At 40.7% G+C, this 48,356-nt stretch carries 44 protein-coding genes, 1 other RNA gene and 1 pseudogene; 9 read left to right on the top strand and 37 right to left on the bottom strand.

The window, feature by feature from the left end; all coding sequences use genetic code 11:
* Window positions 1-202 precede the first annotated feature (202 nt).
* The 3 genes from hpf to ODU37_RS07505 all read right to left on the bottom strand — a co-directional run bounded on the left by hpf (window position 203) and on the right by ODU37_RS07505 (window position 2,772).
* Complete coding sequence (gene hpf, locus ODU37_RS07515) at window positions 203-745, bottom strand: ribosome hibernation-promoting factor, HPF/YfiA family (protein ID WP_004194117.1); 543 nt, start codon at window positions 743-745, stop codon at window positions 203-205.
* A gap of 76 nt (window positions 746-821) precedes the next feature.
* Window positions 822-1,487, bottom strand: coding sequence for a ComF family protein (locus ODU37_RS07510; RefSeq protein ID WP_024382697.1), 666 nt, complete (start codon window positions 1,485-1,487; stop codon window positions 822-824).
* Window positions 1,480-2,772: a DEAD/DEAH box helicase gene (locus tag ODU37_RS07505; protein ID WP_044759384.1), complete on the bottom strand. Its 1,293-nt coding sequence runs from the start codon at window positions 2,770-2,772 to the stop codon at window positions 1,480-1,482. Before ODU37_RS07505 ends, ODU37_RS07510 begins: the two co-directional genes overlap by 8 nt.
* Window positions 2,773-2,828: 56 nt before the next feature.
* On the opposite strand from ODU37_RS07505, the gene ODU37_RS07500 reads away from it, so the two are divergent.
* Entirely contained in the window at window positions 2,829-3,461 is a 633-nt protein-coding gene (locus ODU37_RS07500) for a YigZ family protein (protein ID WP_024417021.1), read from the top strand.
* A gap of 89 nt (window positions 3,462-3,550) precedes the next feature.
* Complete coding sequence (cysK, locus tag ODU37_RS07495) at window positions 3,551-4,477, top strand: cysteine synthase A (RefSeq protein ID WP_002937015.1); 927 nt, start codon at window positions 3,551-3,553, stop codon at window positions 4,475-4,477.
* 25 nt (window positions 4,478-4,502) lie between these two features.
* On the opposite strand, the gene ODU37_RS07490 is transcribed toward cysK, so the two are convergent.
* The 14 genes and pseudogenes from ODU37_RS07490 to ODU37_RS07425 all read right to left on the bottom strand — a co-directional run bounded on the left by ODU37_RS07490 (window position 4,503) and on the right by ODU37_RS07425 (window position 19,378).
* Window positions 4,503-4,874, bottom strand: coding sequence for a S1 RNA-binding domain-containing protein (locus ODU37_RS07490; protein ID WP_002937017.1), 372 nt, complete (start codon window positions 4,872-4,874; stop codon window positions 4,503-4,505).
* A 1-nt stretch (window position 4,875) separates the two neighbouring features.
* On the bottom strand, window positions 4,876-6,276 hold the full coding sequence (locus ODU37_RS07485; RefSeq protein WP_044759386.1) for a bifunctional Cof-type HAD-IIB family hydrolase/peptidylprolyl isomerase: 1,401 nt from the start codon (window positions 6,274-6,276) through the stop codon (window positions 4,876-4,878).
* Window positions 6,277-6,325: 49 nt separating this feature from the next.
* Window positions 6,326-6,967, bottom strand: coding sequence for a response regulator transcription factor (locus tag ODU37_RS07480; protein WP_079394183.1), 642 nt, complete (start codon window positions 6,965-6,967; stop codon window positions 6,326-6,328).
* A complete protein-coding gene (locus ODU37_RS07475; RefSeq protein WP_002937028.1) occupies window positions 6,939-7,955 on the bottom strand; it encodes a sensor histidine kinase in 1,017 nt (338 codons plus the stop codon). The genes ODU37_RS07480 and ODU37_RS07475 overlap by 29 nt, the downstream gene beginning before the upstream one ends.
* Window positions 7,952-8,647, bottom strand: coding sequence for a cell wall-active antibiotics response protein LiaF (gene liaF / locus ODU37_RS07470; protein ID WP_024384079.1), 696 nt, complete (start codon window positions 8,645-8,647; stop codon window positions 7,952-7,954). The genes ODU37_RS07475 and liaF overlap by 4 nt, the downstream gene beginning before the upstream one ends.
* 284 nt (window positions 8,648-8,931) lie before the next feature.
* The gene (locus ODU37_RS07465; RefSeq protein ID WP_371128166.1) at window positions 8,932-9,420 is read right to left on the bottom strand and encodes a PASTA domain-containing protein; all 489 of its coding nucleotides are present in this window, start codon (window positions 9,418-9,420) and stop codon (window positions 8,932-8,934) included.
* 3 nt (window positions 9,421-9,423) lie between these two features.
* A pseudogene (gene pknB / locus ODU37_RS07460) lies at window positions 9,424-10,926 on the bottom strand (Stk1 family PASTA domain-containing Ser/Thr kinase); the annotation flags it as partial.
* A complete protein-coding gene (locus tag ODU37_RS07455; RefSeq protein WP_004194145.1) occupies window positions 10,926-11,663 on the bottom strand; it encodes a Stp1/IreP family PP2C-type Ser/Thr phosphatase in 738 nt (245 codons plus the stop codon). The gene ODU37_RS07455 and the pseudogene pknB, both read right to left, overlap by 1 nt.
* 37 nt (window positions 11,664-11,700) lie before the next feature.
* A complete protein-coding gene (gene rsmB / locus ODU37_RS07450) occupies window positions 11,701-13,014 on the bottom strand; it encodes a 16S rRNA (cytosine(967)-C(5))-methyltransferase RsmB (RefSeq protein ID WP_249562470.1) in 1,314 nt (437 codons plus the stop codon).
* Entirely contained in the window at window positions 13,001-13,939 is a 939-nt protein-coding gene (gene fmt, locus ODU37_RS07445; protein WP_105158941.1) for a methionyl-tRNA formyltransferase, read from the bottom strand. The genes rsmB and fmt overlap by 14 nt, the downstream gene beginning before the upstream one ends.
* A 130-nt stretch (window positions 13,940-14,069) precedes the next feature.
* The gene (locus ODU37_RS07440; RefSeq protein WP_249562471.1) at window positions 14,070-16,460 is read right to left on the bottom strand and encodes a primosomal protein N'; all 2,391 of its coding nucleotides are present in this window, start codon (window positions 16,458-16,460) and stop codon (window positions 14,070-14,072) included.
* Window positions 16,461-16,652: 192 nt separating this feature from the next.
* The gene (gene rpoZ, locus ODU37_RS07435) at window positions 16,653-16,967 is read right to left on the bottom strand and encodes a DNA-directed RNA polymerase subunit omega (protein ID WP_004194153.1); all 315 of its coding nucleotides are present in this window, start codon (window positions 16,965-16,967) and stop codon (window positions 16,653-16,655) included.
* Window positions 16,968-16,990: 23 nt separating this feature from the next.
* Entirely contained in the window at window positions 16,991-17,617 is a 627-nt protein-coding gene (gene gmk, locus ODU37_RS07430) for a guanylate kinase (protein ID WP_004194155.1), read from the bottom strand.
* Between the two features lie 147 nt (window positions 17,618-17,764).
* Window positions 17,765-19,378 (bottom strand): ribonuclease Y, encoded by a 1,614-nt coding sequence (locus ODU37_RS07425; RefSeq protein ID WP_024384085.1) that lies wholly within the window; start codon window positions 19,376-19,378, stop codon window positions 17,765-17,767.
* 128 nt (window positions 19,379-19,506) lie between these two features.
* Between ODU37_RS07425 and ODU37_RS07420 the strand changes: the two genes are divergently transcribed.
* Window positions 19,507-19,989 (top strand): S-ribosylhomocysteine lyase, encoded by a 483-nt coding sequence (locus tag ODU37_RS07420; protein WP_053866780.1) that lies wholly within the window; start codon window positions 19,507-19,509, stop codon window positions 19,987-19,989.
* A 222-nt stretch (window positions 19,990-20,211) separates the two neighbouring features.
* Here the strand turns inward: ODU37_RS07420 and ODU37_RS07415 are convergent, their stop codons facing one another.
* From ODU37_RS07415 to ODU37_RS07395, 5 genes are all read right to left on the bottom strand, one after another.
* Window positions 20,212-21,666 (bottom strand): cell division site-positioning protein MapZ family protein, encoded by a 1,455-nt coding sequence (locus tag ODU37_RS07415; protein ID WP_249562472.1) that lies wholly within the window; start codon window positions 21,664-21,666, stop codon window positions 20,212-20,214.
* A gap of 9 nt (window positions 21,667-21,675) precedes the next feature.
* Window positions 21,676-22,842 (bottom strand): class I SAM-dependent RNA methyltransferase, encoded by a 1,167-nt coding sequence (locus tag ODU37_RS07410; RefSeq protein WP_004194163.1) that lies wholly within the window; start codon window positions 22,840-22,842, stop codon window positions 21,676-21,678.
* Between the two features lie 53 nt (window positions 22,843-22,895).
* An RNA gene (gene rnpB, locus ODU37_RS07405) (RNase P RNA component class B) lies at window positions 22,896-23,260 on the bottom strand.
* 138 nt (window positions 23,261-23,398) lie between these two features.
* The gene (gene gpsB / locus ODU37_RS07400) at window positions 23,399-23,734 is read right to left on the bottom strand and encodes a cell division regulator GpsB (RefSeq protein WP_004194167.1); all 336 of its coding nucleotides are present in this window, start codon (window positions 23,732-23,734) and stop codon (window positions 23,399-23,401) included.
* Window positions 23,735-23,804: 70 nt separating this feature from the next.
* Entirely contained in the window at window positions 23,805-24,344 is a 540-nt protein-coding gene (locus tag ODU37_RS07395; RefSeq protein WP_004194171.1) for a DUF1273 domain-containing protein, read from the bottom strand.
* A gap of 65 nt (window positions 24,345-24,409) precedes the next feature.
* Here ODU37_RS07395 and recU point away from each other — a divergent pair, with 65 nt between their 5' ends.
* From recU to rsmG, 3 genes are read left to right on the top strand one after another with little or no spacing between them, the layout of a single operon-like run.
* The gene (gene recU / locus ODU37_RS07390; protein ID WP_004194173.1) at window positions 24,410-25,027 is read left to right on the top strand and encodes a Holliday junction resolvase RecU; all 618 of its coding nucleotides are present in this window, start codon (window positions 24,410-24,412) and stop codon (window positions 25,025-25,027) included.
* Window positions 25,008-27,182, top strand: a complete 2,175-nt coding sequence (gene pbp1a / locus ODU37_RS07385) for a penicillin-binding protein PBP1A (protein ID WP_249562473.1) — start codon at window positions 25,008-25,010, stop codon at window positions 27,180-27,182. The genes recU and pbp1a overlap by 20 nt, the downstream gene beginning before the upstream one ends.
* Window positions 27,183-27,240: 58 nt before the next feature.
* The gene (gene rsmG / locus ODU37_RS07380; protein ID WP_249562474.1) at window positions 27,241-27,954 is read left to right on the top strand and encodes a 16S rRNA (guanine(527)-N(7))-methyltransferase RsmG; all 714 of its coding nucleotides are present in this window, start codon (window positions 27,241-27,243) and stop codon (window positions 27,952-27,954) included.
* Between the two features lie 189 nt (window positions 27,955-28,143).
* On the opposite strand, the gene ODU37_RS07375 is transcribed toward rsmG, so the two are convergent.
* The 9 genes from ODU37_RS07375 to ODU37_RS07335 all read right to left on the bottom strand — a co-directional run bounded on the left by ODU37_RS07375 (window position 28,144) and on the right by ODU37_RS07335 (window position 36,361).
* Complete coding sequence (locus ODU37_RS07375) at window positions 28,144-28,347, bottom strand: cold-shock protein (RefSeq protein ID WP_004195223.1); 204 nt, start codon at window positions 28,345-28,347, stop codon at window positions 28,144-28,146.
* A gap of 159 nt (window positions 28,348-28,506) precedes the next feature.
* Window positions 28,507-29,340, bottom strand: coding sequence for an energy-coupling factor transporter transmembrane protein EcfT (locus tag ODU37_RS07370; RefSeq protein WP_024386587.1), 834 nt, complete (start codon window positions 29,338-29,340; stop codon window positions 28,507-28,509).
* The gene (locus ODU37_RS07365; protein WP_024400114.1) at window positions 29,337-31,010 is read right to left on the bottom strand and encodes an ABC transporter ATP-binding protein; all 1,674 of its coding nucleotides are present in this window, start codon (window positions 31,008-31,010) and stop codon (window positions 29,337-29,339) included. Before ODU37_RS07365 ends, ODU37_RS07370 begins: the two co-directional genes overlap by 4 nt.
* A gap of 106 nt (window positions 31,011-31,116) precedes the next feature.
* A complete protein-coding gene (locus ODU37_RS07360; RefSeq protein ID WP_235480695.1) occupies window positions 31,117-31,353 on the bottom strand; it encodes a VOC family protein in 237 nt (78 codons plus the stop codon).
* A gap of 292 nt (window positions 31,354-31,645) precedes the next feature.
* A complete protein-coding gene (locus ODU37_RS07355; protein WP_024400116.1) occupies window positions 31,646-32,629 on the bottom strand; it encodes a rhodanese-related sulfurtransferase in 984 nt (327 codons plus the stop codon).
* A gap of 210 nt (window positions 32,630-32,839) precedes the next feature.
* On the bottom strand, window positions 32,840-33,760 hold the full coding sequence (locus tag ODU37_RS07350) for a hypothetical protein (protein WP_024415005.1): 921 nt from the start codon (window positions 33,758-33,760) through the stop codon (window positions 32,840-32,842).
* A 107-nt stretch (window positions 33,761-33,867) separates the two neighbouring features.
* Window positions 33,868-34,413, bottom strand: a complete 546-nt coding sequence (locus ODU37_RS07345) for an ECF-type riboflavin transporter substrate-binding protein (protein ID WP_024400119.1) — start codon at window positions 34,411-34,413, stop codon at window positions 33,868-33,870.
* 20 nt (window positions 34,414-34,433) lie between these two features.
* Window positions 34,434-35,282: an S-adenosyl-l-methionine hydroxide adenosyltransferase family protein gene (locus tag ODU37_RS07340; protein WP_004194192.1), complete on the bottom strand. Its 849-nt coding sequence runs from the start codon at window positions 35,280-35,282 to the stop codon at window positions 34,434-34,436.
* A gap of 362 nt (window positions 35,283-35,644) precedes the next feature.
* A complete protein-coding gene (locus ODU37_RS07335; protein ID WP_004194195.1) occupies window positions 35,645-36,361 on the bottom strand; it encodes a YebC/PmpR family DNA-binding transcriptional regulator in 717 nt (238 codons plus the stop codon).
* 160 nt (window positions 36,362-36,521) lie between these two features.
* Here ODU37_RS07335 and ODU37_RS07330 point away from each other — a divergent pair, with 160 nt between their 5' ends.
* Complete coding sequence (locus tag ODU37_RS07330) at window positions 36,522-36,833, top strand: PadR family transcriptional regulator (protein ID WP_004194196.1); 312 nt, start codon at window positions 36,522-36,524, stop codon at window positions 36,831-36,833.
* Window positions 36,834-36,843: 10 nt separating this feature from the next.
* Window positions 36,844-37,470, top strand: coding sequence for a DUF2812 domain-containing protein (locus ODU37_RS07325; RefSeq protein WP_024379995.1), 627 nt, complete (start codon window positions 36,844-36,846; stop codon window positions 37,468-37,470).
* A gap of 71 nt (window positions 37,471-37,541) precedes the next feature.
* Here the strand turns inward: ODU37_RS07325 and ODU37_RS07320 are convergent, their stop codons facing one another.
* Together ODU37_RS07320 and ODU37_RS07315 are read right to left on the bottom strand one after the other, a co-directional pair.
* Window positions 37,542-39,710 (bottom strand): PTS transporter subunit IIBC, encoded by a 2,169-nt coding sequence (locus tag ODU37_RS07320; protein ID WP_105159156.1) that lies wholly within the window; start codon window positions 39,708-39,710, stop codon window positions 37,542-37,544.
* A 33-nt stretch (window positions 39,711-39,743) separates the two neighbouring features.
* Complete coding sequence (locus tag ODU37_RS07315) at window positions 39,744-40,535, bottom strand: endonuclease/exonuclease/phosphatase family protein (protein ID WP_014637507.1); 792 nt, start codon at window positions 40,533-40,535, stop codon at window positions 39,744-39,746.
* A gap of 198 nt (window positions 40,536-40,733) precedes the next feature.
* On the opposite strand from ODU37_RS07315, the gene ODU37_RS07310 reads away from it, so the two are divergent.
* Window positions 40,734-41,441 carry a UTRA domain-containing protein gene (locus ODU37_RS07310; protein WP_105243440.1) on the top strand — a complete coding sequence of 236 codons (708 nt, stop codon included), beginning with the start codon at window positions 40,734-40,736 and terminating at the stop codon, window positions 41,439-41,441.
* Window positions 41,442-41,668: 227 nt separating this feature from the next.
* Here the strand turns inward: ODU37_RS07310 and glgP are convergent, their stop codons facing one another.
* The 4 genes from glgP to ODU37_RS07290 all read right to left on the bottom strand — a co-directional run.
* Window positions 41,669-43,933, bottom strand: a complete 2,265-nt coding sequence (gene glgP, locus ODU37_RS07305; protein WP_105121089.1) for a glycogen/starch/alpha-glucan family phosphorylase — start codon at window positions 43,931-43,933, stop codon at window positions 41,669-41,671.
* Window positions 43,926-45,434 carry a 4-alpha-glucanotransferase gene (gene malQ / locus ODU37_RS07300; protein ID WP_011922661.1) on the bottom strand — a complete coding sequence of 503 codons (1,509 nt, stop codon included), beginning with the start codon at window positions 45,432-45,434 and terminating at the stop codon, window positions 43,926-43,928. The genes glgP and malQ overlap by 8 nt, the downstream gene beginning before the upstream one ends.
* A gap of 181 nt (window positions 45,435-45,615) precedes the next feature.
* A complete protein-coding gene (locus ODU37_RS07295) occupies window positions 45,616-47,715 on the bottom strand; it encodes an AAA family ATPase (RefSeq protein WP_249562476.1) in 2,100 nt (699 codons plus the stop codon).
* A 453-nt stretch (window positions 47,716-48,168) separates the two neighbouring features.
* Window positions 48,169-48,356 (bottom strand): hypothetical protein (locus ODU37_RS07290; RefSeq protein ID WP_398580448.1); only part of this gene is annotated, 188 nt, incomplete at its 5' end.

The following is a 48,356-nucleotide window of genomic DNA, read 5'->3' as shown; positions in this document are numbered from 1 at the left end:
GACTAGTCCCTCAAGAGACAACTCAATCATTCTATCATCTTCTACTGAACTTGTCAACACTTTTTCGAAACTTTTTTTCATTCCGCTACTGACTAGCCCCTCAAGAGACAACTCATTTATTCTATCATCTAGTTTGGTAATTGTCAACCGGTTTTTTGAAAATAATAAAACAGCTGCAAAAACTGCAACTGTTTTATTATCTTTATTGACGTACCTCTAGAAGACCCAAATCTCCATCTTCGCGTCTATACAATACATTTGTTGTACCGTCATTAGCATCTGTATAGATAAAGAAATCATGTCCGAGCAACTCCAATTGGAGGACTGCTTCTTCCATATCCATTGGTTTCAAGTCTACTTGCTTAGTACGAACCACTTTTACTTCCTCGCCTGTTTGCTCAACAAGTTCATCTGTAAAGACTTGACCAGTTGCCACTTTTTGACGATGTTTTCGTTCAATTTTGGTTTTGTTACGACGAATTTGGCGTTCAATCTTATCTACTACAAGATCGATAGAGCCATACATTTCTTGTGAAATATCTTCTGCGCGAAGTGTAACTGCTCCAACCGGAATTGTCACTTCTACTTTTGCGCGCTTGTCACGGTAAACTTTTAGATTTACTTTAGCATTCAACTCTTGTTCTTCATTGAAATATTTCTCAATCTTAGCCACTTTCTCTTCTACATAGGTGCGAAGTGCTTCTGTAACTTCAAGGTTTTCTCCACGAATACTGAATTTAATCATATTAGTACCTCTTTCTTGGCTTTCGCCTTTCTTCACTATTATTATACCACATTATAGGGATATTGCAACCGTTTTCTTATCGTGTTAGTGAAAATGTTTTGATTTCTTTCCTACCAATTTTCATGAAAAGTTCTACAGCAAGTTGGATTGTGGCTCCTGTTGTATATATATCGTCGAATAATAATATTTTTTCTGGCACTTCTTTTTCATCTAATAGATAGAACATCTGTTTTGCTTCTAGTCTCTCTGCACGATTTTTAGATGATTGTTTTTGGCTTTCATACTTTCCAAGAAGGGACTGATAGGGAATATTTGTAGCACTCAAAAGTCCTTCCACTTGATTAAAACCGCGTTCTGATAGTCGTTTTTGACTAATTGGTATGGGAACAATTGTGTAGTCAGGAAATTGGCTTAACGCTATTCTAAGCTTTTTAGCAAAAATATTTCTTAAAACATAGTCTCCTTGAAATTTGTAGCGACTAAAATAATGTGCCATTGCTTGATTATATTGGTACAAAGCTGTGTGGACAACTGGTTTCCCTTGATTCTGCCAGTACTGACAATCCTTGCAACTTTCCGATTCTCCATTTTTATAACAATGTGGACAGTGTTGCTCTGCTATTTCCTCAAAAGTTGAAAAACATTCTTCACAGATGCCTGATTTTTCTTTACTAAAGAAGATGAGATCTGAAAATCTTGTTTTATTTTTCATAGCTTGACCGCACAATAGACAATTAGACATAACCAGCCTCCTTGTTCATCTGTTTAATTTCAGCGATTGCCTTTTCAATGGCTCCTGTACTTCCCTCATGATAAAACTGGAGTAAACCAGTCGGACGTTCTATACTCCTGCCGACCCGGCCTGCAATCTGAACGAGACTTGACGCTGTGTAGAGGTAATGATTGGCTTGAACAACAAAGACGTCTACACATGGGAAGGTCACCCCACGTTCAAGAATAGTCGTCGAGATTAAGACTGTGATTTCTCTCTTGCGAAACCCTTCAACTATTTCAAGGCGATTTTCTGTTTGACTGGATACAAAGCCAATTGTTTCTTCTGGGAATGTTTTTTTCATTATCTTGGTAAATTCTTGACCTTTGGAGATTTCTGGGACAAAAATGAGTAAGGGAAAGCACGACTTTCTCTGTTCTTCAATCGCTTTTTTCAACTTTGGAACTAGTCTATTTTTCTTTAGGGTATCATCGAATTTACTAAACCAGACTTTTTGCGGGACAACAAGTGGGTTGCCATGAAAGCGCCTTGGCAAACTAAGACGACTTAATTTGCCTGTTCTGACTTTTTTATCCAATTCATCTGTTGAAGTTGCCGTCAGAAAAACTTGAACACCGGCTTCCTTGACCGCATTGTCTGCTGCTCGATAGAGCATGGGATTATCTGCATAGGGAAAGGCGTCTACTTCATCAATCAAAACCAAATCAAAGGCCTGATAAAATTTTAATAACTGATGTGTGGTTGCTACAACTAATGGGGTTCGGAAATAGGGTTCAGACTCTCCATGTAGTAAACTAATTGGAACTGAAAAGTCATTTTGCAGACGTTTATAGAGTTCGATACAAACATCAATTCGAGGACTGGCTAGGCAAACCGCTCCGCCTTTATCAATCACTGAGGCAACGGTGTGGTAGATCATTTCTGTCTTACCTGCTCCTGTTACTGCATGAACCAATGTCGCACGATTGTTTTCCACGTTTGCAACTAGTCCATCTGAAATTCTTTGTTGCCAATCAGTTAGTTGACCTTTCCACTTTAAACACTTAGTGATTGGAAAATCTTTCTGAGGAAAATGATAGAGTTTTTCGTCTGACCGCACTCTGCCTAGAAGCAAGCAGGCTCGACAGTAATAAGCATCGTTTGGCAATTTGTTTTCTTCTTCAAAAGTTGTTCCACAGCGAAAGCAGTTATTCTTTTTTGTAATACTTGGCACTTTTTCTGCTATTTCTCTTTCTTTTGCTGTCAATTGGTATTTGGTAAATAATCTACCGTAATAATTTTCTAATTCTTTCATCACTTATTTATTCGGAATTTCTTGTCAGTTTTTAAAAAAATTAGTACAATTTGGTTATGAAAGAATTTAAAACAATTAGAGAAGATGGTATTGTTGAAGAAGAAATTAAAAAGTCACGATTTATCTGCTTTATGAAACGAGTGACCTGCGAGGAGGAAGCTCGCGACTTTATCAACAAAATCAAGAAAGAACATTACAAGGCTACTCATAACTGCTCTGCTTTTGTCCTTGGAGAAAATATGGAAATCAAGCGTTCCTCAGATGATGGGGAGCCGTCTGGTACTGCTGGTGTGCCAATGCTGACAGTTTTAGAAAATCACGAACTGACCAATGTCGCAACGGTGGTTACCCGCTATTTTGGAGGTATCAAACTAGGGGCAGGCGGACTTATTCGTGCTTACGCTGGAGCCGTGGCTAATGCAGTCAAGGAAATCGGGGTTGTGGAAGTCAAGGAGCAGGAAGGGATTTCCATTAGCATGTCCTATGCCCAATACCAAGAGTTTGCCAATTGGCGAGCTGAGCAAGGTCTGGAAGAATTTGATACCCAGTTTACTACTGAAGTTTCAACCATGATTTTTGTAGATAAAGAATTCCTTGAACAAACCTTAGCAAGTCTCACTGACTTTTACCACGGAAAAGTATCCGCGGAAAAAGCTAACTCTCGAATCGTTGAGGTACCTGTCTATTAAAAAAAGCTATCGGCGAGATAGTTTTTTTATATTATCCTTTTTTGACTTTCTACTATATAATGTATAATAACATTATTTGGAGGTGCCATATGGCTATTTATCAAAACATTACTCAATTAGTTGGAAAAACACCTGTTATTAAACTCAATAATATCGTTCCAGAGGGGGCAGCGGAGGTCTATGTGAAATTAGAGGCCTTTAACCCAGGATCTTCTGTAAAAGACCGGATCGCCTTGGCTATGATTGAAGATGCTGAGAAGGCTGGTACAATCAAACCTGGAGATACTATTGTTGAGCCAACAAGTGGTAACACTGGTATCGGTCTTGCTTGGGTTGGAGCAGCAAAAGGTTATAAGGTGATTATCGTCATGCCTGAAACCATGAGTGTTGAGCGTCGTAAGATTATCCAAGCTTATGGAGCTGAACTTGTCTTGACTCCTGGTAGCGAAGGGATGAAGGGGGCTATCGCCAAAGCAAAAGAGATTGCTGAAGAAAAAAATGGCTGGGTTCCTTTCCAGTTTGCTAATCCATCCAATCCAAAAGTTCACGAAGATACAACAGGACAGGAAATTTTGGAAGACTTTGGCACAACTGGTTTAGATGCCTTTGTATCTGGCGTTGGTACTGGTGGTACCGTTTCAGGTGTTTCGCATGTTTTAAAGACAGCAAATCCAGATATTGCTATCTATGCTGTTGAAGCTGATGAATCAGCTGTCTTATCTGGTGAAGCACCTGGTCCGCACAAGATCCAAGGTATTTCGGCAGGTTTTATTCCAGATACTTTGGACACTAGCGCCTATGATGGCATTATTCGTGTCAAATCTGATGATGCCTTAGCTACAGGTCGTGCTATCGGTGGAAAAGAAGGATTCTTAGTTGGTATTTCTTCAGGTGCAGCAATTCACGCTGCTATCGAAGTCGCTAAGGAGTTGGGAACTGGAAAAAAAGTGTTGGCAATCTTGCCTGATAACGGAGAACGTTACTTGTCAACAGCTCTTTACGAGTTCAATGATTAAAAAGAAAGAAGGTTAGGAATGCATCCTATACCTTCTTTTCTTTGTGTTCTTTGAGATAGCCTTTAGCTTCCTCAATCCATTTCGGAAGTTGTTTTGCTAAAGGGGAAAAACCTATTTTATTCCGTTCATTTGTAAAACGATGATGACGCGGAATTTTTTGTTGTTCTTCTTCTAAGGTCCGGATTGATAAACTAGCCTTTTCAGTATATTCATCAAAGTCAACTACCTGTACCAAAACCTCTTGCCCCAATTTTAAATGATCATAAATATTATCAACAAAACCTGTTTTGATTTCCGAGATATGGATTAGGCCCGTCGTCCCATTCTCTAATTGTACAAAGGCTCCATACGGCTGAATGCCCGTTACCGTCCCCTTGAGTTTATCTCCGATTTTCATCTTAATCCTCTATTTCGATGGTCTCAATTACAACATCTTCATGTGGACGATCTGCTGAATCTGTTGCAACCGCTGCGATAGCATCCAAGACGACGAAGGATTCTTCATCAACTAGATGACCAAACACTGTGTGGCGTTGGTCTAGATGTGGTGTCCCGCCATTTTTGACATAGGCTTCTGCAACTTCTTTAGGCCAACCGCCTCGTTCTAATTCTTTCGCATTGTATGGGAAGTTTTGGTTTTGAACGATAAAGAATTGGCTTCCATTTGTATTTGGTCCTGCATTGGCCATTGACAAGGCTCCTCTGAAATTAAAAGCTTCCATTGAAAATTCATCTTCAAACGCAGTACCATAAATAGATTCACCACCCATGCCTGTTCCGGTTGGATCGCCACCTTGAATCATAAAGTCTTTGATAATACGATGGAAGATAATCCCGTCATAATAGCCATCTTTAGAAAGAGCTACGAAATTTGCTACAGTTTTGGGTGCAATTTCAGGGAAGAGTTTTACTGTTAACTTACCGTGGTTAGTCTTGATATGCGCAACTGGCCCTGTAACATTTTCCAAATCTAATTGCGGGAAATATTTTTCTTTTTCTACCATACCTAATTTCTCCAAGGCATCAAAAATGCCATCTTCTTCTACTTTTTTTGTGATATAATCTGCATGCTTTTGCAGTTCTGGATGCGAATGCCCCATAGCGATACTAATTCCTGCATAATCGAATAACTCAATATCGTTGAGTCCATCTCCGAATACTAGGACATTTTCAGGTTTCAGGCCTAGTTTTTCAACAACCTTAGCAACACCGGTTGCTTTGGAAGAGCCTTTTAGCACAATGTCCGATGAAATAGCATCCCAACGAACACTACGCAATTCCGCTTGCAACTCTTCTGGAAGTTCTACTTCGTGACCATCTTTCTCGAAAGTTAACAATTGATAGATGTCATTTTCTTTATAAAAAGTTGGGTTTGTTTCCAAACCTTCATAAATCAAGTCAATTACTTGACTAATGCGGTCAGTTCGTGCAGAAAGTGTCCCTTTTTGACTACCAAGCATACCATATTCGATTCCAATTTCTTTAGCCCAATTTAATACAGATTCTACTAAATTTTGGGGCATTGGCTGATGGTACACTACCTGACCTTTGGCATCTTCTACGTAGGAGCCGTTAATCATAGCGAAAAAGTCTGGCTTTAAGGCCTTGATTTCTGGCACTAAACCATAAGGCGTTCGTCCTGACGCAATTCCTGTCAAAATTCCCTTTTCTTTCAGTGATTTGAAAACCTGCTGAATTGATTCAGGAATGTAGCCTGTATTCTTCACACGTAGCGTGTCGTCAATGTCAAAAAAGACTATTTTTATTTTTTTTGCCTTATATCTGAGTTTTGCATCCATATAATTCCACTATCCTTTGGTTGAAAATTAACTAATTTTCATTATACCACTATTGGTCCTCTTGCGCCACCAAACCATGCTGGAAAGCATAAACAACTGCTTGAGTACGGTCGCTCACAGCTAGTTTGGATAAGATATTGGAAACATGGGTCTTAACAGTTTTTAAGGATATGAAGGACTCATCTGCAATTCGTTGATTATCATATCCCTTGGCTAACAGCGTCAAGATTTCGCGTTCACGAGCTGTCAAGTCATCATGTAAATCTGGGTGGCGTTTATGGTGCTCTACTTTTTTCTCTACTTCTGTCTCAATAGCATATTCTCCAAGAGCTACCTTGCGGATGGCTGCTAAGATTTCGTCAGCACTTGACGTTTTCAACATATAGCCACGAGCTCCTGCTTCCAGCACAGGATAGATTTTCTCATTATCTAGGTAGGAGGTCAGGATGACAATCTGCGCTTGCGGCCATTCCTTCAGCAAGCCCAGGGTTGCTTCTACGCCAGTCATCTTAGGCATAACCAAGTCCATCACTACAACATCGGGTTTAACCTCTAATGCTTTAGCTAAACCTTCCTCGCCATCACTAGCTTCTGCAACTACTTCAACATCTGGCTGTAAATTTAAGTAACTTTTCAATCCTAGACGAACCATCTCATGGTCGTCAACCAGCATCACTCGAATCGTATTCATCTTCTTTTCCTTTCAATAGTGGGATACGAATATCAATCGCCACTCCCTTATTTGGAGCAGTGCGAATTTTTATCGTTCCAGCCATGTCTTCAACCCGCTCACGTATGTTTTGAAGACCGTAACTTAATTCATCATCTGCCCCTTGTTGGAAGCCGATACCATCGTCTGTCATTTTCAACTGCAGTTCTGTTTCTTTCTGCAAGAGGTAAACATCCAAATGCTTGGCTTTGGCATGTCGCAAGGTATTACTGATAATTTCTTGCGCAATGCGGAAGAGATGTTCTTCAATTAGTTTCGGTAACTCCTCTACTTCATGTTGGAAATGAACGATAATATTACTTTTGTCGCTAACTTCACGCAAAATCAGCTCAAATCCTTCAACCAAGGTTTTACTTTCAAGTTCACTTGGGCGTAAATGTAATAATAGGATGCGTAGGTCTCTTTGGGCAGACTCAATCATGTCTTTCACGAGCATCAGCTGTTCCTGCAAAGTTTCCTGCGGAAGAGTGGATAGATTGGACGATAATCCTGACAAAATCATGCTCGTTGCAAATAACTCTTGACTGACCGTATCATGCAAATCCCTGGCAATCCGTTTCCGTTCTCCCTCAACAATCTCTTCTTTCTTGACTAAATCTTGATTGTCAACCAGTTGCACCTGACGCGTGAGGTTTCTGACCTTATCAGACAACTGGAGCAAGAGCTGATCACTTTCGGTATCTGTTCGAATACTTTTATTCTTCAAGATAGCTTGTAACTTCGTCCGCATAACCTGAGTGGAGGCTAGGCTGACAGTTTGTACCATTACAGCTAGAAAAAGGGTTAAAACGATAACTAGTAGAATGAGAGTAAACACGAGCTGCTCCGTTGAAATCCAGAGCGTAACATCTAACAATGAATAATTTAAAAGTGGGAGGGTGGAAGCAATCACCACAAAAACAATGAGACAGGCAAACCAGGCGAGGAGTAGGTAGGTACGTTTTCTCATACGCGAACCACCTCCACATCTCCTAGTATATTATTGGTAACGACTTTTACACGTTTGTGTGATTCTTGATAATCGGGACTATTGACCGCTATACTTTCATTCCGCAAATCCCAGTATGATTCACCCAGGAAACTTACTCGTCCATAGATACTAGTTGCTGAAAGTGCAACCTCAACGTCAATTGGAACAATAATTTTTGTCCGTCCAAACGTTTTACGAATTACAACAATATTATCTCTGCCAACTAATACAGTCTTATCCAAATCAACTACATCATTGCCAAACAAGCGTACAATGTTAATATCTTCAAAACCAAACCTATCTTGAGAGTGGTCGTGGTTGCCAAACCATCTATTTTTCTCTTTTTGAACCTGTAGAGAATAGTCACTAAAAACAATGTGGGTATATTGGTTTCTCTTTTCATAACGTGAAAAGAAATTAATCAGCATGTACACGACTAGTAGCATAATCCCAATAATGAAGAAGGGATTTAAAACAAAGACCAAAAATAATAGAGATAAGGAGCTGACCAGTAAAACGCTATTAACTTTTCTTCCTAGGAAGTACCAAATGATGAGTAATAAGGCAGAGAAAAGTAGCAGGGTCCGACTGGCCTCATTGGCTACCACGTCAAAGGCTGCCATCGTAAAAATCATACTTTCTATTAGTAGAAAAAATTGAACTTTCCGCATCTTCTCCATCCTTTCTATACTATTGTAACAAAAAATAAGTAAAAGAACTCCATCCAAAGTAGGAAATATAGGACTGACTGATATATAGTTTTAGTTTACTTTTAGTTCAAGGCAAGTTGACAACGGATAATTTTGATTTTCGAAGAGTATAAATGAGCTTTAATCTGATCTAGCATGACTTTTCCCCTTTTATTTTTAGTGTAACATAAAAAACTAACCTACCACAAAATATGATAGGTTAGTTAACTTAATGACATTGGGCATCTACCCAACCTTATTCATCTTTATTGTCCGCTATCTGTTGAAGTACTTGTGCTTGTGGAACTTCCTGTTGAAGAATCGCTACTGGTTCTGGTTGATGCAACGGAGACATACAAGGTAACTGTTCCATCAATTGTTGCTCCAGCAGCAGGATATTGTCCAATGACAATATCACTTGTCGTTGAATAATAACTTCTATCTTCTTGTTTTTCAATATTTTCCGCATTGACACCCAAGGCTTGTAATTGACTACGCGCCTGTGAATAGGTGTAATTGCGAGATGTTAAATCAGGCATAATCAACTCTTTTCCTTTTGAAATAACTAGATTGATGATAGAACCTTTTGCCAATTCTGTATTGGCAACGGGATCTGTACTGATAACCTGACCCGCAGTAACAGATGAGCTATATTCCTGAGTAATAGTTCCAACACTGAATCCTGCTGTCTGAAGAACTTGAGTAGCATTCTCCTGACTTTTTCCAACAACGTTTGGAACAACTTGTGGCGCCACTCCTTTGGAAACGTAAAGGGTAATTTTTGCCCCCTTCTCAGCAGAACTATTTGCTTCTGGATCTGTTTTGATGACGAGTCCTTGGGCAACTTTTTCGCTATATTCTTCTTTTATTGTCACTTGGAAACCAAGAGCCTCCAATTCCTGCCGTGCAGTATCAGACTCCTTATCCACCACATCTGGAATAGATGACAGCGCAGCCGTTGCTACTACAATATCAATCTTACTCCCTTGACGTCTGGTCGTCTTTGCAGCCGGAGAGGTTCGTATTACCAAGCCTTCATCTACAGTTGCGGTCGCTTCTTCTGTGATATTTCCGACTTCCAATCCTGCTACTTCAATCATTTCTGTAGCTTTTTCAACGGTTTGACCAGACACATCAGGGACGGTAACTGTCCGTGGAGTGTTGAAAAACATGAGTCCAGCCGCTATGACTGTTAACAAAATAGCCCCTATCAAGACTTTGTAGCGTGTACGCATACCTGGTCTTGGTTTTGAAACAGGCTTATTTCCCGACTTCGCCACTTCTTTCTTACCAGACCCCTTATCCGTCGCAAAAACTTGGGCAGAACTGTTTGTATGCGGTACTTTCGTTTCAACATTGGCCTGGGAGAGTTTTGGCAAGGTTTTTGTATCAACCTTGTTCCCTTCTAGTTCAACCCTGGGTTCATTCCGACGATCCATGGATAGAGCCGAAGCTAAATCTGCGTACATTTCTGCAACCGACTTATAGCGCTCGTTTAATTTTTTAGCCGTTGCTTTTAGTACAACATTTTCTAAGGCCTGAGGTACGTTGGCATTCTCTTCTCTAACAGATGGGAGAGGTTTTTGAAAATGCTGAAGAGCGATCGTCACAGCACTGTCTCCATCATAGGGAATGCGACCCGTCAACATTTCAAAAAGGATGATTCCCATCGCATAAATGTCACTTTGAATGGTCGCTTTCGAACCACGCGCCTGCTCAGGTGAAAGATAGTGAACAGAACCCAACATGGAGTTGGTTTGTGTCAAACTCGTTTCAGCAAAGGCAACTGCAATACCAAAGTCTGTTACTTTAGCGACTCCATTGGAAGTCAAAAGGACGTTCTGAGGTTTCAAATCTCGATGGACAATTCCTCTCGTGTGCGCCATTCGCATAGCAAGGAGAATCTGTCCCATAATTCGCACCGCAACATCGTTGGAGAGTGGTGCATTTTCTTTTATATAACGTTTTAAATCGAGGCCATTGACATATTCCATAGCCAGATACTGTTGACCATCTTCTTCGCCGATGTCCGAAATACGAACGATATTGGGATGGTCAAGTTCTGCCATGGCACGCGCTTCACGTTGAAAACGCTGGATAGCAATTTGATCTGTCTGATAGTTGGTCCGAAGAACTTTAACGGCAACCTCTTCTCCATCTAAAATCAAATCTCTTGCTAGGTAAACATCTGCCATACCGCCTCGACCAATTTGCCGAACGATTCGATACCGACCGGCAAAGATCTTACCGATTTGAATCATTACCTAGCCTCCTCCGTAATGTGAAGCAAACCTACTGTAATATTATCTAGACCGCCTGCATTATTGGCAAAACGTACAAGTGTTTCTACCTTGCTTTCAATTGAAACATCACTCAATACAATATCACGAATATCCTCGGTTGGTACCATATTGGTTAAGCCATCGCTGTTAATAAGGACGTAATCTCCAACCTCAAGAGTTTTCAAAGCAATGTCTGGTTCAATTGGTTCGGCTTGTCCGATGGACTGCGTTACAATATTTTTTTGAGGATGACGCTGTGCTTCTTCTTCTGTGAGCTGACCAGCTCGAACAAGGGCACCTACCAGCGAATGGTCGTTGGTTAGACGTGTATATTCGCCATCTCTAATCAATCCAACTCGTGAATCTCCGACATGGGCATAAATCATTTGATTATCGATGACAACAACTGCTTCAAGAGTTGTTCCCATCCCCTTGTATTCTTCTGTCTGTCCAAGTTCATGAATCTTTTGGTTTTCAGCATCAATGATTGCAACCATCCATTCACGGACATCATTTAAGGTCACTAATTGAGTATCAACCCAAGCAGCTCCCAAATCTGTTGCTGCCATTTCACTAGCAATATGGCCGGCACGGTGACCACCCATTCCATCAGCTAATACGACCAAATCAATCCCTGCACGGTTTTTGTAGCGATTGATATAGTCTTGGTTGTTCGAACGTTTCTGTCCTACATCAGTAAGTAATGCAATTTCCATAATTTTTATCGTTGCTAAGCAACTTCCTCCTCTTATTCTAGGATTTTCGTCTAAGTTGACCGATGAAAAATCCATCTGTCTTATACTGTTCAGGGGTTATCAACAAGCAGCCATCCACCATAATATCTGTTTGAGGGTGTTCTAGTGTCACCTGCTCAAAATTGGGATGGTTTTGCAGAAATTCTTGAATAACCTCTTGGTTTTCCTTAGCAATAATCGTACATGTGCTATAGGTTATTATACCACCAATTTTCAAGCTTTGGCAAACACTGTCCAGTATCTGTAACTGGATAGTCTTTAAAGAATCAAAGTCCATCGATGCCTTGTTATAACGAATATCTGGCTTACGGCGGATGAGTCCAATACCTGAACAAGGGGCGTCTACCAATATCTTATCAAAGGTATCAGGGCCAAATGTTTCATGAACACGACTGGCGTCCAGACGTTTGGTCTCAATCTTATCTTCTAGACCTAAACGAAGTGCGTTTTCTTCAATCAGGTTTAGTTTATGATCATATAAATCCAACGCATAAACTTTTCCATCCGTAAGATAGCTTGCCATATGACAGGTCTTTCCACCCGGAGCTGCACAGGCATCCAAGATGATTTCATCTCCTTGAATATCCAAAGTCGGAGCTACCAATTGACTGGTTTCGTCTTGAATAGTGATAAGCCCTTCCTTGAAATAATCTGTCCCCGCAAAGTGTCCATGAGATTTAACCAATCCAACTGGTGATAACTGCGAGTGTTGGGCGCCTAGCTCCTCTGCCAATCGCTCCACTTGTTGACTATCCGTCACGCGTACGCTGGCCTTATTCCGATCATGTAAGCTTTGGAAAATCTTCTCTGCACGTTCATCGCCATATTCTGCAATCAGGGTTTGGACCAACCAAACTGGCACAGAATACTGAACAGATAGACGTTTGTTCTTTCTTTTAATATCTGCTGGTTTCGGCAACGAATCCTGACTAAGCTTACGCAAAATAGCATTGACAAATTTGTCAGTTCCAGGCTTTCGCTTGGCAATATTAACTGCCTCATTGACAACTGCGTGGGGGGGCAATTTGTCCAAATATACCAACTGGTAGAGGCTCAACATGAGGAGATAGTAGACCCAAGTGTCCAACTTTTCTCTATCTTCGATAAAATGTGCCAAATACCACTCTAGGGTAATTTTACGAGAAACCGTCCCATAAACCAACTCGGTCGCCAAGCCCTTGTCCTGTGCTGATAAACGAGAAGATTCTAGGGCCTTATTGAGAGCAATGTTCGAGTAAGCTCCTTGATCAAAGACTTGTTCCAATACAGATAAGGCTAGACTTCTTGCTGTTTCATGTTTATTGATCACCAAATTGATCTCCTACTGCAATATCTCGACCTGCACCATTTAAAAAGTCTGCAATGGTCATTTTTGGCTTACCAGCTGGCTGGACAGTTTTCAGAGAAAGGGCTCCCTGACCTGTCGCAATGATCAATTCTTTCTTGCTTCGAGCAATAACCCGACCAACTGGTCCTTCACCTTCTGCTTCTACAGCTTCTTGAATTTTAAAACGTTCCCCTTGCCAATAGGTGTGGGCAACGGGCCACGGGTACATACCGCGAATGTGATTAAATAGTTGACGAGCTGTCTTATTCCAATCCAGTACCTCTTCTTCTGGCTGGATATTTGGTGAGAAGGTTACCTGTTCTGGATTTTGAGCGACTGGTTTCAAGTCACCAGCAATATAGGCTGGTAAGGTTTGTAATAATAAATCCCGACCAACAACAGCCAACTTTTCAAACAAGGTGCCGACATTGTCGCTTTCTTCAATAGCAATGCTATCGCTGGAAATCATGTCACCGGCATCCATTTCCTTGACCATTTCCATGATGGTTACGCCGGCACGTTCATCACCGTTAATCAAGGCGTAATGGATGGGGGCACCACCACGGTATTTAGGAAGAAGAGAAGCGTGAACGTTGACTGCAAAGCTAACAGAATTCAACAATTTGGTCGGTAGGAATTGCCCAAAAGCTGCCGTCACAATCCCATCTGCTCCTAAATTCATCAGCTCGTCCATTTCTTGGCTTCCAGATAGCTTCTCTGGTTGATAGACTGGTAAATTGTATTCCAAGGCTACTTCTTTCACAGGTGTCATTTGGATGACTTTTTTTCGTCCAACAGCTCGGTCTGGCTGGGTTACAACTGCCAGTATGTTATAATTTCCATCAGCTAAGAGCCCTCTTAAGACCGTCGCTGAAAACGCTGGCGTTCCCATAAAAATTAACTTTGTCATATTCGTGTTCTCATCTCCTTTTCATTTTCTGATTCATATCAATTATACTATCCCCTAATTATATCATTTTTGCTTATTTTTTCCTTAATTAAAGGTTTTTAAAACAAAAAATGCAAGGTCAATAGTGACCTCACATCATATTCTGCGGTTCATTGTCAATAATCAGCCGCAAATCTTGGTTTTCTCTCTCTTGTGTCCAATCTAAAATCTGATTGAGCACCTCTTCCAAACGGTCTTCATGCCGGTATTTCAATATGATCTGGTAGTGGTAGAGATTATGAGTTCTGGCAATAGGCTTGGGCGTCGGTCCCAAGATTTGAATTGCATCTGTTAAGTGTTGACGGAGAAAGGCTACCGTTTCATAGGCTTTTTTCACAACAAATTCTTCCGACTTGTGCGAAAAGGTTAAGCCAACTGTAAAATAGTAAGGTGGATAACCAAGATTTTTCCGAATGCCCATCTCATAACGATAGAAACCTTCATAATCCTGCTCTTTGGCAAAAGCAATGGCATAATGATTGGGGTTATAGGTCTGAATCAGGACCTCCCCTTCCTTATCAGCTCGACCAGCCCGACCAGCTACCTGAGTTAGCAACTGGAAGGTCCGCTCAGAAGACCGAAAATCAGGCAAATTCAGAGCCGTATCCGCATTAAGCACCCCAACTAGGGTCACATTTGGAAAATCCAAGCCCTTGGCAATCATCTGAGTTCCCAGAAGAATATCCGCTTCGCCTCGACCAAACCGTTCGAGCAAGTCCTCATGAGCACCTTTTTTCTTGGTAGTATCCACATCCATACGCAAAATTCTAGCTTCTGGCAAGAGCTCCTGCAATTCATCGTAGGCCTTTTGCGTACCCGTCCCATAATAACGAATAGAACGACTTTGGCAGTTTGGACAGGTCTGAGGAATCCCCTTTTGAAAACCACAATAATGGCAATTCATCGTTTTTGTGTCCATGTGAAGTGTAAGGGAAATATCACAATTGGGACACTGGTCAACGCTACCACAATCACGACACATGACAAAAGAAGAATAACCACGCCTATTCAACATAAGAACGACCTGTTCCTTACGAGCCAATTTTTCTCTTATCTTTTCAATCAGAACAGGGGTAAAATTACTAGCCTCCTGCTGACCGATATAATCACGGAAATCCACAACTTCCACTTCTGGAATACGAGCCAAGGGATTCGCCCTCTGGTTAAGAGTCAGTCTTCCATAGACTCCTCGACTAGCCCGAGCCCGTGTTTCAAGACTCGGCGTAGCAGACCCCAAGACCAGGGTCGCTCGATTATAGTCTGCCCGCAACTTGGCCACATCACGCGCATGATAGCGTGGATTGCTGTCCTGCTTGTAGGTCGCCTCATGCTCCTCATCAATGATGATAACACCCAAATTTGTCAAAGGAGCGAAGATAGCTGATCGAGCCCCGACAACCACCTGGGCATTTCCCGCCTCAATCTTCCGCCACTCGTCATACTTCTCTCCGTCAGACAAGCCCGAATGCAAAATAGCAACCTGCTGACCAAAACGAGAAATAAAACGATTGGTCATCTGTGGGGTCAAGGATATTTCAGGTACTAGCATAATAGCTGTTTTCCCCATTTTTAAAACCCTATCAATAACCTGGAGATAGACTTCCGTCTTCCCAGAACCTGTCACTCCTTGCAGTAGAAAGGTCTGACTTTCCTGACCGATAGAGGCCACAATCTCACGAACCGCAATCGCCTGCTCTGGACTCAAATCCAAGGCCTGTGTTTTTTCCACCTTATCAAAAACACCCTGAGTCCGCGACACTTCCTCTTCCCAGACTTCTATATAGCCTTTTTCTTGGAAATAGCGGAGCGTATCAGCTGAATAGTCCGATTTTAGGTTTGAAAGGAGCTGGTCTTCAGAATGTTCCAAAAGAAATTCCCTTAACTGCTGCCGTTTTTTAGCCCGATTGCTGATGTCTGCTTCTCGTAATTTCTCCAGACAAACACGGTACCATTTTTCCGTCTTGATTTGCTTCTTATCCTTGGCCACATAGTCTACCAAGATTTTTCCTGATTGGGCCAGACGCATGATTTTCCCTTGCTCTGTCACGTCCAAGTCAGAAAAACGAATCTGCTCCTTATCACCGAATAAGCTGAGCTGCTCTGCCATTTCCAAACCAAGCCCTGGACGGATTAATTTGTCATAGGTCGAATTGAGCAAGCTGGGTAGCATGGATTTTAAGAGACTAATTTTATAGGAGAAGACAGACTTCCTCATCTGGTCCGCCAACCAAAATTGCTCTTGATTGAGAACAGGACTATAGTCCAAAACCTCAGCAAGCTCTTTCAAGTCTTGTACCTTATTTTCATCATCTTCATCAATCAAGTCAACTACAATCCCTTGAATCAGCCGATTTCCCTTACCAAAGGGTACATGGACACGTACGCCAACCTTGAGCCCCTCTTCCAACTCAGCTGGAACTCGATAGGAATAAGCTTGATCTGTCTGCATCAAAGGGACGTCTACAATAATCTGTGCTAACATACCATCTCCATTTATTTTACCTTCTAATACCACGACTGATGCGAACAAGGTTCACTTTATGTATAACCTCCAACTATTAGTTGGAGCAAATATTAAAAGATAAGCTAAATGACCTACCTCCTTTCTGTCAAAACTTTCATCATTCCGAAAGTGAAAAGAAACCCGGATGGCAATCCCAACCGAGTCTTGTTCCTAAATCTTTTCGCCTTCTTCTTTTTCTTTAGCAATTTGAGCTTTGATTTTACGCTCTTCTTCTTCTGCCAAACGTTTAGCCTCTTCGGCACGGCGACGAACAGCCTCACGTTTCGCTTCTGGGTCTGGGTGGATGACTACATTACCTGATTCAATTTCTTCCAAGGCGCGTAGGGTGGATTTCACTGAGGTAAATTCTTGAGTTGGTTTGGCACCTGCTTCCAATTCATGGGCACGCTTAGCCTCAAGAATAACCAAAGAATACTTAGATGGTACCTTATCCAACAAGGTATCAATTGACGGCTTCAACATCATAATGCGATTCTCTCTTCTTTCTTTTATCGTTCTGCTATCTGTTCACGAATCATTTCATCGTAGCGACCAATCACTCGGTCTACACGGAAATGTTCTGCTTCGATAATACGCTTGACACGCTCAGCAGCCAACGGAACTTCATCGTTCACAACTGCATAATCATACTCACGCATCAAGGCAATCTCTTCCTTGGCACGTTCGATACGTTGAGCAATAACTTCCTCACTATCCGTTCCGCGACCAATCAAGCGATCTTGCAACTCCTCCAAGTCAGGTGGTGTCAAGAAAATGAACACCCCATCTGGAACCTTTTTCTTCACTTGGAGGGCACCCTGTACTTCAATTTCTAAAAAGACATCAATTCCCTTATCAAGAGTTTCATTGACATAGGTCAGAGGTGTTCCATAGTAATTTCCAACGTACTCTGCATATTCCAACATTTGACCCTGGCGAATCAAATCTTCAAATTCCTCACGACTACGGAAGAAATAGTCAACTCCATCAACTTCTCCCGGTCTCTGTGGACGTGTCGTCATGGATACAGAATATTCAAATTTATTATCAGAGCTTTCAAAAATTTCCTTTCGAACTGTTCCTTTTCCAACACCAGATGGGCCAGAAAAGACAATGAGTAAGCCTCGCTCTTTCATGATATCTCCTTTTAAATCTTTCATTCTAGTGTAACAAAATTTAGCATGAATTTCAACTGCTTTTAAATATGATTAGAATATTTTCTATTCCCAACCCTAAACGAACTTTGAGCCAGTAGAAAAAGAGCCCTTCGGACTCTTCTACATTTACTTAGCAACATCTGTTGCTCTTGTTTCACGGATAACTGTGATTTTGATATTTCCTGGATAATCCAGGTTATTTTCAATTTTCTCACGAACATCATGGGCCAAGATGGTAATCTGATCATCAGTGACCTTGTTAGGATGAACGATAATCCGAATTTCACGACCAGCCTGAATAGCATAGGATTGTTTAATCCCTTCAAAACTGTTGGCGATTTCTTCCAAGTCTTGCAGACGTTTGATGTAGGCTTCCATAGATTCACGACGCGAACCTGGGCGAGCAGCGCTCAGAGCATCTGCCGCAGCCACAATAACTGCAATAGTACTTGTCGCTTCTACATCGCCATGGTGACTAGCAATCGCATTGATAACAATTGGATTCTCTTTATATTTCTTAGCCAATTCTGTACCGATTTCAACGTGGCTTCCATCCACCTCACGGTCAATAGCTTTACCAACGTCATGTAGGAAACCAGCTCGACGGGCCAAATTCACATTCTCGCCCAATTCAGCAGCAAGTACACCTGCTAATTTAGCAACTTCGATTGAGTGGCGAAGAACATTTTGTCCATAAGAGGTACGGAAATGCAAACGTCCCATGATTTTAATCAAGTCTGGATGAAGGTTTGGTGCCCCAACTTCATAAGCAGCAGCTTCCCCATACTCACGAATACGGTTATCCATTTCTACACGGTGTTTCTCAACCAACTCCTCAATACGAGCTGGATGAATACGACCATCTTGAAGCAAGGTCTCCATGGTCATACGGGCAATCTCACGGCGAATCGGATCAAAACCTGATAGAACAACCACTTCTGGTGTATCATCAATGATAACATCGATACCTGTGAGACTTTCAAAGGTACGAATATTTCGACCCTCACGTCCAATAATCCGTCCCTTCATCGCATCATCCGGTAAATGAACCGATGTAATCGTCTGCTCAGCCACATATTCACCCGATATGCGTTGCATCGCTTGGGCTAACAAGTCCTTTGCCATCTTATCAGAACGTTCTTTTACTTCACGCTCTGCTTCCTTGATACGAGTCGCGATTTCATGCGTCAGTTTATCACGTGTATCGGTAAGGATGATTTCCTTCGCCTCTTCTTGACTGAGGGCCGCCACTCGTTCTAACTCCAAAGCTTTTTGTTCTTCGAGTTTTACAACTTCTTGTTCACGCTCATCAATGTGCTTAGCTTTATCGGTCAGACTTTGTTCCTTTTGTTCCAAAGTCTTTTCCTTGTTGGTCAAATTATCGTCTTTGCGGTCCAAGCTAGTCGCCCGCTCTGTCAAGCGTGATTCGATTTGCTTCAACTCTTGACGTTCTGACTTAAATTCTTCTGCAATTTCTTCTCGGTACTTACGAGCTTCTTCCTTAGCTTCCAAGAGTAATTCTTTTTTCAAGGTCTGGCGATCGCGCTCAGCTGTTTTTAGAATAACCTCAGCTTGCTCTTCTGCTCGACCACGAACATTACTAGCTTCTTGTTCTGCGTTTAAAAGTGTCAATTCTGCAGTTTCTTTTGCAGATTTCATCTTCAAAGAAATGGCAAAGTAACCTAATACTAAACCAATGAGAGCAGAAACAAGTGTCACTACTACTGTAATGATATCCATATTTCTACCTCTTTTTTATAATTCGATTTTCACAAAATCTGTATCTATTTTATCATATTTGAAACGATTTCACAATTCCAAATTGTCAAATATGGTATAATAAATTCATCACTTATTTGGAGGAAACCATGAAAAAAGAAGTCACTGTCGAAAGCTTCGAGCTAGACCACACTATTGTAAAAGCACCTTACATCCGCTTAATTTCTGAAGAAGTCGGACCCAAAGGAGACATTATTACAAACTTTGATATTCGCCTTATCCAACCCAACGAAAATGCAATGGATACAGCTGGTCTACATACCATCGAGCATCTATTAGCTAAACTAATTCGCCAGCGCATCGATGGACTAATCGACTGTTCTCCTTTCGGGTGTCGGACAGGTTTCCACATGATTATATGGGGAAAACAAGACTCTGAAAAGATTGCTCAAGTCATCAAGTCGAGTTTGGAAGAAATTGCAGAAGGTATCACTTGGGAGGATGTTCCTGGAACAACCATTGAATCATGCGGTAACTACAAAGACCACAGCCTTCATTCAGCTAAAGAATGGGCCAAACTAATCCTTTCTCAAGGAATCTCTACCGATGCCTTTGAAAGAAAACCAATCTAACAAAAAAAGCGGCTAAACCGCTCAGAACGTAGACAAACTCCTAAAAATATAAAAAAATTGAAGAAGTTTGCGAAAGACAGCAAGTCATTAAACTCTTAGAAACATTGATATTTCGGCGTTTCTGAGAGTTTTTTTATTTTCAACATAAAGAAAAAAAGATTGAAGAAAACTGTCCAAAATGGACTTTTTCTTCAATCCGAAGCGGATAAACCGCTTTTTTGTTTAATAATCCAAGGCATCAGAATGACCAGCACCATTGCCGACAAAGTAGCCTGTCTTACAATTTATAGAGAACAAGTAGGTCCCATCTGGTTTAAACATATTATAGTAGCCATTGCCGTTGATAATATTGACTTTTTCCAAGATATATTGATTGCCTGTTATATACCCACGCTGTTGCGAGATAGTCACAATATTTTCAAGAATACCTGGATTGAAATTCCATGCTTCATTGTTTACATCATCAATCATTACTTGATTATAAGGAACACGACTGCGGTCACGTTGCAAGACGACACCAGCTGGCACGGCAATACCAAAGTCGGTTGTTGAGCCTGAAACCGTTGTTGAAGCGACTTCTGTTGTCGCTGGTACACCAGTAGATATAGTTTCATCAGCACCTTGGTTGCTTGTGACTGCAGCCTCACTTGCTATCGTAGCCGAAGCGACTTCCTGTTGTGAACGACCAAAATTCACGACCGATGCCAATAGACTGTCAACTGCACTAATCCCTGTCGTTGTCGCAGAAAGAGATTCTCCTGATTTAACCGTCGCCGTTGTATCAATTTCACCATTAACAACGACTTCTTTATCAAACTGACCATTAATGGCCTGAATGGCTGCAATGGCTTTTTCAAGATGATCATACTGTTCTTTAGCTTTGGTATAACTGTCCGAATTCTTATCCAATTTTTCCAACAGCACTTTCAGTTCTGCTAATTTACCAAATTCTGAATTTTTTAGCTTGGTCAAACTACTATCCGTAAAGAAACTATTATAGAGCTGTTCAAAAGCGGTCACATTCGCATCTGTCGAACTTGATGCTGTCGATGACGTCTGGCTTGTACTTGTTGAACTTGAAGAAGTCGCAGTATTCGATTTGTTAACCGAATTCATCCAAATCAGCGCTGTCACCATTACACCAATCATTGAAAGCCCTACTGCTGACCAGAAGTAAAATTTCTTTTTCTGGTCCCTATCTGCGCCCTCACTATGGTCCAAGTCTTCGGCTTCATCTTCTTCCAATTCTAAACTAGAATCATCTGCCACTGAAGATAACCCCTCCATTGCTACAGTACTTGCAATCACTGTTTCTTCCAAGGTTTCCATCGGAGCTACCGAAAGTTCTTCTACAATAGGAGCAATCTCCTCACTAACTTCCGTAAGAGAAGACTCATTTGCTTCTACCTCTTCCGCGCTTTCATGTCCTTGATTTTTTTCCTCATCAGCCACCTCAACTAAAGGAAGATGATTGATTTTGGTTTCAAATTTTTGAGATTCAATTTCTGCACGGTGTTGCTTGATGTAACGATCCAAGAGACCATCATCTTCTGTCACACCCGCTTCAATTTCCTTATGTTTTTTGACTGCTTCTTCGATTGTTAAATCTTTCGCCACTTCAAAATCTAAAACTTTCTCCTCATCCAAAGGAAGATGATGACTATTTTTTTCTCCCACGATGTCCTCCTATCCTTGCACTTCTTGCACTTGATGTTTCACTCGTTGACCAAAAAATTGATAAAGATCCACTTTTAGGGTACCATTATACAGTTTGCGTTTCTTATCCGCTTGCTGTCCAAAACGGGTTTCAAACAACTCATCACTAGTTAGAATAAACTTAGACCATGTTTTGAGTGGTTCAAAAGTCTGCCCCATTTCTCGATAAAGGGTAACAATGGCTTCATCATCCAACAAACGTTCTCCGTAAGGTGGATTAGAAATGATGACACCATTAATTTTATCTGAACGCAAGTCTTGCACACGCATTTGCTTGAAAACAATATCCTGCTCAACTCCTGCCGCAAATGCATTCTTCTTCGCAATTTCAATCATACGAGCATCAATATCTGATCCAGCAATATCTAATACCAAATCTGTTTTGATAGAAGCTTGCGCTTCTTTGCGTAATGCAGCCACCAATTGATCCTCAACCCACGGCCATTCCTCAAATGCAAAACTTCTCTTCAAACCTGGAGCTATATTTTTTGCCAACATAGCTGCCTCAATACAGAAAGTTCCCGATCCGCAAGTAGGGTCAATAAGCGGTTTATCTGGATACCAATTCGATAATTGCAAAATAGCAGCCGCCATATTTTCTTTGATTGGTGCGCCACCTTTTTCCACCCGATAACCACGTTTGAACAAACTAGAACCTGTCGTATCAATCATGACTGTCGCCACATCTTTCAAAATCGACACTTCAATTTTAAACTCTGCCCCCATCTCTTGCAAGGGAACCCCTTCGGGACGAGAGAAGTGTTTCTGCAGTTTCTTTACAACTGCTTTCTTAGAAATAGCCTGCACACTTGGTTCATTATGCAATTTCGATTTGACACATTTGGCCTTGGAAATGGGGAACTTGCAGCCTAGAGGCAAGTAATTTTCCCAATCCAAGTTAAAAACTCCTTGGAACAACTCTTCAAAAGTCTTTGCTGGAAATTGTCCAACAATGATTTTAATTCTATCTGCTGAACGCAGCCAGATATTGGTTTCGATAATGGATTTTACATCTCCTTGGAATCTAACACGGCCATTTTCCACTTGGCATTCATAGCCGAGATTACGAATTTCTCGACCCACAACCGCTTCCAGACCAGCTGCTGCCGTTGCAATCAACTCAAATTGTTTTTTCATTTTTTTCCTCTACAATAAAAGCTAGCAGAGCTAGCTACCTATTTTATGCAATTTTCTGTAAGCCATGTTTTGTTCCAGTGGTACTAGGTTCTACCACCTTCGATAATCATCTGTCTACTGTCTAAACAGTCAGGATTTCTGTTCATTTCCATCCATCCCATGCCCCGACCAAAGTTTGGGTTGCTAGCTTGAGGGGTTTACCGCGTTCCATTTTTTACGTTTCCATAAAAACTTCGTCACTGTGGCACTTTCAGATCTACTCTGACATATCAAAAGACTTAGCCATTTTAACCGCCGTAACGCCCAAGGGCGTCCCTAGGCTTATTGATTCGCCTAGCACAAACACTACTGGCATCTCAGCCAGTGCTAGCATGGACTTTCCTCATGGTAGAAAACTACCACGCGATTATCCAAAAATTGCACCTTAATTATCTTAGAAGTTGTATCTACAAAGCAAGCCACTTTAAATCAAGGAATATCTCTGACACAAATACAGAATGTATTTGTGTACAAGAAAATAACTGCGAATAAAGTGTCAGTTTAGGTGTACAATTTTCTATTCTTGATCCTGAACGATTTGTTTTCCAAATACTTCTTTCTCCAGACGATTCAGACGGCGGAGAATATCAAAGTTTGTCGCTGAAGATGGACGTTCTGTACGCAATACGTCGTTCGATTCTTCAGTAGGAAGAGTTGTTTTGGGAGAATTTGCTGCCTGCGCTTTCAATCGAGCAATTTCGCCTTTTAACTCCTTGATAATCGCTTCATAAGCATCATAGTCTTTCATAATATCATCAAGAAAATCGTTCACTTCATCTTGATCATAGCCACGAAAACCAATTTTAAAATCTTGCTCGAAAATATCTTTTGTCGTAAATTTAATACTTGCCATCTCTCTCTCCCTAATCTAAAACGTCACTACTCCTATTATATTAAAAAAAATAGGGAAAAATCAAGTCAAATCACTCAGAATTTGAAAAATTTTCAGCCTCCTCATTCAATTCCTCAAAGGTAAGCGTTTTTCTATTATATCCTTCTTTCTTTAAGACCATGTGATATAAATATTTCAAATTGGTTTCATTTTCAGAATCGTAAAATAAATAACAACCTGTCGTATTATCCAGTAGAAACTGGTTATAGTCTCTAAACTGCCCTGGGTTTTCATAGCGTGGATAGGCATACTTTACAAAATCAACCTGCTTAAACCGTGCTAACTTTGCTTGGTTAGCCTCATTCCACTGTTCGCCATGGTTTTCAAATGGAAATATTGTTGCAATACTCAGTTGATATCCCTCGGCTCGTAAATCTTCTAAGACTTCTAAGGACCAGTATTCAAAACCCAATTGACCTGTCAGTATAAACCAACTAACACCCTCTTCTAAAAAACGAATAAAATTCCTACGAATTGCAGATTTAATAATGTGCAGTCGAGGATCTTTTTCTGAAAAAATTCCCAGGTCTGTATGTCTATAACCTGTTACCAAAAGGCTCTTAGTATCCATTTCTTGTACTCTTTTCGCTAATTATGGTATAATATGCTGATATTATTTTATCAAGAAGGAGTTCTATGGTCAATTATCCTCATAAGGTGTCAAAAAAAATCAATAGAACCAGTCCTATTTCATCCCAGCGAGTAAACTTTGCTAATCGCGGAATGTCTTTTGAGGCCGCTATCAACGATAGCAATCAATATTACCTTGCGCACGATATTGCTGTCATTCACAAGAAGCCAACTCCCGTGCAAATTGTAAAAGTTGATTACCCCAAACGGAGCCGTGCTAAGATTGTCGAAGCATACTTTCGACAGGCATCTACCACAGACTACTCTGGTGTTTTTAAAAGACATTATATTGATTTTGAAGCGAAAGAGACACGCCAAAAAGCATCCATGCCCATGAAAAATTTTCATGCGCATCAGATCGAACACATGAAACAGGTTGTAAAACAAGGCGGCATTTGTTTTGTCCTTCTTCACTTTTCAACATTAAAAGAAACCTATCTCTTGCCAGCCACTCATTTGATCGAATTTTATCAAGTAGACATGGGTAGTAAGTCGATGCCTCTAACCTTTATTCGACAATACGGCTTTGAGATTCAAATGGGGCGTTTCCCCAGCATCCCATATCTGGAAATCGTTGAAAAAAATCTATTAGGTGGTGAATCTTTTGAAAACTACAACAATTAAAAAAGCTCTTCTAATCACTGCAAATATTTTACTTGCGGGGGCTATCATTGCCTGCCTGGCCGGAGCTGCATTGGTTGTTTACTACATCCAAAGCGCTCCAGAATTGACAGAAGAATCTTTGACAGCAACTGTGTCAAGTAAAATTTACGATAAGAACGGAAATCTTATTGCAGATTTAGGAGCAGAAAAACGTTCGAGTGCCAAGACTGAAGAAATTCCAACAGACTTGGTAAATGCGATTGTCGCAATCGAAGACCAACGCTTCTTCAATCATAGAGGGGTTGACGTGATTCGTATTGCAGGTTCCCTGATTAATAACTTGAGCGGGGGACGTTTGCAGGGTGGCTCGACACTTGACCAGCAGTTTATCAAGCTGACTTATTTCTCGACATCCGTAGAAGATCAAAATCTAAAACGGAAAATTCAAGAGGCTTGGCTAGCTACTCAATTGGAACGTCGCAATACCAAACAAGAAATTTTGACCTACTACATCAACAAGGTGTATATGTCAAATGGTAATTACGGTATGAAGACTGCTGCTCTTGCTTTTTATGGAAAAGAGTTAAAAGATTTGACTCTTCCTCAATTAGCTCTTTTAGCAGGAATGCCCCAAGCGCCAAACCAATATGATCCTTATACCAATCCAGAAGATGCAAAAGCACGTCGCGATTTGGTATTGGCTGAGATGCTGGAAGAAAAGTACATTGATAATACCCAGTATGAACAAGCTGTTCTAACACCTGTAACAGATGGTTTACAACCACTATCTAATGCAGCTGCTTATCCTGCTTATATGGACAACTATCTGAAACAAGTCGTTGAAGAAGTTGAAGCAAAAACAGGTTACAACTTGCTGACAACAGGGATGGATGTCTATACGAATGTCGATCCTGCCGCCCAGCAGCAACTTTGGAATATCTACAATACAGATATGTATGTCAGCTATCCAGATGATTTATTACAGGTAGCTTCAACGGTTGTGGATGTTTCTAATGGTAAAGTCGTTGCGCAATTAGGTGGTCGTAAACAGGAAACAAATGTCTCATTTGGTACCAACCAAGCCGTTGAAACCAACCGCGACTTCGGTTCTACAATGAAGCCAATCACAGACTATGCTCCTGCTTTTGAAAACGGAATTTATACATCTACAGCAGATTTAATCTTAGACGGTCCTTATAACTATCCTGGTACACCAACTCCTGTCAATAACTGGGATAAACAATACTATGGTAATATCTCTGTTAAGACTGCTATTCAGTATTCTCGAAATGTTACAGCCGTTAAAGCATTGGAAGCTACAGGCTTAGAAAATGCCTTGAAATTTTTGAATAGCGTTGGTATCAATTATCCAGATATTCATTACTCTAATGCTATTTCAAGTAATACATCCGATACTAGCAGTAAGTATGGAGCAAGTAGTGAAAAAATGGCTGCTGCCTACGCTGCTTTTGCCAATGGTGGTACTTACTACGCTCCACAGTATGTCAATAAAATTGTCTTTAGTGATGGAACAGTAACAGAATATGCTCCTAAAGGGACCAAAGTCATGTCTGCCGAAACAGCCTACATGATGACCGATATGATGAAGGCTGTTATGTCTTACGGTTATGGATTAACCGCTTCTGTTAGTGGAGTTCCTATGGCCGGTAAAACAGGTACATCAAACTATACCGATAGCGAAACGGATACTATTCTAGCTTCAATTCCAGAAGCAAATTATAGCTACATGGTCGTTCCTGATGAAAACTTTGTTGGATATTCTAGTCAGTATGCAATGGCTGTTTGGACCGGATATACCAATCGTATGACTCCTATCCTTGATAACAGCATGCGAATTGCAACAGATGTCTACCACAATATGATGCTCTTTATGCATTCGGACTATACTGCTACCGATTGGGAGATGCCAAGCGGACTCGTACGTTACGGTTCCAACTACTATCTCAGAGGTAGTCGCTCACTCTCCAATGCTTATAACACGTACACTAGCTCTAGTACAAGTTCTTCTAGTTCGACTGAAACTAGTGAAACAACCGAAGCGACGACAACATCAAGCGAAACATCATCTGGAACTGCAACCGAGACTGCAACTTCTTCAGCTGAAACTGCAACAACAGGAAACAATCCCGCAACGGGACAGACAGATGGTCAATAAGAAAATTCCCAGACTCTTCTGGGTTTTTCTTTTGCTTAAATTATGATAAGATAAGATTATGAAACCTGAAGTATTTTATAAAACCTTGGCAGACCAAGGTATTCAATTAACTGACCAACAAAAACACCAATTTCATCGCTATTTCCAACTATTGGTGGAATGGAATGAGAAAATCAATCTGACAGCTATTACTGAAGAAAGCGAAGTCTATCTGAAGCATTTCTACGATTCTATCGCTCCAATCCTGCAAGGCCATATTCAGAACGAACCTCTTCGGCTTTTAGATATTGGAGCTGGAGCTGGATTTCCTAGCCTACCTATGAGGATTATCTTTCCGCAACTAGATGTTACCATCATTGATTCTCTTAATAAACGAATTAACTTTTTACATTTGCTTGCCGAAGAACTAGAGCTCGAAGGTGTTCATTTCTATCATGGTCGTGCAGAAGACTTTGCACAAGATAAGAACTTTCGTGCACAATTTGACCTTGTCACAGCACGCGCAGTTGCCCGCATGCAGATTCTTTCTGAATTGACTATCCCTTATTTGAAGCTCAACGGAAAATTAATCGCACTCAAGGCGTCCAGCGCAGAAGATGAATTGACCCAGGCAAAAAATGCACTCAATCTCCTCTTCGCAAAAGTCATCGAAAACCACGACTATACTCTTCCAAATGGCGACCCTCGAACATTGACCATCGTCGAAAAGAAAAAGGAAACTCCAAATAAGTTTCCACGCAAAGCTGGTATGCCAAATAAAAGACCCCTTTAAACATAAGAAAAGAGGCTGGGCAAAAAGCTCAACCTCGCTTCTCAGAGTTCGTGTCAACATCTCAGCGCAGTGGTTGATTGGCAGATTTGTTCGTGTTTTACACTCCAAATCTGACCTAATCAACTGTGCGGGGGCGGGAAGACGAACTCTTTTTTTGACCAGTCGAGTTCTTTCCCGCTCCCTCTTTTATTATCCAATTTTTGTAATATTGGTTGCTTGAAGACCACGTTGGCCTTGCTCCACTTCAAATGTCACTTTTTGACCATCTTCCAAAGATTTGAAACCATTAGACTGAATTTCAGAAAAGTGTGCAAATACATCTGGACCGTTTTCTTGAGCAATAAAACCAAATCCCTTTTCTGCATTAAACCATTTAACTGTACCTTGTACCATTTGTGTTACCTCTTTTTATTTATTTGTAAAATTTATCAAGAGGAAAAACAAAAGATGAAACTGATACTTAAACTCTAAACTTATTTACACTCCCTACTGTAACAGTATATTTCCTATATGTCAACGATAAAGGGTTGATCGGCCCAATAAACTCAATAATCATCGCCACGGATTATAGAATCGACCCTGATTAACAAAAAATAGATAGATTGTCACGACTACTAGAGCAAGAATAAATAGCAAGACAGCGTAATCTATTCTCTGTAGAGGCTGTTGGGTATACCATGTTCTTTTTTTATTCTTTCCAAAACGCCGCAATTCCATAGCCGTTGAAATCGTATCAATCCTCTCCAAGGAGCTGAAAATCAGAGGAATGACAAGGGATAGATTCCCTTTTATACGATCCATCAATTTTCCTTTCCTAGACAATTCCAAACCACGCGCTTCTTGAGACATTCGAATCGTATAAAACTCTTCTTGAATATCTGGAATATAGCGCATGGTCAAACTGACTGCGTAAGCAACTTTGTAGGATACCCCAATTTGATTCAAGCTGGAAGCAAACTGGCTAGGATGAGTGGTCATGAGAAAGATAATCGCTAACGGAACTGTACAAAAATACTTCAAGAGAAGATTCACCAGATAAAATGCTTGCTGACTCGTCAAGGAATAAACTCCCAGACCTGATAGCAAGGGAGTGTCTGCTCCGTAAAGTTCCACTCCATACCGTGGTGCAAACAAGTGAACCATCAGGGCATTCATTGCAGCAAAAATGATCGTCAGAATTAAAACAAGAGAGATTTCTTTATAACGAATCCCTGACATTTTGAACAAGGCTAGAGAAAATACTGCGATAAAAAGAATCAAGCGGGTATCGTAAGTAATCATAGCAAGAATGGAAACTATGAGAAAAAAGAGTAATTTACTGACAGCCGATAAACTATGAATCAAGCCAGTTCCTGGATGGTAACCAATTAGTTTTTGTTGACTCATCTTCTTCTCCTTTCTTCCTGCATATAAAACGTCGTTAATTCTAAGGGATTAACTCCCACCCTCTCCGCCAAGTGAAAAATTGATGTTTCTTTTAAATTGGCTCGCTCAATCACCGTATCATCAGATAAAATTTCTGCTGGACTGGCATCTTCAATAATCTGCCCATCCACCACAACAACAGCTCTATCTGAATAATCTAGCATGAGTTGCATGTCATGGGTAATCATGACAATGGTGTGCCCTTGAACATTTAATTGATCCAAAAACTCCATCATTTCCCGATAATGTCGTTGATCTTGTCCTGCTGTTGGCTCATCTAGCAAAATAATTTCTGGATTGAGAACCAAGATAGATGCTATCGTTACCCGTTTTTTCTGCCCATAGGAAAGTGCCGAAATCGGCCAATTACGAAACGGATACAGACCACATACTTTCAAGATATGGTGAACTCGGTGTTCAATTTCTTCTTCTGTCACCCCTCGCATGCGCAAACCAAGGGCAACCTCATCAAAGATCATCGTTTGGCTAATCATTTGGTTGGGATTCTGAAGAACATAACCAATCCGTTCTGCTCGCTCTTTGACAGAATCTTCTTTGATCGACTGCCCCTTCCAGAGAATCTCACCCTCACCCTGAATAAAACCACAAAGCACCTTGGCTAAAGTAGATTTCCCAGCACCATTTTTTCCAACAATAGCTAGACGCTCCCCCTTATGAATCGTCAGTTGAATGTCTGTAAGAACTTGTTTGTTAGGATAGGAAAAATGAAGATGCTTGACTTCTAACAAAGCCTCTTTCTCTCCATTTTCAAAGTGTAGAGTCGGTAGGGATGCTATATTCAAAGCCTCAATATCAATTTCCCAAACTGAAGAGAGGCGTTCTGCCTGCGCAATCGGATATCCTAAGGCGCGAAGAGTCGATAGATATAAGGGTTCACGGATGCCGTTCTCCTGTAACAATGAGGTACGTAATAAATCATCCGGTCCTCCATTGAACAAAATCCGACCGTCATTAATCAATACAACGCGGTCCACCTGACGATACAGTACGTCCTCTAAACGGTGTTCGATAATAATGGTTGTGGTCCCTTCTTGCTTGTGCAGACGGTCAATCAAATCAATCGTATCTTGGCCCGATTTGGGGTCTAAATTAGCAAGTGGCTCATCAAATAACAAAATAGGACTCTCATCAATAAGAACTCCGCCCAGACTGACACGTTGCTTTTGACCTCCAGATAAATCTTGTGGTCGATGTGCCAGCAAATCGGCCAAAGACAGTCTTTCTGCCCAATCTCCTACTTTTTGCTTCATCACCACTTGGTTTTCCATGTCGTTTTCCAAAGCAAAAGCTAGGTCCTCGGCAACTGATAAGCCAATGAATTGACCATCTGTATCTTGAAGAACCGTTGATACGAGCAAGGACTTATCATAAACTGAAAGATTAAACGCTTCCTGACCATCCAATAGTAAACTTCCACTATGTTCTCCCTTGTAAATATTGGGAATAATACCATTAAGACATTGTCCAATCGTCGACTTTCCTGAACCAGATGGGCCAATAATCAGAACTTTCTCTCCCTGATAAATCGTTAACTGAATGTCTTTTAAAGTGGGTTCCTGTTGCGCTTGGTATCTAAATGTAAAATCTTTAAACTCAATGATTTTTTTCATAGGACTATTATAGCGTAAATTGACTCTGAAAAAAAGGAAGAATCATCAGTTTCTCCCTTTTCAAATACCTTCATCCATGATTCTAGAGCAGATGAATTCTACCTTCTTACCTCACAATCACATTAAAACAATGCCCATCAAGGCCCGTAAAACTTGCTCCATAAAAGCCATGGGCATCTGTCGAGCAATCTGCAATTGGTCCACCATTTGCTTCAACACGCTCTATAAGTGTACCCACTTCTTTCCTACTCGCCACATTAAGCGAAATCAAGACTTCATTGCCACTCGCTACTACCTGAAATGGCACGCGTTGAGCAAAGCTATCTGCCTGCATCAAAATCAAGTTGCCACCCTCAGGCAAAGTCGCAGACTTAATATCTCCAAACGTCGCAACTGCAAAACCGATTGCTTCATAAAACCGACCAGCTATTCAAGGTCTGCTACCGCTAATACTCAATGAAAATCAAAAGTAACCTAGGAAACGAAGCGAAGATAGAACTGAAGTTCATCCAAAATGACTTCATCTCCTTCTCTTTTCTAATTGATAGGCTTCGTATAGAATGGACTGAAAAAATATAAAGAATTCTGATTGCACAAAAAAATTGCACTGATTTTTCAATGCAATTTTGGTATTACTAAGCATTTGCTGGAGTAAGAGTTTCCCCAATCGCTTCCAAGCGTTCTGCCCATTCTTGACGAGTCAAGCCGTTTTCAGAGATGTAACGGTTGCGCTCATGAGCACGGCATTCAGCTGAACAGCCACGAACATACTTGTGCTCATTCTCTTCTGATGTCAAAATGCGACGGTTACAGAATGGATTGCCACAGTTGACATAGCGCTCACATGGTGTGCCATCGAACCAGTCCTTACCAACGACAACTGGGTTAACATGGTTAACATCGACCGCGATACGCTCGTCAAAGACATACATCTTGCCATCCCACAATTCACCACGAACTTCTGGGTCTTTACCATAGGTTGCGATACCACCGTGGAGCTGACCGACATCTTTGTAACCTTCACGAACCATCCAGCCTGAGAATTTTTCACAGCGAACACCACCAGTACAGTAAACAACTACGCGCTTGTCCATGAATTTCTCTTTGTTATCACGGACCCATTGTGGCAACTCACGGAAGTTGCGGATGTCTGGACGGATGGCACCACGGAAGTGACCAAGGTCATACTCGTAGTCATTACGTGTATCCAAAACAACTGTATCTTCGTCCAAGAGAGCTTCTTTGAACTCTTTTGGTGATAGGTAGGCACCTGTTGTCACGAGTGGGTCAATATCGTTGTCAAAGTCGTTGTCTTCCAAACCAAGGTGAACAATTTCTTTTTTATAACGAACAAACATTTTCTTGAAAGCTTGCTCATTTTCTTCATCAATCTTAAACCACAAATCGCTGAACAATGGGTTTCCATGAACGTAGTCCATGTACTTTTGAGTTGTTTCATAGTCACCAGAAACAGTACCGTTGATTCCCTCATCAGCAATCAAAATACGTCCTTTTAGTCCGATAGACTTACAGAAAGCTAGATGCTCAGCAGCATATTCTTTGGCATTTTCAATTGGAACATACTTGTAATAGAGTAGAACGCGAATATCTTTTGACATAGTGTCTCCTTTTCAATCTTTGCAATAGATGATAAAACTCTGTCATTTCTAATAAATGATACCTTACGATTATATCGTTTAGCCCCTCAAAAGACAAAAATCTGAACTGAAAATTTAGAACCTGTATTCGCAGGTTCAGTGCTTATGTGTAAAAAATACGGTAACATGGATGACATGCTACCGCATTTATTGAAGGTTCGCTATAACTTCTTAGTCGTCTAATTCTGTTTTCAGTTGTCGGAGTTTTTCCAAGGTATCATGTCCAATCAGTTGGTCCACTTTTCGCTTATGGCGTCTAGCAATATTTTCCTTCCATTTATCTTCAATAGGATTATGTGGCTTCTCGATTTTCCTTTGCTCTTTGATTTCTCTTGCCTCCTGCCACTCCACTCCTTCAATAACTTCTTCCCAATAGCTGGCAATGGCAGAGCAGAGATAGAGTTGGACCTTATTCAACCAGTGTCCAAAAAAAGTTTGCGGAGCACTTTCCTCCACTAGCCGATAGGTCCTTTGGATTTCAATAAGTTGACTTTGGTATTTTTCCCACTGGAGCATAGCTTTACTCGGCTTTTTTCGATAAAGTTGACGCTGTTTGATTAGAGCGATATACGGTGCAACAAAACGACTCGTCCGTATCTTGATAAAATTTCTGGAGGAGCGAATGGCCACCAGCATGCCTGAGGCCAATAAGCGTTCAACCTCCCTTGCCTGATTATCTGGAAAACGGTAATGGACTTGCCACCCCTCTTCTTCAACCACTAAGCGAATCTGCATTCTACCATTTTGCCAACTCGCCTCCACCTCTTGCTTTTCATCCCATAACTTTTGAAAAAAGAGAAGAAGGTAGTAGCTTTGTTTACTAAGTTCATACCAACTGTTCGTGTGATAAAGGTAGGTCCGAATTGCTCCTTTCATATAAAATTCGCCATGGAAATCATAAAAAGTTGGCTGTTTATATGTAGATTGTGATGGGTGATTACTAACTCGGAAAACCTTATAATAATAATTATTCCAAAGAATGCAGCCATAAATTGATTTCGTCGTTTCCGATTGATAAAGACTTAAAACTTCCTCGTCAGGATTGAGTATAGAATGAATAATCGGTCCCAACTTTTCTTCTGTCCAGACCATACTTCTCCCCTTGAACACATGTTTTTGTTTGTTTTATATTATTATATCATATATGTATTTTTTGGTATTGAAAAAACCCTAGAATTTTTTCTAGGGAAAATAAAAACTTAATCTTTAGACAAACTACCTGTCTTCGTTTGAGATTTTGCATAAACAACCAAAAGGAGTGTCCCTGCAATAGCAACTGTAATACTGTTTGCAATACCTGCTACAAGTCCCTGTGCAAAGACCTTATTCGCCGCCTCACTATAGATAAGAATATCTAAAACTGGGGCAATGACTCCCCAAGCAAGCACATTCGCCGCAATCTGAACAAGGTTAAAGAAAAGAATATCCTTCCCTTCAAAAATCCCTTCTTGAATACGCAGACGTTTTTTGGTAAGACCAACAACCAAACCAAAGACCCCTGATGCCAAAATCCATGACCACCATGGACCGTAAGTCAACGAATCCTTAAGCGTGTGCCCAATGAAACCGACCAAGAAGCCAACCACAGGACCAAATACAACTGCCAATAGCGATTGAACAGCGTATTGAAGCTGGATAGAAGTATTTGGGACAAAGGTTGGAATATTGATTAAATGACCAATAACCACAAAGAGGGCTGCGCCGATACCAGTAGCAACGACTGTTTTGATTGAATTATTTTTCATAACTATCTCCTAAAATTTCTTTAATTACTAATACGTTTAATTTCAATATGCCAGTTTTGACCTACACCGACATTATAAGCCTTGGCAAATGAGCCCTGATTAATCGCAACACCTACACGATAGAGGGAATTGATATAAATCAATGGCTGTCCGATACGTACATCCGCAAAGGACTTGCCATAGGTTACTTGGTTTTGATACACAAGCATGTCGTTATTGTATATGGTCACTTCAAAGCGATCTTCAAACTGCGGTTGCAAGGTGTAAAATTCTTCCCTCGTAATCGAGGTCCAAAGCGAGCCGAATCGAACATCCAGAATATCAATTGCACCTTTTACATAGTCCGAACCAACTTCCGTTGGGACTGTTGGAATTTCCACAATCTTATCCACGCTTAATTCTGGACCAACTTCTTCAAAGCTAATGTGTCCAGAAGCCAATTTAGCTCCCGTATAGGCATAAACATCTCGACCATGGAAGGTGTACGAATGTTCTGTATTGGCACGGCGATTGGCCACCTCTGAAATTTCTCGAACCGCCTTTATTCCCACATATTTTTTGATGAAGGATAGCGTCCCATTATCTGGCGTTACAATGTAGTGATTTTGTTCGGTCAAAGCTACTACACTCTTACGTTTTGAACCAACTCCTGGGTCGACAACCGAAACAAATGTTGTTCCCTCCGGCCAGTATTCGACCGTTTGAAAGAGGCGATAAGAACCCTCAAAAATATTGTACGGAGTAATATCATGAGTTAGATGGTGAACAACTAAATCTCTCGATTCTTGGAGAGCAACACCAATCATCGCTGAAACTGCACCATCAACTAAACCAAAATCTGATTGTAAAACAAGTAAATTATTTGACATACATTCTCCTAATCTTATTACCGTTCTATGATAACAGAAAACCTGTGACCATTCAAATAGATATTTCCAAAGCCTGGCTATAGTTTTTCCTTATACCTCATCTGTCAAGCACTCTACTATCAGCCACCGAAAACTCCGCAAATTTTTCCATCGTACCTTCTTCAAACTTAAGCTAAAATATCCCCACTTCTCTAGTTCCAACCAACTATCGTCTTTGAGCAATTGGATACAAAGAAAACTGCCTAACGGCAGTTCCAATCTCCAACCTTCTAGGACGTCCCACGTACAATGAGAATCGTCTGCCGACGATTTCAATCTCCAACCTTTTAATATAAAAAAAGTGCTACTAGCACTTTTTTATATTAAAACCCATCTACATTCGTGTAGATTTTTTGGACGTCTTCGTCGTCTTCGAGGGCATCGTAGAGTTTTTCAAATGTTGCGAGGTCATCGCCTTCAAGTGATACTTCTGATTGTGGGATCATTTCAAGTTCAGTGACGTTGAACTCTTGGATTCCTGATTCTTTAAGTGCCACGATTGCCTTGTGCAAATCAGTTGGAGCTGTATAGACAGTGATTGTGCCGTCTTCTGCTTCTACGTCATCCACTTCGACATCTGCTTCAAGGAGCAATTCGAAGATGGCGTCTGCATCATCACCTGCAAAGACAACCACACCTTTTTTATCAAACATGAATGATACAGAACCAGATGCACCCATGTTACCGCCGTTTTTACCAAAAGCAGAGCGCACATTAGCTGCCGTACGGTTTACGTTTGATGTCAAAGTATCAACAATAATCATAGAACCATTTGGTCCAAAGCCTTCGTAACGACCTTCTACGAAAGTTTCGTCTGTGTTTCCTTTTGCCTTGTCAATGGCCTTGTCAATGATGTGTTTTGGAACCTGCGCTTGCTTAGCACGGTCGATAACAAATTTCAGCGCTGAGTTTGTTTCTGGATCTGGGTCACCCTTTTTCGCTGCTACATAGATTTCAACACCAAATTTGGCGTAAACTTTTGAGTTAGCACCGTCTTTTGCGGTTTTCTTGGCTACAATATTGGCCCATTTACGTCCCATGGGGAACCTCCTACATTTTATAAAATCGCTTTATTATACCATAAATGGCAAGGATTGAGAAGATTTTTAAAATCTTCTTCACTATACAGTTGACATGTATAGTTTCCCGATATATAATATATAGTACAACTATACATTTGAACTACATAGGAGAAGCCAAATGAAAAGGAACAAGCATCTCCCCTTAACGGAGACAACCTACTATATTCTATTAGCCCTCTTAGAACCTGCCCATGGCTACCATATCATGCAAAAAGTAGAAGATATGAGTGATGGTGATGTGAAAATCGCTGCAGGAACCATGTATGGAGCGATTGAGAATCTTTTGAAACTAAAATGGATTTGTTCTGTTCCAAGTTCCGATAAAAGAAGAAAAGTCTATCAAGTAACAGCAACGGGACAAGAGATTATTAAACTGGAAACACAGCGTATTCAAAAACTACATCATATTGCCAAAGAATTAGGTTTTTAAGGAGGAAGCCATGATAAGACACAAATTATTCACCAGTTTACAAGAGGAAGAACATTGGATTAATTCGATTCAATCCGAAGGTTATCAGCTTGTCAAAGTAACTCCGTGGACAGCAGCCTATCATTTTGAAAAATGTAGTCGACCCCCTCATCCCGTACGCCTTGATTTTCATGAACATATTGCAAAAGGAGAATATTCAAATTACCTCTCTCTATTTGAAGACTGTGGTTGGCAACCTATACAAGGTAGTCGTAGATGTGGCATCCATTATTTTCAACAAACAATCGAAGCTTCAAGCACTGAAATTTTTTCTGATACCGAATCGAAAAAAGCATTCTATTCACGCTACCAAAATTATGCCTACTCCTATTTCGGATTATTTCTGACTTTATTTTTTATCCATTACCAAGTTGGACTCCAAAATGGATACACACTTTGGAATCCTAAATCCTGGTACCTAACTCCAGGACTATGGGAACGGACTGGTACCAGTTTTTGGTTTGGTTTTCTCTTTGAAACCCCATTCGCATTGTTTAGAAGTGGCATCATTCCGTTATTTTTCCTTGCTTGGTCTATTTATTTCCTCCATATCGCTGAAAAAGGTAAAAAAGAAGCGAAGAAATTAGAAAAATACTGATGGCATACTATCCAAAAGAAAAAGATTGAAAAGAATTGACTGCAATCATCTTTTCAATCTTTTTTTACTTTTTACAACTCTACTTTGGCAACTTGGCTATCTTGACTGACTTGTCCAAGATTTTCAAGGCTGACTGATTTGATTTCTGCTGTGTTGGTGAAGGCAACGACGATGGTTGTTTCACGTCCTGCTGAGCGAATGGCTTCAAGGTCTGCGCCAAGGAGCAAGTCCCCTGCTTCAACGCGTTGACCATCTGTTACCTTAGCCGAGAATGGAGCACCGTTTAGCGCAACCGTGTCTAGGCCGACGTGCACCAAGACTTCTACACCCTTGTCAGACAAAATACCGACAGCGTGTTTGGTTGGGAAGACACTGGTTACAATCCCTGAAACCGGTGCGTAGACATTGCCGGAGCTAGGCTCAACTGCATAACCGTCGCCCATCATTTTTTGTGAGAAGACTGGGTCTTTTACTTCTGTAATGGCAATAGCTTGCCCTTCAGCGACAGAGTAAACTGTCTCCGTCACACCTTTGAACTGAGTCTCAGGAGCAACTTCTTCTGTCGCAACAATTTCCGTACGAGGAATAGCTACGCCAGATTCTAGCAAGTCTTGAATGTCTGATTTGAGAACATCTGCTTTTGGTCCATAGACTGCTTGAACACCTGAGTCTTTGATAATCAAGCCCATAGCACCAGCCTGTTTCCAAGCATTTTCATCTCCAACCTGTGCCACATCTTTAACACTAACGCGAAGGCGAGTCATACAAGCATCCACATCTGCGATATTATCACGACCACCAAGCAAGTTGATGATTTGAACTACTTGTGAATTGGCATCCGCAGTATCTACGTTTGAGTTTGAAACCACATCCGTTGTTTCTGTATCATAGTTACCATTGCGTCCAGCTGTTGCTAGGTTGAATTTCTTAATCATAAAGTTGGCAATGAAGTACATACCAACCGCAAAGAGGGCTGTTACCCAGATGAAGTTAATAACATCCATACCGATACCAGCTTTGATCGCCATCGGTGTACGTGTAAGGAATTCGATATTACCAAATGAGTGCATACGCAAGTTGACAACGTCAGCCATGGCAAAAGCCGCACCTTGTACAAAAGCATAAACGACATAGAGTGGCATTGCTGCAAACATGAACATAAACTCAATTGGTTCTGTTACACCTGTCAAGAATACTGCAAGTGCTGAAGAAATAAACATACCTTTGTACTTATGTTTTTTATCTTCATCCACATTGCGGTACATAGCGTAAGTCAATCCCATCAAAATCCCTGATGAACCAATCATTTGACCAACTTTGAAACGGGCTGGAGTAATGTTTGCAAGAAGGTCATTGTACTGAGCCATATCACCAGCATCTTTGAGGTTGATCAAGTCTGTAATCCAAGCCAACCAGAGTGGATCTTGTCCAAATACTTGTGTACCTGCTTGTGCACCTGTCAAGATGTCATAGGTACCACCAAGTGACGTATAGTTCATTGGAATGGTCAACATGTGGTGAAGACCGAATGGAAGAAGCAAACGTTCCAAGGTACCATAAACAAAAGGTGCAAGAATTGGTGCTGTATCCTGTGAGCTTGCAATCCATTTACCAAAGCTGTTGATTCCTGTTTGAACAACCGGCCAAAAGATAGCTAATCCTAGCGCTACAAGAACTGAGCGATAGATAACCACAAATGGTACGAAGCGTTTACCGTTAAAGAAGGTCAAAACATCAGGTAATTTGCGGTAATTGTAGTATTTGTTATAGGTTGTTGCCCCTACAAAACCAGCGATGATACCAACGAAGACACCCATGTTCAGAGCAGGTTGACCCAAGATATTGACGAAGTAGCCTGAAACTGGAATCTCTGTTCCAAAAACAGTGGTTACGGTTGCTGCTGCATCTGCAAGCATGTCAGTCGTCACACCAAAGAAGTGACCTGTAATCAAGTTAATCAAGATAAAAGCAAGACCTGCCGAGAAAGCACCGCCAGCTTTTTCCTTAGCCCAGCTACCACCGATAGCCAAGGCAAAGAGCAAGTGAAGGTTTCCGATAATCCCCCAACCGATTTGGGCGATAATATTCCCAATACGAATCAAGAGTTCTGATTCTGGGCTGATTAACGGAATAGAGTTTCCGATAGAAACCATAAGACCTGCTGCAGGCATAACTGCAATCACGACCATTAAACACTTACCGAATTTTTGCCAAAATTCGAAACTAAGAAATTTTTTCATTTTTTCTCCTTTATTTTTTGGCTCTGTGCCATTTTATACATTAATTTCAACTTCCACACCAAAATGGTCTGAAATAATCGGACGATTCTCTCCATTGAAAATCACTAAGCTGGATAAAACTTCCTTTTTCTGATTTAAGAAAATGTAATCCAATCGTTTTTCCTGACTGTGACCAGCCCAGCCATCGATAGCCTTTTCAACCGTAATCCCCTGGTCTTTTTCCATCGCTAGATTGTATGAATCATAAAGTCCAAGCTCTGTAATCGCTTCGTAGGCCTCTCGATCTGAGAAGGCATCGGTATTAAAATCTCCCATGAGAATCTTAAAACGTCTATTGCCAGTCCGTTCCACAATCGTACGAATGTTATCAAGCTGGTCTTCCTCTTCACTCCCTGGAAGATTGATGTGACAAGAATACAGGTCGATCAACTGGTCTTGATAGAAGACCGTCAAGCCCATAATTTTTCGTGATAGGATGGAATCAACAGATTTATTCTGACTACAATAAAATGGATCCACTTCATAAACTGGCAACTTGGTAAGAAAGGCAATCCCTTCTTCGTACTTATCGTAGCCGATATGTGAGTTGCTCCAATAATATGAATAGTCAAATTGTCCCAAGGCTCTTAATTTTTCTAATAAAATCAAGCCATAATTATCCGCCTTCAAGTCTTTCGTTACCAAATCAGCAGTTATGAGCTGATTGACTTCTTGAAGAGCGATGACATCATAAGCCTTTTCAGCTATTGTTTGGGCTAAAACATCTAGTTTTTCATCCTGCCTTTCTTCTAACCAGGCATGGACATTAATTGTTAGTAATTTCATTGCTCCCCCTCTCTCTGAAAATGCGTAACCGTTTTCTTTTATAGGAATAGTATAACGTAAACGTTTGCATTAGTCAATAGCTTTTCCGTAATATTTTAAACTTTTACGTAAAAGCTGTGTGTTATACTAAATAAAATAGATGTATTGCCCCTTTCTGGCTCTTTTATGATACACTAATGGGTAGAAAGACAGGAAACTATGAGTAAGTATAAAAAAGTTTATCAAGATATTAAGAAAAAAATCGAAGAGCAGGTTTGGTCAACTGGACAGGCCCTACCGACAGAAAATGAATTAATGGAAGTGTACTCCTACTCCAAGGACACCATTCGCAAAGCACTATCTCTTCTTGAAATGGATGGTTATATTCAAAAGAAACAGGGGAAATCTTCTATTGTTATCGAACATGGTCTAATGAAGGACCAATATCTTTCTGAAATTAAAACAGCGGGCGAATTGAACAAAAGATCACAGCACCAAATTCAGACCCAGCTTACTTCGCTTTATATTATTCAAGGCCAAGAAGATTTAATGTCAACTTTCGAAGTTGATGATAAGGTAGATTTCTATCGAGTGAGTCGGGTACGGACAATTGACGGTGAGCGGTTGGAATATGACATTTCCTATTTCGACCGTAGGGTCGTTCCATATCTCAGTAAAGAAATTGCCGAAAGCTCTATTTACCGCTACTTAGAAGAAGAACTCCATTTAACAATTTCTCATTCCAGACGTGAAATCTCCTTCCGTTTTGCAAACGAAGAAGAAAAACAATTGATGGACTTAAGGGACTATGACATGGTCGTCGTGGTCACTAGTATCACCTATCTTTCAAATGGTCAAGCTTTCCAGTATGGAACCATTAGCTATCGGCCTGATAAGGTAAGCTTTGTCTCAATGGCGAAACGCTAAAAGGAAACTTTCGATTTTTTCGACCAAGTATATAAAACTTCTAGAATTTTATAGTTATAAAAAGAATGTCTCCGCTTTTTCGGAGACATTCTTTGCATTTATATACTAAGGAGAGCACCAATAATGGTAAAAACTGGTCGGTTTTTATTCTTCAACACATAGGAAGAATTGATCTGATAAGTTTTGGAGTGGTTCAATCAACTTTCCTACTAATTGTTGGAATTCAATTAGTTACTGTGCCAGATGTCTTGATTGTACTGTTCAATGGTACGGTCAGATGAGAAGAATCCAGCTTTGGCAATGTTGTGAACAACTTTCTTGTTCCATGAATCTTGATCTTCGTAATCTGCAAAGACTTGTTCTTTTACTTCGATGTATTCAGCTAAGTCAATCAAGGTCATGAACCAGTCTTTCGAAATCAATTCATGGTGCAAGCGTGCAAGACGTTCCTCGTTACCAAGTGCCTTCACTTCGTCGCTAACGATAAAGTCGACTGCACGTTTGATATTAGCATCGCCATTGTAGTAGTCAGCAGATACATATCCAGCCTTATCGTACAAATCGATGATGGTATCTGAATCTTTACCAAATGTATAGATGTTGTCCATACCAGCCAACTCAGCAATCTCAACGTTGGCACCGTCCATGGTACCAAGTGTCAATGCACCGTTCAACATGAATTTCATGTTACCAGTACCTGACGCTTCTTTAGAAGCCAATGAGATTTGTTCTGAAATATCTGTTGCAGGGATGAGTTTCTCAGCAACTGTCACATTGTAGTTTTCTACCAAGTGAACATTGAGGTATTTATTTACTTCTGGATCATTATTGATCAACTCTGACAAGCAAAGAATCAAGTGAATGATGTCTTGAGCGATAATATAAGCTGGAGCTGCTTTACCACCGAAGATAACAGTGATTTTACGTTTTGGAAGGTTACCATTCTTGATTTCAAGGTATTTATGGATAACATACAAAGCATTCATTTGTTGGCGTTTGTACTCGTGGAAACGTTTGATTTGTGTATCAATAATAGAATTTTCATCCAGTTCGATACCTTTGTTGTCTTTAAGGTAACGTTTCAAAGCCAATTTATTATTGAATTTGATTTCTGCCAACTTAGCATGAACTTCCTTGTCATCAGCAAAGGCAAGCAATTTTTCAAGTTTAGTAGCATCTGTCAAGTACTCATCGCCAATCAATTCTTTGATGTAGTCAGCGAGGTCTTGGTTGGCAAATTCCAACCAACGGCGGAAAGTGATACCGTTTGTTTTATTGTTGAATTTTTCTGGGTAAAGCTCGTAGAAAGCTTTCAATTCAGAGTTTTTGAGGATTTCTGTGTGAAGCGCAGCTACACCGTTCACTGAGTTAGAGAAGTGGATATCCATGTGAGCCATGTGTACACGACCTGATTCATCAATGATTTGGACTGCGGGGTCTTTAATTTCTGCACGAATAAGGGCATCCAATTCTTTGATAATATCAACCAAGTGCGGCACCACTTCTTCAAGGAACTCAAGTGGCCATTTTTCAAGCGCTTCCGCCAAGATAGTGTGGTTTGTGTAACCAGTCATATTCTTAACGATGGCAACTGCTTCCGCAAATTCAATGCCATGTTTTTCAGTCAAAAGACGAATCAACTCAGGAATCACCATTGATGGGTGAGTATCGTTGATTTGCACATAAGCGTAATCAGCCAAGTCATGCAAGTTTGAACCGCGCTCAATTGCTTCATCAATCAAAAGTTGAGCCGCATTTGATACCATGAAATATTGTTGGTAGATACGGAGCAATTCACCATTCTTATCAGAATCATCTGGGTACAAGAAGAGTGTCAAGTTTTCTTTAATATCAGTCTTGTCAAATGAAATACCGTCTGTAATCAAGTCATAGTTTACTGACTCAATATCAAACAAATTGAGGTAGTTCTTAGTCTCTTTTTTATAGCCAAGAATATCAAGACGATCCAATTTTGATTTCAAAGTGAAGTTTTTGAATGGAACATCATAGCTGATAGTTGTTGGAATCAACCAAGAATCATTTTCAATCCAGAAGTTTGGCTCTGCTTCTTGCTCATTTTTCTTAAATACTTGGCGGAAAAGACCACAGTGGTAGTTCAGACCAACACCTTCACCGTTGATAGCAAGTGTTGACATAGAATCAACGAAACATGAAGCCAGACGTCCCAAACCACCGTTACCAAGTGATGGTTCTGGTTCAACATCTTCAACTTGAGCCAATGATTTACCAGCTGCTGCCAATTCTGCTTGAACGTCTTTGTACACACCCAAGTTAATCAAGTTGTTTGACAAGAGTTTACCGATAAGGAACTCAGCTGAGATATAGTAAACTTTACGTTTTCCTGTGTTTTTTGGTTTTGTAGCTGCAGCTTCTTTTACGTAGTTTAACAATTGAAGATAGATTTCTTCGTTTGTTAAATCAGCTAATTTCTTCGAAGTATTTGTTTCTGCAAATGTTGTAAATTTAGTCATGGTTTTCATTTCCTCGTTGGTATAGTAATGTCATTTTTGTCAAGAAGTCTTTGCGTTCTTGGGTCAAGTCTTCAGCTTTCATGCGCCATTCCCAGTTTCCACCGATAGTTGACGGCATATTCATTCGACTTTCTTCACCCAAGTCTAGGACGTCTTGCATGGTTGCAATAGCTGTATCACTCACTGTTGCAAACAGCATACGGAGCATAGCTTGGCTAACTTTTTCAATCGGCTTACGGTTGCTGTAGGCGTCCACGTATTCTTGTTGTTCTGGATCAAGATTGTTGTACCAGCCATTGACAACCTCATTATCGTGAGTTCCAGTGTAGGCAACTGAATTTGGAATGCAACGGTGTGGAGCATCGATACTCTTACCTGTTACATCAAAGAAACCAAATTCTAAGATTTTCATGCCTGGATAGCCACAATCCGCAAGCAATTTGCGAGCTTTAGCGTCAATGTTTCCAAGGTCTTCTGCAATGATTGGAAGGTCTCCAAGTGTTTCTTTGACAGCCTTGAAGAGATTGTAGCCAGGACCTGGTTCCCAGGTACCAACCTTAGCTACTTCTGCCTTACCATCAACTTGCCAGAAGTCTGAGAAACCTTTGAAATGGTCAATCCGAAGGACATCATAAAGTTTGAAACTTTCATGGATACGATAAATCCACCAGTTATAGCCTGTTTTTTCATGTTCTGGCCAATCGTAAATAGGATTTCCCCATAATTGACCATCTGCCGAGAAGTTATCAGCTGGTACACCTGCTACATAAAGCGGCTTGCGTTCACTGTCCAATTTGAATAGTTGGGGTTTTGTCCACACTTCAACGCTATCAGCAGAAACATAGATTGGCATGTCTCCGATGATTTTGATGTGGTGTTTGTTGGCATATTCTTTCAATTGTTTCCATTGGCTGAAGAAGAAATACTGTGTGACTTTGTAGTAGTCGATTTGATTTGCCAATTCTAAGCGGTACTTATCAAGAGCTTCCTCGTTGCGAGCTACAACTTTTTTATCTTCCCATTCTTGGAGAGCTTTATTACCAAAGTATTCCTTGATAGCCATGAACTCCGCATAATCTGTCAGCCAAGATGAGTTAGCCTTTTCAAACTCTAGAAAAGCAGCTTTCTTCTTATCATCTTGTAAAAATGCTTGAACTGCCTTCTCCAAAATTGGTCGGCGAACTTGATAGATAAGAGCATAGTCTACTTTTTCAGGATTATCTCCAAAATTTACATCTTGGAAATCTTCTGTTGCCAATAAGCCATCTTCAACCAAGAGGTCAAAGTCTATCAAGTGTGTATTTCCTGCAATAGCAGAGAAAGACTGGTAAGGAGAATCTCCATAGCTTGTAGTTGTTAGTGGTAAAATCTGCCAGTAGGTTTGCTTGGTTTCCACCAAGAAATCTACAAAATCATAGGCAGACTGTCCAAAAGTACCAATACCAAACTTACCTGGAAGTGAGGTAATATGCATCAAAATTCCACTGGTACGATTTGTCATAAAAACGTTTTCCTTTCTGTCGGTTACGAATATAGTTTAACGCAAACGTTTGCACTTGTCAAGGATTTTATAAAAAAAGTTTTAATGTGCTCTAGAATGCCTATTTTATAGCATTTGTTAGCGAATAACAAAAAAGAAAAATCAGATATTTCTATCCGATTTTTCAAATTCTTCACTATTTTTAAGCAAAGCTTTGCTCTTTTATTTGGATGCTTCCATCAACCACATCCGCTTCCAGATATTTGACATCAACATGATCCAAATAGTAATCTGTTACCTTGTCTCGGATCTGATTTTCAATCACACGGCGCAGAGGACGGGCTCCCATGGCCTTGTCATAGCCTTCTTCCATCAAGAATTCTTTGGCAGCTTCCGTTACCATTAATTGGATGCCTTTCTTCGCCAGGGTATTATTGACCTGGGCCAAGAGTAATTCTACAATGGCTTTGAGATCATCTTTATCCAAGTGCTTGAATTCGATAACTGCGTTAAAACGATTAAGGAACTCCGGACGGAAGAATGGTGCGATGCGGTCCATGATGTCTTGATTTTCTTCACCTTCTGCCATTCCATAACCAAAACCAGCATTAGAAGTCGCGATAATAATGGTATTTTTAAAGTTAACTTGGTTGCCCTGCCCATCAGTCAAATGCCCGTCATCTAGCACTTGCAAGAGAAGGGTAATCACTTGTGGGTCTGCCTTTTCAATCTCATCCAAGAGAACAATGGAGTACGGATTGCGGCGGACGCGCTCGGTAAGAGTATGGGAATTGTCATCGTAGCCAATGTAGCCAGCTGTGGTACCGATTAATTTGGAAACGGCTGTCCGATCGCTGTATTCAGACATATCCAAACGAATAATGGCATCCTTGTTACCAAACAAGTCTAGTGCTAGTTGCTTAGCCAGCTCTGTCTTACCCACACCTGTCGGACCGACAAAGAGGAAGGAACCAATCGGACGGTTGCCGTCATCAAAACCTGCACGATTCCGACGAATGGCACGAGATACAGCTTCCACCGCATCGTCTTGACCGATAACGTTAGCTGCCAGACGATTTTTCAATTCCTTGAGTCGTTCAATGTCAGAAGCTCCCATTTGAGAGACTGGAATTCCTGTCATCCGCTCAACCGCCTGAGCCACATCATTAACGGTCGCCACCACTTTCTGTTGCTCCGTATGATTATCAATCTGTTTTTGTAGCTTATCAATACGGACTTTTTCATTCAAGGCTTTTTCATAATCCTCTTTTTCAGCTGCTTCCAACTGCAACTGTTTTGCCTCAGCCATTTCTGCTTCTAAGGTCTGAATATCTGTCACAGGATGTTGTGCAGCCAAATGTGCAGCGGTCACATCGACTAGGTCAATAGCCTTATCAGGCAAGCTACGTTGTGGAATATATTGGACGGAATAATCAACCGCAGCTCTCAAAACCTCATCTGGCAATTCAATATTGTGGTGGGCTTCATAAAGTGGCTTAATCCCTTTCAAAATCTGGTAGGTGTCTTCTGCGGACGGAGCATTAACCTTGACTTCATTGAAACGACGAGCCAGAGCGGCGTTCTTGTGAATGGTATTGCGGTATTCGTCCTGCGTAGTGGCACCGATAACCGTCAATTCCCCACGGGATAAAGCTGGTTTTAGAATATCCGCTAAGCCCTTGGAACCTGAGTCCCCACCAGTGCTACCAGCTCCCAAAATCTGATGAATTTCATCAAAGAAGAGAATGATATTTCCTGCTTTTTTGACTTCATCCACAAGATTTTGCACATTTTCCTCAAAAGCTCCGCGGTACTGGGTCCCAGCTTCCAAGCCTGAAATGTCGATGGAGATGATTTCCTTGTTCTTAATGGCTGCTGGCACATCACCATTGACAATGGCTTGAGCCAATCCTTCTACTACCGCTGTCTTTCCGACACCAGCATCACCGACCAGAACAGGATTATTTTTCGTACGGCGAGCTAGGATTTCAGAGGTTTCTTGGATTTCCTTGTTTCGTCCAATGACTGGATCCAACTTACCTTCACGCGCATCTTGGGTCAAATTGCGACCAAGTTTTGCAAGAATCCCATCTGACTTTATCTGACCTTTAGCCTGTGTTTGAGCCACTTCTTCTGTCTGTGGCAGGCGACCAGTCTGACGGTAAATGGCAAATTCCTCCGGTGTCACTTCACGCCCATTGATAGAATAACGGCGACGTTCTGTGCTGTAGCCACCCATGTTGCCCATGAGTTGATTGAAAATGTCGTCCATATTGTTAAAGTTATTGAAATTGTTGTTCATCGTTTTTACCTCGTTTAAGTTTTATTTGCTTTTGACTTTTACTGACCTTTGTTTTAAAAAAATTGATATAGTCTTTTAGTTTGCTTTTAGTACTAGGCAACGAGCTGAAGGCAGTACTGAAGTACGGCAAAGCGAGTTAACGCAGTAATAAAAGATAAACTAAATGACGCTAATAGGGTATAATCCTGTCTTTCATCCCAACCTCCTTAGAAGTTTGTCTTTTACTGACCATTTAGTCAATAAGTCAGTCAAACCGTTCTCATTTGACCTAAACTGACCTTTTGTTCAAAGAATTCGTAAGGCTATTTACCTTACGTAATCTTATTCTACACCATTGGTCAGTAAAAGTCAATAGTTTTATTTGACCTTTTTTGACTTTTTGATATAGTCTTTTAGTTTACTTTTAGTACTAGGCAACGAGCCGCAGACATAACTGGAGTTAGGCAAGGTGAGTTAACGATGTAATAAAAGATAAACTAAACGACGATAAAAAAAATCTACCTGACGGTAGATTTCAGAATGAAGACAAACATCTCGCTTGATGTTTGTCTTTTTCTGTTTATTGGTCTGATAGTCCGTCTTTTTGCCAGAATAGTGGCTATTTGGACAAAATAAAAAGGCTTCCCTGTCCTCATTTTTAC

It is taken from the genome of Streptococcus sp. 2021WUSS109, assembly GCF_044427305.1.
Taxonomy (GTDB): Bacteria; Bacillota; Bacilli; order Lactobacillales; family Streptococcaceae; genus Streptococcus; species Streptococcus suis.
The sequence above is the reverse complement of the archived record's forward strand: the minus strand, read 5'-3'. Positions and strand labels throughout refer to the sequence as shown.

Bases quoted from the DNA above. Each gene is read 5' to 3' on its own strand.
- hpf (WP_004194117.1), bottom strand. From the start codon at position 745: ATGATTAAATTCAGTATTCGTGGAGAAAACCTTGAAGTTACAGAAGCA.
- ODU37_RS07510 (WP_024382697.1), bottom strand. From the start codon at position 1,487: ATGTCTAATTGTCTATTGTGCGGTCAAGCTATGAAAAATAAAACAAGA.
- ODU37_RS07505 (WP_044759384.1), bottom strand. From the start codon at position 2,772: ATGAAAGAATTAGAAAATTATTACGGTAGATTATTTACCAAATACCAA.
- ODU37_RS07500 (WP_024417021.1), top strand. From the start codon at position 2,829: ATGAAAGAATTTAAAACAATTAGAGAAGATGGTATTGTTGAAGAAGAA.
- cysK (WP_002937015.1), top strand. From the start codon at position 3,551: ATGGCTATTTATCAAAACATTACTCAATTAGTTGGAAAAACACCTGTT.
- ODU37_RS07490 (WP_002937017.1), bottom strand. From the start codon at position 4,874: ATGAAAATCGGAGATAAACTCAAGGGGACGGTAACGGGCATTCAGCCG.
- ODU37_RS07485 (WP_044759386.1), bottom strand. From the start codon at position 6,276: ATGGATGCAAAACTCAGATATAAGGCAAAAAAAATAAAAATAGTCTTT.
- ODU37_RS07480 (WP_079394183.1), bottom strand. From the start codon at position 6,967: ATGAATACGATTCGAGTGATGCTGGTTGACGACCATGAGATGGTTCGT.
- ODU37_RS07475 (WP_002937028.1), bottom strand. From the start codon at position 7,955: ATGAGAAAACGTACCTACCTACTCCTCGCCTGGTTTGCCTGTCTCATT.
- liaF (WP_024384079.1), bottom strand. From the start codon at position 8,647: ATGCGGAAAGTTCAATTTTTTCTACTAATAGAAAGTATGATTTTTACG.
- ODU37_RS07455 (WP_004194145.1), bottom strand. From the start codon at position 11,663: ATGGAAATTGCATTACTTACTGATGTAGGACAGAAACGTTCGAACAAC.
- fmt (WP_105158941.1), bottom strand. From the start codon at position 13,939: ATGACAAAGTTAATTTTTATGGGAACGCCAGCGTTTTCAGCGACGGTC.
- ODU37_RS07440 (WP_249562471.1), bottom strand. From the start codon at position 16,460: ATGTTAGCACAGATTATTGTAGACGTCCCTTTGATGCAGACAGATCAA.
- rpoZ (WP_004194153.1), bottom strand. From the start codon at position 16,967: ATGATGTTGAAGCCGTCAATTGATACCTTGTTGGATAAGGTACCATCT.
- gmk (WP_004194155.1), bottom strand. From the start codon at position 17,617: ATGAAAGAGCGAGGCTTACTCATTGTCTTTTCTGGCCCATCTGGTGTT.
- ODU37_RS07425 (WP_024384085.1), bottom strand. From the start codon at position 19,378: ATGGATATCATTACAGTAGTAGTGACACTTGTTTCTGCTCTCATTGGT.
- ODU37_RS07420 (WP_053866780.1), top strand. From the start codon at position 19,507: ATGAAAAAAGAAGTCACTGTCGAAAGCTTCGAGCTAGACCACACTATT.
- ODU37_RS07410 (WP_004194163.1), bottom strand. From the start codon at position 22,842: ATGAAAAAACAATTTGAGTTGATTGCAACGGCAGCAGCTGGTCTGGAA.
- gpsB (WP_004194167.1), bottom strand. From the start codon at position 23,734: ATGGCAAGTATTAAATTTACGACAAAAGATATTTTCGAGCAAGATTTT.
- ODU37_RS07395 (WP_004194171.1), bottom strand. From the start codon at position 24,344: ATGGATACTAAGAGCCTTTTGGTAACAGGTTATAGACATACAGACCTG.
- recU (WP_004194173.1), top strand. From the start codon at position 24,410: ATGGTCAATTATCCTCATAAGGTGTCAAAAAAAATCAATAGAACCAGT.
- rsmG (WP_249562474.1), top strand. From the start codon at position 27,241: ATGAAACCTGAAGTATTTTATAAAACCTTGGCAGACCAAGGTATTCAA.
- ODU37_RS07375 (WP_004195223.1), bottom strand. From the start codon at position 28,347: ATGGTACAAGGTACAGTTAAATGGTTTAATGCAGAAAAGGGATTTGGT.
- ODU37_RS07370 (WP_024386587.1), bottom strand. From the start codon at position 29,340: ATGAGTCAACAAAAACTAATTGGTTACCATCCAGGAACTGGCTTGATT.
- ODU37_RS07365 (WP_024400114.1), bottom strand. From the start codon at position 31,010: ATGAAAAAAATCATTGAGTTTAAAGATTTTACATTTAGATACCAAGCG.
- ODU37_RS07355 (WP_024400116.1), bottom strand. From the start codon at position 32,629: ATGTCAAAAGATATTCGCGTTCTACTCTATTACAAGTATGTTCCAATT.
- ODU37_RS07350 (WP_024415005.1), bottom strand. From the start codon at position 33,760: ATGGTCTGGACAGAAGAAAAGTTGGGACCGATTATTCATTCTATACTC.
- ODU37_RS07345 (WP_024400119.1), bottom strand. From the start codon at position 34,413: ATGAAAAATAATTCAATCAAAACAGTCGTTGCTACTGGTATCGGCGCA.
- ODU37_RS07340 (WP_004194192.1), bottom strand. From the start codon at position 35,282: ATGTCAAATAATTTACTTGTTTTACAATCAGATTTTGGTTTAGTTGAT.
- ODU37_RS07335 (WP_004194195.1), bottom strand. From the start codon at position 36,361: ATGGGACGTAAATGGGCCAATATTGTAGCCAAGAAAACCGCAAAAGAC.
- ODU37_RS07330 (WP_004194196.1), top strand. From the start codon at position 36,522: ATGAAAAGGAACAAGCATCTCCCCTTAACGGAGACAACCTACTATATT.
- ODU37_RS07325 (WP_024379995.1), top strand. From the start codon at position 36,844: ATGATAAGACACAAATTATTCACCAGTTTACAAGAGGAAGAACATTGG.
- ODU37_RS07320 (WP_105159156.1), bottom strand. From the start codon at position 39,710: ATGAAAAAATTTCTTAGTTTCGAATTTTGGCAAAAATTCGGTAAGTGT.
- ODU37_RS07315 (WP_014637507.1), bottom strand. From the start codon at position 40,535: ATGAAATTACTAACAATTAATGTCCATGCCTGGTTAGAAGAAAGGCAG.
- ODU37_RS07310 (WP_105243440.1), top strand. From the start codon at position 40,734: ATGAGTAAGTATAAAAAAGTTTATCAAGATATTAAGAAAAAAATCGAA.
- glgP (WP_105121089.1), bottom strand. From the start codon at position 43,933: ATGACTAAATTTACAACATTTGCAGAAACAAATACTTCGAAGAAATTA.
- malQ (WP_011922661.1), bottom strand. From the start codon at position 45,434: ATGACAAATCGTACCAGTGGAATTTTGATGCATATTACCTCACTTCCA.
- ODU37_RS07295 (WP_249562476.1), bottom strand. From the start codon at position 47,715: ATGAACAACAATTTCAATAACTTTAACAATATGGACGACATTTTCAAT.